Annotated in this window: 51 protein-coding genes and 1 pseudogene (2 of these 52 cut by a window edge); 39 read left to right on the top strand and 13 right to left on the bottom strand. The window is 71.2% G+C overall.

Annotation, left to right across the window (positions count from 1 at the left end; genetic code table 11):
- The 3 genes from purN to ACH35V_RS20175 all read left to right on the top strand — a co-directional run.
- Nucleotides 1-226: the 3' portion of a phosphoribosylglycinamide formyltransferase gene (gene purN / locus ACH35V_RS20185; RefSeq protein WP_395974310.1), read on the top strand. Its footprint begins 461 nt before the window's first position; the window shows 226 of its 687 coding nt (coding positions 462-687); its start codon lies off the left edge, out of view; it ends in the stop codon at nt 224-226.
- Nucleotides 207-1,772 carry a bifunctional phosphoribosylaminoimidazolecarboxamide formyltransferase/IMP cyclohydrolase gene (gene purH, locus ACH35V_RS20180; protein WP_395974309.1) on the top strand — a complete coding sequence of 522 codons (1,566 nt, stop codon included), beginning with the start codon at nt 207-209 and terminating at the stop codon, nt 1,770-1,772. Before purN ends, purH begins: the two co-directional genes overlap by 20 nt.
- A 192-nt stretch (nt 1,773-1,964) precedes the next feature.
- A complete protein-coding gene (locus ACH35V_RS20175; protein WP_395974307.1) occupies nt 1,965-2,141 on the top strand; it encodes a hypothetical protein in 177 nt (58 codons plus the stop codon).
- A 40-nt stretch (nt 2,142-2,181) separates the two neighbouring features.
- Here the strand turns inward: ACH35V_RS20175 and ACH35V_RS20170 are convergent, their stop codons facing one another.
- Complete coding sequence (locus ACH35V_RS20170) at nt 2,182-2,775, bottom strand: GNAT family N-acetyltransferase (protein ID WP_395974305.1); 594 nt, start codon at nt 2,773-2,775, stop codon at nt 2,182-2,184.
- A gap of 229 nt (nt 2,776-3,004) precedes the next feature.
- Between ACH35V_RS20170 and ACH35V_RS20165 the strand changes: the two genes are divergently transcribed.
- A complete protein-coding gene (locus ACH35V_RS20165) occupies nt 3,005-3,856 on the top strand; it encodes a bifunctional methylenetetrahydrofolate dehydrogenase/methenyltetrahydrofolate cyclohydrolase (protein ID WP_395974303.1) in 852 nt (283 codons plus the stop codon).
- Nucleotides 3,857-4,050: 194 nt separating this feature from the next.
- Here ACH35V_RS20165 and ACH35V_RS20160 read toward each other — a convergent pair whose 3' ends face one another.
- Nucleotides 4,051-4,761: an FHA domain-containing protein gene (locus tag ACH35V_RS20160; RefSeq protein ID WP_395974301.1), complete on the bottom strand. Its 711-nt coding sequence runs from the start codon at nt 4,759-4,761 to the stop codon at nt 4,051-4,053.
- 310 nt (nt 4,762-5,071) lie between these two features.
- Here ACH35V_RS20160 and ACH35V_RS20155 point away from each other — a divergent pair, with 310 nt between their 5' ends.
- From ACH35V_RS20155 to ACH35V_RS20125, 7 genes are all read left to right on the top strand, one after another.
- Nucleotides 5,072-5,641, top strand: coding sequence for a DUF3017 domain-containing protein (locus ACH35V_RS20155; RefSeq protein WP_395974300.1), 570 nt, complete (start codon nt 5,072-5,074; stop codon nt 5,639-5,641).
- A 93-nt stretch (nt 5,642-5,734) separates the two neighbouring features.
- Nucleotides 5,735-6,952, top strand: a complete 1,218-nt coding sequence (locus tag ACH35V_RS20150) for an NADP-dependent isocitrate dehydrogenase (RefSeq protein WP_395974298.1) — start codon at nt 5,735-5,737, stop codon at nt 6,950-6,952.
- A gap of 302 nt (nt 6,953-7,254) precedes the next feature.
- A complete protein-coding gene (locus tag ACH35V_RS20145) occupies nt 7,255-8,244 on the top strand; it encodes a malate dehydrogenase (protein WP_395974296.1) in 990 nt (329 codons plus the stop codon).
- A gap of 225 nt (nt 8,245-8,469) precedes the next feature.
- Complete coding sequence (locus ACH35V_RS20140) at nt 8,470-8,772, top strand: trypco2 family protein (protein ID WP_395974294.1); 303 nt, start codon at nt 8,470-8,472, stop codon at nt 8,770-8,772.
- Complete coding sequence (locus ACH35V_RS20135; protein ID WP_395974292.1) at nt 8,750-11,425, top strand: tetratricopeptide repeat protein; 2,676 nt, start codon at nt 8,750-8,752, stop codon at nt 11,423-11,425. Before ACH35V_RS20140 ends, ACH35V_RS20135 begins: the two co-directional genes overlap by 23 nt.
- Before the next feature lie 118 nt (nt 11,426-11,543).
- Nucleotides 11,544-13,337: an HSP90 family protein gene (locus ACH35V_RS20130; RefSeq protein WP_395974290.1), complete on the top strand. Its 1,794-nt coding sequence runs from the start codon at nt 11,544-11,546 to the stop codon at nt 13,335-13,337.
- Nucleotides 13,324-16,008, top strand: a complete 2,685-nt coding sequence (locus ACH35V_RS20125) for a hypothetical protein (RefSeq protein WP_395974288.1) — start codon at nt 13,324-13,326, stop codon at nt 16,006-16,008. Before ACH35V_RS20130 ends, ACH35V_RS20125 begins: the two co-directional genes overlap by 14 nt.
- On the opposite strand, the gene galK is transcribed toward ACH35V_RS20125, so the two are convergent.
- Together galK and galE are read right to left on the bottom strand one after the other, a co-directional pair.
- A complete protein-coding gene (galK, locus tag ACH35V_RS20120) occupies nt 15,995-17,149 on the bottom strand; it encodes a galactokinase (RefSeq protein ID WP_395974741.1) in 1,155 nt (384 codons plus the stop codon). The two genes, ACH35V_RS20125 and galK, sit on opposite strands and share 14 nt — an antisense overlap.
- Nucleotides 17,146-18,099 carry a UDP-glucose 4-epimerase GalE gene (gene galE, locus ACH35V_RS20115; RefSeq protein WP_395974286.1) on the bottom strand — a complete coding sequence of 318 codons (954 nt, stop codon included), beginning with the start codon at nt 18,097-18,099 and terminating at the stop codon, nt 17,146-17,148. Before galE ends, galK begins: the two co-directional genes overlap by 4 nt.
- Before the next feature lie 82 nt (nt 18,100-18,181).
- Between galE and ACH35V_RS20110 the strand changes: the two genes are divergently transcribed.
- Genes ACH35V_RS20110 through ACH35V_RS20095 form a run of 4 tightly spaced genes read left to right on the top strand, consistent with a single transcriptional unit; the run spans nt 18,182 to nt 22,020 of the window.
- Nucleotides 18,182-19,186, top strand: coding sequence for a hemolysin family protein (locus ACH35V_RS20110; protein WP_395974284.1), 1,005 nt, complete (start codon nt 18,182-18,184; stop codon nt 19,184-19,186).
- Between the two features lie 18 nt (nt 19,187-19,204).
- Nucleotides 19,205-20,338, top strand: a complete 1,134-nt coding sequence (trpS, locus tag ACH35V_RS20105; RefSeq protein ID WP_395974740.1) for a tryptophan--tRNA ligase — start codon at nt 19,205-19,207, stop codon at nt 20,336-20,338.
- A complete protein-coding gene (locus ACH35V_RS20100) occupies nt 20,328-20,927 on the top strand; it encodes a 2'-5' RNA ligase family protein (RefSeq protein WP_395974282.1) in 600 nt (199 codons plus the stop codon). Before trpS ends, ACH35V_RS20100 begins: the two co-directional genes overlap by 11 nt.
- A gap of 46 nt (nt 20,928-20,973) precedes the next feature.
- A complete protein-coding gene (locus tag ACH35V_RS20095; RefSeq protein WP_395974280.1) occupies nt 20,974-22,020 on the top strand; it encodes a YhjD/YihY/BrkB family envelope integrity protein in 1,047 nt (348 codons plus the stop codon).
- On the opposite strand, the gene ACH35V_RS20090 is transcribed toward ACH35V_RS20095, so the two are convergent.
- On the bottom strand, nt 21,990-22,442 hold the full coding sequence (locus tag ACH35V_RS20090; protein WP_395974278.1) for a nuclear transport factor 2 family protein: 453 nt from the start codon (nt 22,440-22,442) through the stop codon (nt 21,990-21,992). The genes ACH35V_RS20095 and ACH35V_RS20090 overlap by 31 nt on opposite strands.
- Here ACH35V_RS20090 and ACH35V_RS20085 point away from each other — a divergent pair.
- Nucleotides 22,432-22,560 carry a hypothetical protein gene (locus ACH35V_RS20085; RefSeq protein ID WP_395974276.1) on the top strand — a complete coding sequence of 43 codons (129 nt, stop codon included), beginning with the start codon at nt 22,432-22,434 and terminating at the stop codon, nt 22,558-22,560. The genes ACH35V_RS20090 and ACH35V_RS20085 overlap by 11 nt on opposite strands.
- Nucleotides 22,561-22,628: 68 nt before the next feature.
- Here ACH35V_RS20085 and ACH35V_RS20080 read toward each other — a convergent pair whose 3' ends face one another.
- The gene (locus tag ACH35V_RS20080) at nt 22,629-23,867 is read right to left on the bottom strand and encodes a D-alanyl-D-alanine carboxypeptidase family protein (RefSeq protein WP_395974274.1); all 1,239 of its coding nucleotides are present in this window, start codon (nt 23,865-23,867) and stop codon (nt 22,629-22,631) included.
- A 512-nt stretch (nt 23,868-24,379) separates the two neighbouring features.
- Between ACH35V_RS20080 and ACH35V_RS20075 the strand changes: the two genes are divergently transcribed.
- From ACH35V_RS20075 to ACH35V_RS20040, 8 genes are all read left to right on the top strand, one after another.
- Nucleotides 24,380-25,546, top strand: a complete 1,167-nt coding sequence (locus ACH35V_RS20075) for a glutamate--cysteine ligase (protein ID WP_395974272.1) — start codon at nt 24,380-24,382, stop codon at nt 25,544-25,546.
- A gap of 505 nt (nt 25,547-26,051) precedes the next feature.
- Nucleotides 26,052-27,344 (top strand): M20 family metallopeptidase, encoded by a 1,293-nt coding sequence (locus tag ACH35V_RS20070; protein ID WP_395974739.1) that lies wholly within the window; start codon nt 26,052-26,054, stop codon nt 27,342-27,344.
- 198 nt (nt 27,345-27,542) lie between these two features.
- Nucleotides 27,543-28,601 (top strand): BMP family protein, encoded by a 1,059-nt coding sequence (locus tag ACH35V_RS20065; protein WP_395974270.1) that lies wholly within the window; start codon nt 27,543-27,545, stop codon nt 28,599-28,601.
- Nucleotides 28,602-28,743: 142 nt separating this feature from the next.
- On the top strand, nt 28,744-30,273 hold the full coding sequence (locus tag ACH35V_RS20060) for an ABC transporter ATP-binding protein (protein WP_395974268.1): 1,530 nt from the start codon (nt 28,744-28,746) through the stop codon (nt 30,271-30,273).
- A gap of 20 nt (nt 30,274-30,293) precedes the next feature.
- Entirely contained in the window at nt 30,294-31,529 is a 1,236-nt protein-coding gene (locus ACH35V_RS20055; RefSeq protein WP_395974266.1) for an ABC transporter permease, read from the top strand.
- Nucleotides 31,526-32,881, top strand: a complete 1,356-nt coding sequence (locus ACH35V_RS20050; protein ID WP_395974264.1) for an ABC transporter permease — start codon at nt 31,526-31,528, stop codon at nt 32,879-32,881. The genes ACH35V_RS20055 and ACH35V_RS20050 overlap by 4 nt, the downstream gene beginning before the upstream one ends.
- Before the next feature lie 4 nt (nt 32,882-32,885).
- The gene (locus ACH35V_RS20045; RefSeq protein WP_395974262.1) at nt 32,886-33,290 is read left to right on the top strand and encodes a cytidine deaminase; all 405 of its coding nucleotides are present in this window, start codon (nt 32,886-32,888) and stop codon (nt 33,288-33,290) included.
- 4 nt (nt 33,291-33,294) lie between these two features.
- A complete protein-coding gene (locus tag ACH35V_RS20040) occupies nt 33,295-34,563 on the top strand; it encodes a thymidine phosphorylase (protein ID WP_395974260.1) in 1,269 nt (422 codons plus the stop codon).
- 4 nt (nt 34,564-34,567) lie between these two features.
- On the opposite strand, the gene ACH35V_RS20035 is transcribed toward ACH35V_RS20040, so the two are convergent.
- Nucleotides 34,568-35,311, bottom strand: coding sequence for a siderophore-interacting protein (locus tag ACH35V_RS20035; RefSeq protein ID WP_395974258.1), 744 nt, complete (start codon nt 35,309-35,311; stop codon nt 34,568-34,570).
- A gap of 94 nt (nt 35,312-35,405) precedes the next feature.
- On the opposite strand from ACH35V_RS20035, the gene ACH35V_RS20030 reads away from it, so the two are divergent.
- Nucleotides 35,406-36,122, top strand: coding sequence for a TetR/AcrR family transcriptional regulator (locus ACH35V_RS20030; RefSeq protein WP_395974256.1), 717 nt, complete (start codon nt 35,406-35,408; stop codon nt 36,120-36,122).
- 90 nt (nt 36,123-36,212) lie between these two features.
- Nucleotides 36,213-38,069, top strand: a complete 1,857-nt coding sequence (locus ACH35V_RS20025) for a Xaa-Pro dipeptidyl-peptidase (protein WP_395974254.1) — start codon at nt 36,213-36,215, stop codon at nt 38,067-38,069.
- Here ACH35V_RS20025 and ACH35V_RS20020 read toward each other — a convergent pair.
- The gene (locus ACH35V_RS20020) at nt 38,047-38,400 is read right to left on the bottom strand and encodes a hypothetical protein (protein WP_395974252.1); all 354 of its coding nucleotides are present in this window, start codon (nt 38,398-38,400) and stop codon (nt 38,047-38,049) included. The two genes, ACH35V_RS20025 and ACH35V_RS20020, sit on opposite strands and share 23 nt — an antisense overlap.
- A gap of 606 nt (nt 38,401-39,006) precedes the next feature.
- Between ACH35V_RS20020 and ACH35V_RS20015 the strand changes: the two genes are divergently transcribed.
- The 12 genes and pseudogenes from ACH35V_RS20015 (at nt 39,007) to ACH35V_RS19960 (ending at nt 50,063) form a co-directional block, all read left to right on the top strand.
- Nucleotides 39,007-39,786 carry a FadR/GntR family transcriptional regulator gene (locus ACH35V_RS20015; protein ID WP_395974250.1) on the top strand — a complete coding sequence of 260 codons (780 nt, stop codon included), beginning with the start codon at nt 39,007-39,009 and terminating at the stop codon, nt 39,784-39,786.
- A complete protein-coding gene (locus ACH35V_RS20010; protein WP_395974248.1) occupies nt 39,783-41,207 on the top strand; it encodes an acyclic terpene utilization AtuA family protein in 1,425 nt (474 codons plus the stop codon). The genes ACH35V_RS20015 and ACH35V_RS20010 overlap by 4 nt, the downstream gene beginning before the upstream one ends.
- Nucleotides 41,204-41,521: a hypothetical protein gene (locus ACH35V_RS20005; protein ID WP_395974246.1), complete on the top strand. Its 318-nt coding sequence runs from the start codon at nt 41,204-41,206 to the stop codon at nt 41,519-41,521. The genes ACH35V_RS20010 and ACH35V_RS20005 overlap by 4 nt, the downstream gene beginning before the upstream one ends.
- A gap of 1 nt (nt 41,522) precedes the next feature.
- Nucleotides 41,523-41,981 (top strand): MaoC/PaaZ C-terminal domain-containing protein, encoded by a 459-nt coding sequence (locus ACH35V_RS20000; RefSeq protein WP_395974244.1) that lies wholly within the window; start codon nt 41,523-41,525, stop codon nt 41,979-41,981.
- Nucleotides 41,974-43,119 (top strand): acyl-CoA dehydrogenase family protein, encoded by a 1,146-nt coding sequence (locus ACH35V_RS19995; protein WP_395974242.1) that lies wholly within the window; start codon nt 41,974-41,976, stop codon nt 43,117-43,119. The genes ACH35V_RS20000 and ACH35V_RS19995 overlap by 8 nt, the downstream gene beginning before the upstream one ends.
- 15 nt (nt 43,120-43,134) lie before the next feature.
- A complete protein-coding gene (locus tag ACH35V_RS19990; RefSeq protein ID WP_395974240.1) occupies nt 43,135-44,148 on the top strand; it encodes an LLM class flavin-dependent oxidoreductase in 1,014 nt (337 codons plus the stop codon).
- A gap of 39 nt (nt 44,149-44,187) precedes the next feature.
- The gene (locus tag ACH35V_RS19985; protein ID WP_395974238.1) at nt 44,188-45,324 is read left to right on the top strand and encodes an ABC transporter substrate-binding protein; all 1,137 of its coding nucleotides are present in this window, start codon (nt 44,188-44,190) and stop codon (nt 45,322-45,324) included.
- A 64-nt stretch (nt 45,325-45,388) separates the two neighbouring features.
- A complete protein-coding gene (locus ACH35V_RS19980) occupies nt 45,389-46,279 on the top strand; it encodes a branched-chain amino acid ABC transporter permease (protein ID WP_395974236.1) in 891 nt (296 codons plus the stop codon).
- A gap of 50 nt (nt 46,280-46,329) precedes the next feature.
- The gene (locus ACH35V_RS19975) at nt 46,330-47,349 is read left to right on the top strand and encodes a branched-chain amino acid ABC transporter permease (RefSeq protein WP_395974234.1); all 1,020 of its coding nucleotides are present in this window, start codon (nt 46,330-46,332) and stop codon (nt 47,347-47,349) included.
- Complete coding sequence (locus tag ACH35V_RS19970) at nt 47,346-48,137, top strand: ABC transporter ATP-binding protein (RefSeq protein ID WP_395974232.1); 792 nt, start codon at nt 47,346-47,348, stop codon at nt 48,135-48,137. Before ACH35V_RS19975 ends, ACH35V_RS19970 begins: the two co-directional genes overlap by 4 nt.
- The gene (locus ACH35V_RS19965) at nt 48,124-48,819 is read left to right on the top strand and encodes an ABC transporter ATP-binding protein (protein ID WP_395974230.1); all 696 of its coding nucleotides are present in this window, start codon (nt 48,124-48,126) and stop codon (nt 48,817-48,819) included. Before ACH35V_RS19970 ends, ACH35V_RS19965 begins: the two co-directional genes overlap by 14 nt.
- 14 nt (nt 48,820-48,833) lie before the next feature.
- Nucleotides 48,834-50,063 (top strand): annotated as a pseudogene (locus ACH35V_RS19960) (CaiB/BaiF CoA transferase family protein).
- 441 nt (nt 50,064-50,504) lie between these two features.
- On the opposite strand, the gene ACH35V_RS19955 reads toward ACH35V_RS19960, so the two are convergent.
- The 5 genes from ACH35V_RS19955 to ACH35V_RS19935 all read right to left on the bottom strand — a co-directional run bounded on the left by ACH35V_RS19955 (nt 50,505) and on the right by ACH35V_RS19935 (nt 56,758).
- On the bottom strand, nt 50,505-51,734 hold the full coding sequence (locus tag ACH35V_RS19955) for an FAD-dependent oxidoreductase (RefSeq protein ID WP_395974228.1): 1,230 nt from the start codon (nt 51,732-51,734) through the stop codon (nt 50,505-50,507).
- 83 nt (nt 51,735-51,817) lie between these two features.
- Entirely contained in the window at nt 51,818-52,540 is a 723-nt protein-coding gene (gene uppS, locus ACH35V_RS19950; protein ID WP_395974226.1) for a polyprenyl diphosphate synthase, read from the bottom strand.
- Nucleotides 52,537-53,469: a hypothetical protein gene (locus ACH35V_RS19945; RefSeq protein ID WP_395974224.1), complete on the bottom strand. Its 933-nt coding sequence runs from the start codon at nt 53,467-53,469 to the stop codon at nt 52,537-52,539. The genes uppS and ACH35V_RS19945 overlap by 4 nt, the downstream gene beginning before the upstream one ends.
- Nucleotides 53,470-53,607: 138 nt before the next feature.
- Nucleotides 53,608-54,147: an EF-hand domain-containing protein gene (locus ACH35V_RS19940; protein WP_395974222.1), complete on the bottom strand. Its 540-nt coding sequence runs from the start codon at nt 54,145-54,147 to the stop codon at nt 53,608-53,610.
- A gap of 340 nt (nt 54,148-54,487) precedes the next feature.
- On the bottom strand, nt 54,488-56,758 hold the full coding sequence (locus ACH35V_RS19935) for a germacradienol/geosmin synthase (protein ID WP_395974220.1): 2,271 nt from the start codon (nt 56,756-56,758) through the stop codon (nt 54,488-54,490).
- Nucleotides 56,759-57,020: 262 nt separating this feature from the next.
- Between ACH35V_RS19935 and ACH35V_RS19930 the strand changes: the two genes are divergently transcribed.
- On the top strand, nt 57,021-57,671 hold the beginning of the coding sequence (locus ACH35V_RS19930) for a cytochrome P450 (protein ID WP_395974218.1). Its footprint extends 708 nt past the window's final position; the window shows 651 of its 1,359 coding nt (coding positions 1-651); it begins with the start codon at nt 57,021-57,023; its stop codon lies beyond the right edge, outside the window.

Below are 57,671 nucleotides of genomic sequence, written 5' to 3'. Positions count from 1 at the left end.
GGACACCGTCCCCGTGCGCTGGCACGACGACGAGGACTCCCTGCACGAGCGGATCAAGCAGGTGGAGCGCGGGCTCCTGGTCGACGTCGTCGGACGGCTCGCCCGCGACGGCTGGACGGCGCACGGCAGACGCGTCTCATTGAAGTGCAGGACCTGCGGCGAGTCAGGCGACAGCGGTTCGTCCGATCAAGAGGGGAGCTCGGCCGGTGAGTCGGGTGGCGATTAAGCGCGCGCTGATCAGCGTGTACGACAAGTCCGGGCTGGAGGAACTGGCCCGGGGCCTGCACGAGGCGGGCGTGGAGATCGTCTCGACCGGGTCCACGGCGGGACGGATCGCGTCCGCGGGCGTCCCGGTGATGAAGGTCGAGAAGCTCACCGGGTTCCCCGAGTGCCTGGACGGACGGGTCAAGACCCTGCACCCGACGGTGCACGCGGGCCTGCTCGCCGACCGGCGCAAGCCCGACCACCTGCAGCAATTGGAGGACCTGGCCGTCGAGCCGTTCGACCTGCTCGTGGCGAACCTGTACCCGTTCGCCGAGACGGTCGCGTCGGGCGCCTCGCCGGACGAGTGCGTCGAGCAGATCGACATCGGGGGCCCGACGATGGTGCGCGCCGCCGCGAAGAACCACGCGAGCGTCTCCGTCGTCGTCGACCCGTCCGCGTACGGGATCGTCCTGGAGGCCGTCCGGGCGGGCGGGTTCACGATCGAGGAGCGGCGCCGTCTCGCCGCGCAGGCGTTCGCGCACACGGCGTCCTACGACGTGGCCGTCGCCTCATGGTTCGCGAGCGCCTACGCGCCCGACGAGACCGCCGCCGAGACGCAGTGGCCCGACTTCCTCGGCGCCACCTGGGAGCGGTCGAACACGCTCCGGTACGGCGAGAACCCGCATCAGCGAGCCGCGCTGTACCGCACGCCTGGCGAGTCGGGGCTGGCCGGGGCCGAGCAGCTCTACGGCAAAGAGATGTCCTACAACAACTACGTGGACACCGACGCCGCCCGCCGCGCCGCCCACGACTTCACCGACCCCTGCGTGGCGATCATCAAGCACGCCAACCCGTGCGGCATCGCGGTCGGCGCCGACATCGCGGAGGCGCACCGCAAGGCGCACGCCTGCGACCCCGTCTCGGCGTACGGCGGCGTGATCGCGGCGAACCGCCCGGTCACCGCCGACATGGCGCGGCAGGTCACCGAGAGCTTCGCCGAGGTGCTGGTCGCGCCCGCGTTCGAGGACGAGGCCGTCGCGGTCCTCACCGGCCGGTTCAAGAACATCCGGCTGCTGGTGTGCCCGGACGCCCCGTCCGGCGGCACCGAGTACCGGCGCATCGACGGCGGCGTCCTCCTCCAGGGCGTCGACCAGGTGGACGCGCCGGGCGACGACCCGTCCTCCTGGGAGCTCAAGACCGGCCCGGCCGTGGACGACGCCACGCTCCGCGACCTGGCGTTCGCGTGGCGGGCGATCCGGTCGGTGAAGTCCAACGCGATCCTGCTCGCCGCGGACGGCGCCACCGTCGGCGTCGGCATGGGCCAGGTCAACCGGGTCGACTCCGCCAAGCTCGCCGTCGCGCGGGCCGGGACCGAGCGGGCCTCGACCGCGGTCGGCGCGTCCGACGCGTTCTTCCCGTTCCCGGACGGCCTCGAAGTGCTGACCGCCGCGGGCGTCCGCGCGATCGTCGAGCCGGGCGGTTCCGTCAAGGACGACCTGGTCATCGCCGCCGCCGAGAAGGCCGGCATCAGCCTCTACTTCACGGGCGTCCGGCACTTCTTCCACTGAGGCCCGGCGAACCCGGTGTGGCCGACGCGAACCCGGTGTGGCCGACGCGAACCCGGTGTGGCCGACGACACCGCCACACCGGGTTCACCTCGGGATTCTTTACTTTTCACGGCGGGTAGCCTCGGCGTGGCCGCGCCCCATGACCTTCCCCCGACCCACCCCCCGGCGCGGGCGAATCCGTGTGGAGGCGCGATGGATCTGCTGATGTCCCTCATGCTGGTCGTGGTGTACCGGGCGGACATGCTGCTGATGGAGTCGCGGCAGGTGATCGGCCTGCTCGCGGCCGTCCTCGCCGCGATGCTCGCCGCCCAGCTCGGCTGGCACGGGACGGACCGCATCCTCGCCTGGCGCGAGCGCTCCGAAGACTGAGACCGCGCCCGGCTCGGCGCACTCGGCGCACTCGGCGCACTCAGCGGAGTCTGGAGCGGAGCGCCTCCGCCGCCGCGGGCCAGTCGTCGTCCGTCATCGCGTAGGTGGCGGAGTCGCGAATCGACCCGTCCGCCCGGATCCGGTGCTTGCGGTGGACGCCCTCGAACGACGCGCCGAGCCGCTCGATCGCCGCCCGCGACCGCTCGTTCCGGACGTGGGTGTGCCAGCCGACCCGGATCGCCCCGAGGTCGTCGAACGCGCGTCCCATCAGCAGCAGCTTCGCCTCGGTGTTGAGGCCCGACCGCTGCCACCGCGACCCGAGCCACGTGTATCCGATGCACAGCCCGCGGTGGGACGGAGCGATCTCGTAGTACGACGTCGTCCCGGCGACCTCCCCGGTCGCGGCGTCGATCTGCGCCCACGGCAGCCGCAGTCCCCGCTCGTGCTGCGCGAGCGCGTTGTCGACCAACGTCCGCATTTCTTCGAGGGTCGCGGGCTGCCGCTCGCTCATCCACGTCCATACCCCCGGGTCCTTGGACGCGGCGAACAGGCCCTCGGCGTGCTCAGCTGTCAGGGGCTCCAGCCGCACGTATCGCCCGGTCAGGACGGGCCGCTCGAACCATGCGTCGCTCATGCGGATCACGCTAGGAGCAGGCCGGCGGTGTCCGGCAGGGCCACTTTCCGCCGTTTTCCGCGAACCACTCCGACGCCGTCCCATGACCATTTCTCCGCGCGCACGCCGGATAGCATGGGCTTTCACGCGACTGGCGCGGTCAAGGTGGATCACCACCGGGGAGCGAACGACAGTCCGGACACCGCGCGCCTGGGTGGACGGGACCATCCCATTCCCCGCGGAGGAACGCATGACGGCACAGATTCTGGACGGCAAGGCCACGGCCGCCGAGATCCGCTCGAACCTCAAGGTCCGCGTCGAGGCGCTCCGCGACCGCGGCGTGACCGTCGGCCTCGGCACCGTCCTCGTCGGCGACGACCCCGGCAGCCATTCCTACGTCAACATGAAGCACCGCGACTGCGCCGAGGTCGGCATCGAGAGCATCCGCCGCGACCTGCCCGCCACCGCCACGCAGGACGACGTCGAGCGCGCCGTCGCCGAGCTGAACGCCGACCCTGCCTGCACCGGCTACATCGTCCAGCTCCCGCTCCCGAAGGGCCTGGACGAGCAGCGCGTGCTGGAGCGCATCGACCCGTCCAAGGACGCCGACGGCCTGCACCCCACGAACCTCGGACGGCTCGTCCTCATGCAGCCGGGCCCCCTCCCGTGCACGCCGAAGGGCGTCATCGAGCTGCTCCGCCGCTTCGACGTCCCGATCAAGGGCGCCGACGTCACCGTGGTCGGCCGCGGCATCACGGTCGGACGCTCGCTCGGCCTCCTCCTCACCCGCCGCACGGAGAACGCGACCGTCACCCTCTGCCACACCGCGACCCGCGACCTGGCGGCGCACACCCGCCGCGCCGACATCGTCGTGGCCGCCGCGGGCGTCCCCGGGCTCATCACCGCCGGCATGGTCAAGCCGGGCGCGGCCGTCCTGGACGTCGGCGTCTCCCGGGTAGACGGCAAGCTCGCGGGGGACGTCGCCGACGACGTCCGCGAGGTCGCCGGCTGGGTCGCCCCGAACCCGGGCGGCGTCGGCCCGATGACCCGAGCGATGCTCCTGGCCAACGTCGTGGAAGCCGCCGAACACCAGCCCGCCTGACACGCAACCCACCCCACCCGACACGCAGGCCCGCCTAACACGTGTGAGAGGGCCGCCATCAGCACCCTAATGGCGGCCCTCGTCCAACGCTCCCGCCGGACGGGGCCGCGCCGTCACTTGCGCGGCCCCGCACCGGCCGGTTTCAGCGATCGCCCTCGAAGTTCGCGCTGCCGGAGGGCGATCGCGCCTTCAGTTCAGCTGGCCCTCCGTCCCGCCGCGCTGGGTGCGCGGCCCGGCCCGGTGACGTGCGCGTGGGCCGCGCCCGCCCGCCGGGTCTCGGCCGTGCCCCGGACCCCGGGGACCCGCCCGTCCATCGGGGGGCGGCCCTGCGGGACGTGCACCGGCGGCAGCGGCCGGACGAGGCCCATCGCGATGACCTCGTTGGCGAGCCGCGTGCGCCGGTTGGCGCCCTCGGGGATGCGGAACTTCTGGTAGAGGCGCAGCAGATGCTGCTTGACGGCCGCCTCCGTCACCACGAGCTCTCCGGCGATGTCGCGGGCCGTGGCGGGGGCCACGAACGCCTCGTCGGACAGGGCGGGACGGCAGAGCGAGGTCAGCACGTCGACCTCGCGGCGGGTGAGCTCGGGTGCGACGGCCCGGCGCAGCTCGACGTCCGGGTCGACCTCCTCACGGGGGATGCCCCCCATCCGGCAGCGCGCCGTGCCGAAGCTCACGACGTCGCCGTCCTCCAGGACACGGCGGGCGATCGGCCGGCCGTTGACGCGGGTCCCGTTGCGGGACAGGCCCATGTCCACCACGTAGACGTACGGACCGCGTCGGACGATCTCTGCGTGCAAACGGGACACACTCGGGTCGTCGAGGCGGATGTCGACTCCTCTCCCTCTCCCGACCGTCGTAACGTCGGGGCGCAGCGGCACCACCAGCCCGCTGTCCTCGATCCGCATGAACGGCCCCTCCACGGCAGTCCTCCCAGCTAGTTAGCGACCCCTGTCTGCCGGGTTACCCGGGCGCGTTGCCGTCACACCCTCCTACTGGCGAGTAGGACCGATGGCGCAGGGGATTCGGGCCTCTCCGGCATCACCCGCGTCCCACTCGTCCCAGCCCCGGCCGCCGGACCGCACCGCACCGGACCTGCGGGTGCGCGGGATGGGACCTGCGGGTGGGCGGGCGATCGGGGAGCGGAGCGGGCGCCGGCGATCGCGTGCGCGGACGACGATGTCGTGCCGCGATCCGATTCCCTATACCGTGAAGCCCATGAGCACCGAGGTGCGTAGGCGCAGGCGCAGGGCGCCGAGCCGCCGCGGGGCCGCGCCGCACTGGCTCGCGCAGCTCCCGTACCTGATCGTGCTCAGCGGCGTCGGCGCCGGGCTCACGCTCTGCGCCTTCAACTACTTCCGCAAAGGCTCCGGGCTGATGGCGGCCGCGCTGCTGCTCGGGGCGCTGGCGCGGCTCCTGCTGCCGGAGTCCCAGCTCGGGCCGCTCGCCGTCCGCAGCAGGTCCATCGACTGCTGGACGCTCGTGATCCTCGGCGAGATGGTCGCGTTCGTCTCGCTGAGCGTCCCGCCGATGAACAAGCCTGGCCTCGCCCTCGCGGGCGCGTTCGGCGTGCTGATCCTGCTCGCGATGGTGGCGCGCGGCGTGCGGCTCCTCATCGCGGGCCGCCGGGACGGCCCGCCGCCCTCGCCCGGCGCCCCGGGACCGCCCGGCGCGTCCGCTCCGCCCGGCCCGCCCGCTCCGCCTGGCCCGCCTGGCCCGTCCGGCCCGTCCGGACCTGCGGGACCGCCCGGCGCGCGGCCGGGACCGCCCGGCCCAGGCCAGGTCTAGACCTCAAGACCGCCTCGGCTAGCCTTGCCAGTTGAGCCTTACAAGGTCTGAGTCTTTAGAGCTGGCCAGGTGTAGGAAAGGGACAGCAACAGCATGCCCAAGATCAAAGTAGCGGGCCCGGTCGTCGAACTCGACGGCGACGAAATGACGCGGATCATCTGGAAATTCATCAAGGACCAGCTGATCCTGCCCTACCTCGACGTCGACCTGAAGTACTACGACCTGGGGATCGAGCACCGTGACGCCACGGACGACCAGGTCACCGTCGACGCCGCCAACGCCATCCGGGAACACGGCGTCGGCGTGAAGTGCGCGACCATCACCCCCGACGAGGCCCGCGTCGAGGAGTTCGGCCTGAAGAGGATGTGGCGCTCCCCGAACGGGACGATCCGCAACATTCTTGGCGGCGTGGTGTTCCGTGAGCCGATCATCTGCTCCAACATCCCCCGCCTCGTCCCCGGCTGGACGAAGCCCATCATCATCGGCCGCCACGCCCACGGCGACCAGTACCGCGCCACCGACTTCGTCGTCCCCGGCCCCGGCAAGGTGACCATCACCTACACGCCGCAGGACGGCAGCGCGCCGATGGAGTTCGAGGTCGCGGAATTCCCCGGCGGCGGCATCGCCATGGGCATGTACAACTTCGACGACTCGATCCGCGACTTCGCGCGGGCGACGATGCGGTACGCGCTGGAGCGCGAGATGCCGCTGTACATGTCCACGAAGAACACGATCCTGAAGGCCTACGACGGCCGGTTCAAGGACATCTTCCAGGAGATCTACGAGTCGGAGTTCAAGTCCGGTTTCGAGTCCAAGGGCCTCACCTACGAGCACCGGCTCATCGACGACATGGTCGCGGCGGCGCTGAAGTGGGAGGGCGGGTTCGTCTGGGCCGCCAAGAACTACGACGGCGACGTCCAGTCCGACACCCTCGCGCAGGGGTTCGGCTCCCTCGGGCTGATGACGTCCGTCCTGATGACCCCGGACGGCAAGACCGTCGAGGCGGAGGCCGCGCACGGCACGGTGACCCGGCACTTCCGCCAGCACCAGCAGGGCAAGCCGACGTCGACCAACCCGATCGCGTCGATCTTCGCCTGGACCCGCGGCCTCGAACACCGCGGCAAGCTCGACTCCCAGCCCGAGGTCATCGACTTCGCCCAGAAACTGGAGCGGGTCTGTGTCGAAACCGTCGAGGCGGGCCAGATGACCAAGGATTTGGCGCTCCTCGTCGGCGACTCGACACCTTTCTTGACGACGCAGGGTTTCCTGGAGGCCCTGGACACCAACCTCCAGAAGAAGATCAACGGCTGATTCGTAGCTGTTAGCATTCGAGCACGTACTCCCTGTGCATGTAGGGATGATCCCTCCTGTGTGGTCAGGAATGGGGTTTCGTTTCTGTGCTCCCCGCGCACGCGGGGTTGGAGGCCGTCCCGGGAGTCCCCGGGGCGGCCTTCGGTGTGTTTGGGGGGACGGGGGCATGCCGGGTGGTGCACCTGGCGGGTGGCGGGTAGGGGGTGCGCGATAGCCTGAGCCCCGGAATATCTCGATAGCGAGAGAACCCGCGCGGCGGCGGGCCGGCGGCTCAGAATCCAGCAGGAGAGAAGAAGAAGGCAATGACGCGCACCCCAGTCACCGTTACCGTCACCGGCGCCGCGGGCCAGATCGGCTACGCGCTGCTGTTCCGCATCGCGTCCGGGCAGCTCCTCGGCGCGGACGTACCCGTACGCCTGCGGCTGCTGGAGATTCCGCAGGCCGTGAAGGCCGCCGAGGGCACCGCGATGGAGCTGGACGACTGCGCGTTCCCGCTGCTGTCCGGCACCGACATCTTCGACGACCCGACCAAGGCGTTCGCGGGCGCGAACGTCGCGCTGCTCGTCGGCGCCCGGCCCCGGACGAAGGGCATGGAGCGCGGCGATCTGCTGGAGGCCAACGGCGGCATCTTCAAGCCGCAGGGCGAGGCGATCAACGCGGGCGCGGCGGACGACGTCAAGGTCCTGGTGGTCGGGAACCCGGCCAACACCAACGCCCTCATCGCGCAGCAGCACGCGCCGGACGTCCCGGCCGAGCGGTTCACCGCGATGACGCGCCTCGACCACAACCGCGCCCTCGCGCAGCTCTCGAAGAAGACGGGTGTGTCGGTCGGCGACATCCGCCGGATGACGATCTGGGGCAACCACTCGGCGACGCAGTACCCGGACATCTTCCACGCGGAGATCGCCGGGAAGAACGCGGCCGAGACGGTCAACGACCAGGGCTGGCTGGAGAACGACTTCATCCCGACCGTCGCCAAGCGCGGCGCGGCGATCATCGAGGCGCGGGGCGCGTCCTCGGCCGCGTCGGCCGCGTCCGCGGCGATCGACCACGTGCACACCTGGGTGAACGGCACCGCCGACGGCGACTGGACGTCGATGGCGGTCGTGTCGGACGGCTCCTACGGCGTGCCCGAGGGCCTGATCTCGTCCTTCCCGGTCACCACGAAGGACGGGAAGTGGGAGATCGTCCAGGGCCTGGAGATCGACGGCTTCTCGCGCGGCCGGATCGACGCGTCCGTCGCGGAGCTGTCGGAGGAGCGCGAGGCCGTCCGCAAGCTCGGCCTCATCTGACCCCCATAGCTTGAGCGACTGACCCCATAGCCTGAGCGACGAGCCTCGGACCCTGCCGGTCCGGGGCTCGTTCGCGTCCGCCGTGCCGCCGTGAATTGGCCTTCTCTGGCCGTATGTCTCCGAGCCGTTCCTCTGGGTGACGGAGGTCGTGGAGGATCGCAACGCGGGCGTCCGGTCGCCGGAACGCTGCGCGCCCTCAGCGAATTGCGGATACAGGGGGAATTCATGGGTGAACTCGGACTTGCCGAAAGCATCGCCGCGCTGCGGGCCGAGTTAATGGAGGCTTTGGAGGCCGGGAAGGACGCGGAGTTCGGTTTCGAGGTCGGCCAGATACAGCTCGAATTCCATGTCGGAGTCACGCGGCAGGCCGGGGGATCGGGCAAGGCGAAGTTCTGGGTCCTTGAGCTGGGCGGCGACGGTTCTTACCGGCGGGAGGAGATCCACCGCGTCACGGTGACGCTGGAACCGCCGCGCGACGATGACGGCCGTCCGGTCAAGGTGACCCGTGGTCTCCCGAACAAGCCCTGACGGGTCCGGGCTCACGCACCGCGCCGTCGAGGTGCTGCGCCTCAGCCACGGCGGCGGGTGGAACGTGGGCTCCGGCTTCCTGGTCGGACGGCAGTGGGTGCTCTCGGCGGCGCACAACGTCCTGGACGCCGCGGTCCTGCTCGTCCGCCGGGTGGACGAGTCGGAGCATCCGGCCGAGATGGTCATGGTGGACGAAATCGGAGACGTCGCCCTGCTGGCCGTGCCCGGGGACGCCTCGCTGGCCGACCTGCCTCCGGTCCGTTTCGCCCGTGTCGACCGGTCCCGGGTGGCCGTGATCGACGAGTGCTGGACGGTCGGCTTCCCCAGGTGGAAGGAGCGCAAGGGGCAGCCGGGGTCGGCCCCGCAGCGGGAGAGCGCCCAGGTGGACGGTGAGATCCCGACGGGTTCCAACCTGCGCACGAGCCTGCTGGAGTTGCGCGGCCGGTCGATGCCCCGCTCGTCCGGCGGCCGAGGTTCGAGTGAATGGCAGGGGATGTCCGGGGCCGTCGTGTTCGCCAGAGGTCCAGCGGGCAGGGCGTACGCGGTCGGCCTGGTGACGGAGCACCACGCTCCGCAGGGCAGCTCGGTGCTCACCGTCGCCCCGCTGGACCGCTGGGCGGACGCCACGCAGCGCACCCCCTGGGGACGCGAACTCGGCCTCGGCGCCCTGATCGATCTTCCGCGCCCGGACGACGCCGCCGCGTTCCCGTCCGGCCATATGAACCTGCGCAGGTCGCTGCCGGACTTCACCGACCGGGACGAGACGATCGAGGAGGCGAAGGCGCTGCTCACCGACCGGCTGACCGAGACCTGCCCGCTCGTCGTCCTGCACGGCATGGCCGGGGTCGGGAAGACCGAGCTGGCCAACGAGATCGGGCACCGGCTCGCCGCCACGTTCACGCATGCCAGGATCCGGGTGGACGTCGCCGCGGCCGCCACCGCGGACGCGGCCATGGTCGAGGTGCTGGCCGAGTTCGGGCTGTCCGGCGACGAGTTGCCGCGCGACCCCGCGAAGCGCCGCCGCGAGTACCAGTCGCGGTTGCGGCAGGGCCCCAGCCTGCTGCTGCTCGACAACGTGTCCGAGGCGCGGCAGGCCGGCCCGCTCCTGCCCGAGTCGCCCGGCACGGCCGTGATCGTGACCAGCCGGACGACGCTGGCCTCGGTGGACGGCGCCGACCGGCTCCGCCTCGACCCGCTCCCGGACCCCGACGGGCTCCGCCTGTTCGAGCGGATCGTCGGCGCGGGGGCGGTGGACGCCGACCGGCCGTCCGCGAACAAGATCGTCCAGCTGCTGGCCGGGCTTCCGCTGGCGATACGGATCGCCGCGGCCCAGCTCGTGATGAGACGCGGATCGCTGGCACGCTACCTGTCGGACCTCATGGACGAGACCCGGCGGATATCTCGCCTCGAAGGTGAGGACAGGGGAGTGCGCAGCAGCTTCGAACTCAGCTACCGGTCCCTGCGGCCCGACACGGCGCGGCTGTTCCGCCGGCTGGGCGTCCTGCCGGGCCGGGACTTCACCGCCGGGGTGGTCGCGCGCACCGGCGACGTCGGCGACGAGGACGCCGAGCGCATGCTCGGGGAGCTGATGGACCGGCATCTGATCGAGGTCGCGGGCGAGGACCGCTACCGCCTCCACGACCTCCTCCGGCTGTACGCGAAGGAGCGGATGGCGGACGAGGAGTCGCCGTCCGACCGGCGCGACGCGTTCCGGCGCTCGCTGAGCTGGTACGGCGACCTCCTGCACGAATGGATGTCGCGGCCCGGTGCGCACGAGCAGCCTCCGGCCGAGGCGATCGCGTGGTTCGCGCACGAGTCCCTCAACGTGCAGGCGGGCCTCCGGGCGGCAGCGGACGCCGAGGAGCACGAACTCGTCGTCAGGATCGCGGAATCGCTCTACGGCCTGCTCTTCTACCGCGCCCATTGGGAGGAGATGGAGGCGGTCAAGGACCTCGCCGTCCGGGCGGCGCGGCACGTCGGGGACGCCCCGGCCGAGCTCGGATCGCTGGTCCACCTCGCCGAGGCGCGCCGGATCCTCGGGCGGCCGACCGAGGCGGTGCCGCTCTACGAGCGTGCGCTGGACGTGGTCCGCTCCATGGACGATCCGGGTAAGGAGGCGTGGGTGCTGACCCATTTCGGCGACTTCCAGTGCGATCTCGACCGTCCTGAGCAGGCCCTGGAGCGCTATGCCGAGGCGCAGGCCATCTTCCAGGCCCGCGACGACGCAGGAGGCGAGACGTGGCTGGCCGCGCACATCGCCGACGCGCACCGCCAGCTCGGGCAGCACGCGGACGCGGCCCGCGTCCTGGAGCAAACGATGGCGACGGCCGAGCGGCGCGGCGACCGCGAGGGGGTCGTCTGGTGCGCATGGCACCTGGCGCTGGCCTACGACGGCCTCGGCCGTTTCGCCGACGCCGAGGAAGTGCTCGGACCGGCCATCGACTTCCATCGCGAGATGCGGAACAAGGCCGGGCTGGCGACGATGCTGTGCATTCTGGGCGACGTCCACCGCCATGCCGGACGTCTTTCCGACGCTCGCCCGGCCTACTCCGAAGCACTGGATCTGCTCATCGAGATCGACGCTCCCAGCAGGGTCCGCGAAGTGCGGGAACTCCTCGCGAGCCTTCCCCGGGACGGCGGACACCGGCCGTAGCAGGACCACCTGCTTCTCTCCGCGGCGCCCGCCCGTCCAAGCGCGCAAATGATCTGTGGACGGCGGTATCGGTCGCTAGGGTGTGATCGCTCGTAAAGGTGATCGGGGAGGCGTCTCGGTGGCAGAACAGGCATTTCAGGTCGACCTGCGCGGCGTGGTGGATCTGCTGAGCCGCCATCTCTACGCCAGCCCGCGGGTCTACCTGCGCGAGCTGCTGCAGAACGCGGTCGACGCGATCACCGCGCGGGGTGCGATCACGGCGAACGGTGAAGGCGGCCGGGTCGAGATCGAGACCGGTGGCGGGACGCTGCGCGTCCACGACGACGGGATCGGGCTCACCGCCGACGAGGTCCACACGCTGCTCGCCACGATCGGCAGGTCGTCCAAGCGGGACGAGCTGGGCTTCGCGCGGCACGACTTCCTCGGCCAGTTCGGGATCGGGCTGCTGTCGGCGTTCCTCGTCGCGGACGAGATCGAGGTCGTGACCCGCTCCGCGAAGGGCGGCGACGCAATCCGCTGGACAGGGCTGTCCGGTGGCAGTTACCGGGTCGAGCCCGCCGAGCGCGATCAGCCCGGGACGACGGTCTCGCTGCGGCCGCGTCCGGGGTCGGCGGAGCTGCTCAGCCCGCCGGTCGTCGCCGACCTCGCCCGCACGTACGGGTCGCTGCTCCCGGTCGACCTGACCGTGGACGGCGTGCCGATCACCGCCGGCGGCCCGCCCTGGCAGGTCGCCCACCCCGACCCGGCGTCCCGGCGGCGGGCCCTTGAGCAGTACTGCGAGGACCTCTACGGCTTCACGCCGTTCGACGTCGTCGACCTGGACGTGCCGGAGGCCGGGCTGACGGGCGTCGCGTTCGTCCTGCCGCAGCCGGTGTCCCCGGCCGCGCGCGCCGCGCACCGCGTCTACCTGAAGCGGATGCTGCTCGCCGAGAACGTCGAGAAGCTCCTCCCCGAGTGGGCGTTCTTCGCCCGCTGCGTCGTGGACGCGGGGGAGCTGCGCCCGACCGCGAGCCGCGAGGCGCTCTACGAGGACGAGCTGCTCGACTCGGCCCGCCAGGGTCTCGGCGACGTCCTGCGGCAGTGGCTGGTCCGGCTCTCGGAGACTGACCCGGGACGGCTCCGCGCGTTCCTGCGGCTGCACCAGCTCGGCGTGAAGGCGATGGCCCTGCACGACGACGAGATGCTGCGGATCGTGGACCAGTGGCTGGAGTACGAGACGTCCGCCGGGCCGATGACGCTGCACGAGTTCCGCCGCCGCCACCCGGACGGCCGGTTCACCCCGAGCGTGGACGAGTTCCGGCGGCTGTCGTCGGTGGCGGGCGCGCAGGGCGTCGGCCTCGTCAACGGCGGCTACGTGCACGACTCCGAGATCATCGAGCGGCTGCCCGCGCTCGACCCCGACATCCGCCTGACCAGGCTGGACGCGGCGGAGCTGACGACCACGTTCGGCGTCCTCGACCCGGCCGCGGAGCTGCGGCTGCGCCAGTTCCTCGCGGCGGCGCAGCGGGCGGTGGAGCGGCTCGGCTGCGAGGTCGTGGTCCGCGAGTTCGATCCGGCGTCGCTGCCCGCGCTGTATCTGACCAGCCGCGACGCGCAGTTCCGGGAGGAGCTGGCGCGGGCGCGGGAGGAGGCGGACGAGCTGTGGGCCGACGTCCTCGGCGCGGTCAACGCCACGACGGGCGTCGACCGTCCGCAACTGGTGCTCAACCACCGCAACCCGCTGGCCCGGCGCGTCACCTCGCTGACCGACGACGGCCTGGTGGAGCTGGCCGTCCAGGCGCTGTACGGGCAGGCGCTGCTGCTCGGCCACCATCCGCTGCGGCCCGCCGACACGGCGGTGCTGAACCGTTCGTTCATCGGCCTGCTGGAATGGGCCGTCCACTCCCCGGAGGCCCCCAGTGAGCACGGATGACGTCTATGCGCTGATGGCGCGGTCGCAGGAGCTGCCGTACGGCGAGGCCAAGACGGTCCTGGTCGAGGACGCGCTGCGCCGCGCGGAGGCGACGGGCGACGAGGTGCTGGCGTTCCACGTCCGGGTCCGGCTGACGGACGCGTACCGGTACGGCGGCGAGCCCGTGAAGGCGTTCGCGACGTTCAGCCGGACGCTCGCCGAACACGACCGCGACCCCGGCCGCTACGACGAGACGCACGGCCTGCTGTGGCAGATGAAGGCGATCGTCAGCTCGCTCACGCTGTTCCCGGAGATCCCCCTCGACCGGACCTACACGGTGCTGGACGACATGGAGCGGCGCTACAAGGCGGGCGGCCACAGCCTCCAGGCGGTGTACCACTACCGCAACGTCGTGGCGCGGCACGTCGGCGACGGCTCGGCGGACGAGTGGTACGCGAAGTGGCGCGCGGCCGAACGGGACGCGCTGTCCGACTGCGAGGGCTGCGACCCGACGGGCATGGCCCGCCATCTCGTGGAGGCCGGACGGCACGAGGAGGCGTTCGAGATCGCCGCGCCGGTGCTGAACGCGACCCTGACCTGCAACGAGCAGCCGCAGTCGATCCAGACCGCGATGCTGCCGGTGTACCTGCGGACGGGCCGCGCCGAGCAGGCCGCGGACGCGCACCGCCGCGCCTACCGGGTGCACCGGGCCCGCCTCGCCGACCTGAGCGACGTCGCCGAGCACCTGGAGTTCTGCGCGATCACGGGGAACGAGGCGCGCGGGCTGGAGATCGTCCAGCGGCATCTGGGATGGCTGGACCGGGCGCCGAGCGTCCACGCGGAGATGGAGTTCTGCGCGGCGGCGGCGCTCGTCCTGGGACGGGTCGCGGCGGCGGGGCACGGGGACGCGACCGTCCGGCGTCCCGCGGCGGACGGCCGCCCGGCGGCGGACGTGCCGCTGCCCGGCCTGCGCACCGAGCTGGCCGAGCGCGCGACGGAGCTGGCGGGCCGGTTCGACGCCCGCAACGAGACGTCCCACCAGGGCGACAGGGTGCGCGCCGTCCTGGCGGCGGAGCCGGTCGCCGAGTTCGTGCCGCTGGCCGCGCACCACCGCCGTCCGGCCCTGGCGCAGGCCCCGGCCGCGCCGCCGCGGCCCGTCGCGGACGCGGACGGCGACCTGGCCGCCGAGAACGACCTCGACACGCTCCTCGACATCGCCGACCGGCGCCGCACCCGCCGCGACATGCCCCGCACGCTGGCCGCGTGGCGGCGGTTCGACGTCCTCGCGGAGACGACGGAGCCGACGCCGCTGCAGAAGGCCCGCCGCCTGGACGGCAAGGGCGTCGAGCACGCCGTCGCGGACGAGCGCGAGGCCGCCGCCGAGTGCTGGGAGGAGACGTACCGGCTGTTCGGCGAGCTGGGCGACGAGACGCGCCGGCACCGGGCGCTCGGCCGCCTCGGCGCGATGCACGCCCGCCTGGACGACCCGCGCGGCCTGGACGAGATGATCACCGCCGCCGGGTACTTCACGAGCAACCCGACCGGCGAGGGCGACGCCACCGGTTCGCTGCTGCGCCTCGCCACGGCGTACGTGGAGCTCGACCGTCCCGCCGACGCGCTGGCGACCCTCGACCGGGTGGACCCGGACGACGATCCCGACAGCGCCGGCGAGCTGTGGTTCCTGCGCGGGCAGGCGCTGCTGATGTCCGCCGACGCGGACGGGGCGTGCGCGGCGCTGCGCCGATCCGTCGACGCCGCGCGCGCGTCCGACGACCCGGAGCAGGTCGCCCCGCCCGCCCTCCTCCTCGCGCGGACGCTGGCGAGGATGGAGAGCGGCCCGGACGACGAGGTCATCGCCCTGATCGACGAGGGGCTCGCCGCGCTGTCCGGCCCGTCGCCGATGCGGGCCGCGGCGCATTCCGAACGGGGGCTCGCGCTCCTCGCGCTGGACCGTCCGGCCGACGCCGCCGCCGACCTCGCCGAGGCCATCGCGGGCTGGACGGCCGAGGGCCTGCACGAGCAGGCGATCCACCTACGCATCGACCTCGCCGCCGCGTACCTGTCGACGGGCCGCCACCTGGAGGCCGCCGAGACCGCCGAGGAGGCGCTTCCCGCGCTCACGGCGCCCGGCGACGCCGAGGCGGAGCGGCGCTGCCGGCTGATCCTCGCGCACGCGCAGAAGGAGCTGGGCGAGGAGGACGCCGCCGCGTCGTTCACGTCCCTCGCCCAGGACGCCGCGGGCGAAGGGCGCCACGACGCCGTCGCGCACTTCCTCAACGAGGCCGCCGACGTCCTGACGAACCTCGACCTGGACGGCCAGGCCGCCGAACGGTACGCGGAGGCCGCCGAGGCGTACGAGAAGGCGGGCGACCCGTACGGCGTCGTCCGCACCCGCCGCCGCCGCGCGATGTCCCTGCTGTGGACGGGCGACGCCGACGCGGCGGTGACCGTCGCGGACGCGGCCCGCGCCGCGCTCGCGGGCCTGCCGCCGGACAACGAGCCGGCCCGCGTCTGGGAGACCGCGCTCGTCTCCTACGACCAGGCCCGCATCCTCGCCCAGGTGGGCCGCCTGCCGGAGGCGGCGTCGGCCGCGTCCGCCGCCGTGGACGGCTTCACGGCCCTGGACCAGACCGACCCCGCCGAGGAGGCCGCCAGGCTCCGCGACGACATCACCGCGGCTATGGAGCGGTGACCCGCGCCGCCCCACCGGACGGGACGGCGTTGAGGAACTCCGGCGCCGTCCAGCCGCGCTTGGCGTAGGCGGCGACGATCGCGTCCCGGACCCGGTCGACTCGTTCGGCAGGCGCCAGGACGATCACGGAGCCGCCGAAGCCGCCGCCGATCATCCGCCCGCCCCGCGCGCCCGCCCGCAGCGCCGCGTCGACGGCGGCGTCGGCCTCGGGCCAGGAGACCTCGAACTGGTCGCGCAGGGACAGGTGCGACGCGTTCAGCATCGCGCCCAGCTCCGCGACGGCCCCGGCGCGCAGCAGCCCGACCGTGGCCTCGACCCGGTGGTTCTCCGTCACGACGTGCTGGACGCGGCGCCGCAGCACGGGATCGCGGAGCGTCCCGAGCGCGCCCGCGAGGTCTTTCACGTCGCGGAGCGCGGCCATGCCGAGCAGCGCCGCGGCCTCCTCGCACTCGGCGCGCCGCCTGCCGTACTCGCCGCCGGTCAGGGCGTGCGAGGCCCGCGTGTCGGCCACCAGCAGCGCCAGCCCGGACGCCGCCGGGTCGAACGGGACCCGCGCCGACAGGCCGCTGCGGCAGTCGAGCATCAGCGCGTGCCCGGCCTCGCACAGCAGGGACGCCGACTGGTCCATCGGCCCGCACGGCATGCCGACCTGCTCGTTCTCGGCGCGCTGCGCCAGCCGGGCCAGCGCCGGACGGTCGATCTCCACGCCGTGCAGGTCGCAGAGCGCCAGCGCCGTCGCGCACTCCAGCGCGGCCGACGACGACAGCCCCGCCCCCTGCGGCAGATCGGAGTCGATCAGCAGCGACGCGCCGCCCGCGCCGCGCTCCCGCAGCACCCGCGCTACGCCGACCGGATACGCCGCCCACGCCCGCCCGGACGGCCACCCCTCGGACACGACCGTCCCGCCGTCGACGGGCGCGGTCACGACCCCCTCAGCCTGGTGCGAGCGGACCTCGATCACGCCGTCGTCCCGCCGGGCCGCGGCCACCGAGACGCCGAGCGGCAGCGCGAACGGCAGCACGAGCCCGTCGTTGTAGTCGGTGTGCTCGCCGATCAGGTTGACCCGTCCGGGGGCGTGCCAGACGCCCTCAGGCTCCCGCCCATAGGCCGCCGCGAAGCCGGCCCTGAGCCGGTCGCTCATCGCGACCGCAGGAAGGTCCACGCGTCGTCGACCATGGTGCGCAGGTCGCGCTCCGGCTTCCAGCCCAGCTCCGCCTGGATCTTGTCGGACGAGGCGACCAGCACGGCCGGGTCCCCGGCGCGGCGCGGCGCGGTCTCCGCCGGGATCTCGCGCCCGGTGACCTCGCGGCACACGTCCACGACCTCCTTGACGGAGTTGCCCGTGCCGCTGCCCAGGTTGAAGATCTGGTGCGTGCCGGGCGCGCAGGCGTCCAGCGCGAGCAGATGGGCCCGCCCGAGGTCGGTCACGTGGATGTAGTCGCGGACGCAGGTGCCGTCCGGCGTCGGGTAGTCGTCGCCGAACATCTTCACCGCCTCGCCGTCCCCCTGCGCGATCTTCAGCACGTTCGGGATCAGGTGCGTCTCCACGGTGTGCCGCTCGCCGAGCCGCCCGTACGCGCCCGCCACGTTGAAGTACCGCAGCGACACCCCGCCGATGCCGTGCAGCCGCGCGTACTCGGCCAGCGCCGTGTCGATCGCCAGCTTGGACGCCCCGTACGGGTTCGTCGGACGGGTCGGGTCGGTCTCCAGGATCGGCGTCGACTCCGGCTCGCCGTAGACCGCGGCCGTCGAGGAGAACACGATCCGCGGGACGCCCGCCAGCCGCATCGCCTCCAGCAGCGCCAGCGACTCGCCGAGGTTCTTGTCCCAGTACAGGCCCGGCTTCTCCACCGACTCGCCCACCAGGGACTTCGCGGCGAAATGCAGGACGGCGTCGAACCCGGCCCCGGCCAGCACGTCCGCGGCCGTGTCCCGCAGCGTCCCGCGCACGAGCCGGGCGCCCTCCGGCACCGCGTCCTCGTGCCCGGTGGACACGTCGTCCAGCACGACGACCTCGTGCCCCGCCTCCAGGAGCAGGGCGGAGACGACACTGCCGACGTAGCCTGCGCCTCCGGTGACGAGCAGCTTCACGAACGGACCTCCAAAAGGGCGACACTGTGACGGCGGGGTCAGACCAGGCTATCCGGAACGTCGAACGGGGAAGGGGGAACCCATGGACCGGACGCCGTCCCGGCCGCCGTGGGGGCTCGCGCGCCCGCTGGTGTGGCTGCTGTCGAGCTCTACCAACCTTGTCGTGCGGCTGTCCGGCGGCGACCCCGGCGCGCTGCGCGAGGAGCTGACTGCGGAGCGTATGCGGGCCCTTGTGGCCGAGAACACGCAGCTCACCGCGGACGAGCGGAAGCTGATCGGAGAGGTGTTCGCGGCGGGGGAGCGGCCGCTGCGGGAGGTCCTCGTCCCGCGCACCGAGGTGGTGTTCCTGGACGCGGCGCTCCCGCTCACCGCCGCCGCCCGCCTGGCCGCGGGCAGCCCGCACTCCCGGTTCCCCGTCTGCCGCGAGTCCCACGACGAGGTGATCGGCTTCGTCCACATCCGCGACCTGCTGGCCCCCGACCCGCCCGAGAAGGACGGGCCGGTGGGCGATCTGGTACGCCCGGTGAAGTTCCTGCCGTCCTCGAAGCGGGTGCTGCCGGCGCTGTCGGAGATGCGCCGCGAGGGCTGCCACCTGGCGATCATCATGGACGAGTACGGCGGCGTCGCCGGGATCGTCACGATGGAGGACCTGCTGGAGGAGCTGATCGGGGACATCCGCGACGAATATGATGTCCAGGACGCGCAGGCACGGCGCCTGCACGGCGGCGTGGTCGAGGTCGACGGCCTGCTCAACCTGGACGACTTCGCCGCCGAGACCGGCATCCGGCTCCCCGCCGGGCCCTACGAGACGGTCGCCGGGCACATCATGGCGGCGCTGCGCCGCGTGCCCGCCGAGGGCGACTCGGTGGAGGCCGGCGGCCACCGCCTCGCGGTGGCCCGGATGGACGGGCGGCGGGTGGCCCGCGTGCGCGTCACCCCGCGGGCGACGCCGCAGGCCGTCGCGGCGATGCCCGCCACCCCGTCCGCGACCCCGCGGGCGGGCACCGGCGACATCGCCGCCGCCGGGAGCGCCGCCGAGGCGGCCGCCGGCGGCGCCACCCGCGGTGGAGCCCCAGGCGACACCTGAGAGAATCGGTCCGTGCACATGCCCGAAGCGTCCAGCCCAGCAGCAGCGTCTAGCCGGTCTCAGCAGACGGGCGGGGTCGTCAGGCCCCGCGTGCTGTCCGGCATCCAGCCCACCGCCGACTCGTTCCACCTCGGCAATTACCTGGGCGCATTGCGGCAGTGGGTCGCCATGCAGGACACGCATGACGCCTTCTACTGCGTGGTCGACCTGCACGCGATCACCGTCGAGCACGACCCCGCGGTGCTGCGCCGCCGGACGAAGGCCGCCGTCGCGCAGCTCCTCGCGATGGGCCTGGACCCCGAGCGCGCCACCGTCTTCGTGCAGAGCCACGTCCCCGAGCACGCCGAGCTGGCGTGGGTGCTCGGCTGTATCACCGGGTTCGGCGAGGCCGGGCGGATGACCCAGTTCAAGGACAAGTCGTCCAAGCAGGGGACGGGCGGCACCACCGTCGGGCTGTTCACCTACCCGATCCTTCAGGCCGCCGACATCCTCCTCTACACGCCCGAGCCGGGTGAGGGGGCACAGGCCGTTCCGGGGGGTGTGGGGGGTCGCCCCCCCACAGGAGAACGCGCGCTGCGCGTGCCCGTCGGCGAGGACCAGCGGCAGCATCTGGAGCTGACCCGCGTCCTCGCGCAGCGGTTCAACCACCGGTTCGGCGAGACGTTCGTCCCGCCCGAGGCGCACATCCCGCAGGGCGCCGCGAAGATCACCGACCTGCAGGAGCCCGACGCGAAGATGAGCAAGTCGGCGTCCTCCCCGCAGGGGATCATCGACGTGCTGGAGGAGCCGGGCCCGATGCGCAAGAAGATCATGCGCGCGGTCACCGACACCGGCTCCGACGTCGTCTACGACGAGGAGAAGAAGGCCGGGATCACCAACCTGCTGCGGATCTACGCGGCGCTGGACGGCGCGTCCGTCCAGGAGCTGGAGCAGCGCTACGCGGGCTCCGGCTACGGGCAGTTCAAGAAGGACCTCGCGCAGCTCGTCGTCGACACGTTCACGCCGATCAGGGAACGCACGCTGAAGCTGCTGGACGACGAGCGGCAGCTCGACCGAGTCCTCGCGCTGGGCGCCGAACGCGCGTCCGGGGTCGCCGCGCGGACGATGGAGACCGTCCGCGACCGGGTGGGATTCGTGGGACGTGGTCGCTGACCGCCCACCCCACGACGCCGCCGCGGAGGGCCCCGGGGAGGCGCCCTCCGCGCGCGCGGACCGGCCGGCGCCCGGGGTCCGCGCGATCGGCGTCGCCATCCCGATCCCCGACCCGCACGGCGCGCTGCTGCAGGCCAAGCGCGCCTCGTTCGGCGACCCGCTCGCCACCGCGATCCCGACGCACATCACGCTGCTCCCGCCGACCGAGGTGCACGAGTCCTCGCTGGACGTCATCGAGGACCATCTGCGGGAGATCGCCCGAACCGAGGAGCCGTTCCAGATCAAACTCCGCGGAAGCGGAACGTTCCGACCGGTGTCCCCGGTCGTGTTCGTCGCGCTCGCCGAAGGAATCGGCGGCTGTGAACGCGTCCAGGCGAGGGTTCTGTCGGGGCCGCTCGCCCGGCCGCTGCCGTTCCCGTACCACCCGCACGTCACCATCGCCCACCACCTGCCCGACGACGTGATGGACAAGGCGTTCAAGGAGCTCGCGGGCTACAGCGCCGACTTCGACGCGTGGGGTTTCTCGCTCTACGAGCACGGCCTGGACGGCGTGTGGCGTCCCCAGCGCGACTTCGTCTTTACCGGCTGATTACCGTCCGCCGCATCGACTGACCGTGAGTGGGTACGCACCGTACATGCGGCAGGTGATCAACAGGGTCCGGCGGGGGAGCGAGGCCCTGTTCGGCCGCGGCGAGGGCCTCCTCCGGGACGCGCGCGGACGCTGGGCCTGGCTCGACCACCACGCGCGGGCGTTCAGCCGGTACCGGGAGCGCCGCGGCGACCGGCTCGCCGCCGCCCTGACCTGCTACGGCTTCCTGTCGTTCTTCCCGCTGCTGGCGCTGGCGTACTCGCTGCTCGGCTACGTCGTCGGCGTCAGCGCGGAGGCGCGCGACTACTTCGTCCGGGCGGTGAACTCGCTGCTGCCCGGCCTGTCGGACCAGCTCCGGGTCGAGGAGATCGCGCAGTCCAAGACGACCGTCGGGGTCATCGGACTGGTCGCGCTGCTGGTCACAGGGCAGGGGTGGGTGCAGGTCCTGCGCGAGGCGCTCCGCGACATGTGGGGCAACGAGCCCGGCGGCGGCGGGAACTACGCCGTGAAGCGGCTGTGGGACGCCGCCGTCCTGGCGTTCCTCGGCGCGGTGCTGATCTGCGGGATGGCGGTCTCGACGGTCACGACGTCCGCCACGCACAACGTCCTCGGCTGGTTCGGGCTGCAGGACGTCACCGGCGCGGGAACCGGGCTGCGGCTGCTGTCCCTCGGCTGCGCGACCGCGTTCAACACCGTGGTGTTCCTGGTGCTGTTCACGCGGCTGTCGGGCACCCGGGCGCCGTGGCGGCGGATCTTCCGCGGCGCGCTGTTCGGGGCCGTGGGCTTCGAACTGCTCAAGCTGATCGCGACGCTGCTCATCGCGCGGACGACGGCGAACCCGGTCTACGGCGCGTTCGCCGTCCTGGTGGGGCTGATGGTGTGGATCAACATCGTGTCCCGGTTCACGCTGTTCGTCGCCGCGTGGACGGCCACCCGCCGCGTCGTCCTCACCGCCGACGCCGACAACCCGGAGAAGGCCCCGCCGCCCGACGCCGACGAGCCCGCTCAGCCTGCCGAGCCCGCTCAGCCCGACGAGCCCGCCAAGCCCGCGCGGCCGCCGGTTCAGGACCAGAAGGCGTCGTCGGCGTACTGATCCTCCGCCAGCGTGCGGATCTCGGTGATCTTCCCGTCCTCGATGCGGAACAGGTCCACCGCGCGCCCGTCCAGGACGCGTCCCGGATGACCCGGACGTTCGGCGTACGTCTGGACGAGCGCCGCGCCGTACTCGTCGTTCGCCATCACCGCGTACGGCTCGGCGCGGAACGTCCCGCCCGACAGCTCGAACAGCCGGACGTAGAAGCCGAGGACCTCCTCCGCCGTCCGGTACTCGCCGCACAGCGGCCCGCGCCCCGGGACGCGGTGCACGACGTTCTCGGCGAGCAGCCCCCGGATGAAGGCCGTGTCGCCCTTCGCGAAGGCCGTGTAGCCGTCCTTCAGCAGGGTCACGTTCGGATGTTCACTTGTGCGGTCGCCGAACACGGACGCACCGGCCATGGAGACCTGCATGTCGGACATGGCGCGCTTCCTCCTGCGGCACCGGTCCGCCGTCTCCTGCGGCAGCGGCGAGGCCACCGGCGCCACCGCGAGCGTAAGCCCGCTCGCGCCGCCAGACCAGCGTCCCGGAACGCCCTGAGCGAACCTTTACCACCGGCCCGGGCCACCCGCCCGGGCCACCGCTCCGGACACCTGCTCCGGCATGCTTCAGCGGGACTCCAGGCGGCGCCGCCGCCGCAGGACGACGAAGAGAACGGCGATGGCCAGCAGCGCGCCCACCGTCCCGCCGCCGACGAGCAGCCACATGCGGGACGTGTCGTCCGACGCCAGCGGAGCGTCCGGCAGCACGCCGTCGGCGGCGGCGTCCTTCTCGCCCGACCTGGGGTTGCCGGGGGCGACGAGCGCGCCCACCGGCTCGACCTTGCCGCGGGCGGCGAAGCCCCAGTTCAGCAGCTCCGTCGCGTACTCCGACGGCGGCTGGTCGGCCTTCATCAGCGAGATCACGATCGTGTGCCCGCCGCGCTGCGCCTGCGCGACGAAGGTCTGGCGGGCCGCGATCGTGTAGCCGTTCTTGCCGCCGAGCATGCCCGTGTAGGAGTGCCGCTCGCCCGGCAGCATGCGGTTGTGGGTGTGGATCGGGTACCCGCCGACCTTCTTGCCCTTCTTGCGCTCCTGCTTCGTCGGCGGCGCGGGGAACTTGTGGTCGATCGCCTGCATGTACCGGCGGTAGGCGGGGTTCTTCATCCCCTCGCGCAGGATCAGCGCCAGGTCGTACGCGGACGTGTGCTGGGTGCGGACGCTCAGCCCGAGGTCCTTGTCCAGCCCGTTCGGCGACCCGGCGACGGTGTCGCGGGCGTTGATCCGCTTGGCCTCGGCGTTCATGTCGGCGAGCGTTTTGCGCATGCCGCCGTGCGCCTCCGCGAGCGTCACCGACGCGTCGTTGGCCGACATCATCAGCATCGCGTGGAACAGGTCGGAGACCTTGTAGCGCATCTTCGGCGTGAGCCCCACCTTGGTGCCCTCGACGTTGCAGGCCGTCTGCGACGGCCGGACGAGCGCGTTCGGGTCCAGCTTGGGGATGAGGGTCAGCGCGGTCAGCGTCTTGATCGTGCTCGCCGGCAGGTACTGGCCGTGCGGGTCCTTGGCGGCGAGGACGTCGCCGGTGTCGGCGTCCGCGACGAGGTACGAGCCGGCCTTGATCTTCGGCAGCGCGGGGACGCCTGGCGCCTTGTTGAGGACGATCCCGCGCCCGGCCAGCTGCGGCCCGCCGACCGTTTCCTCCGGCGACGCCCCGGACGGCCCGGCCAGCCCTGTCGGCGGGGGCGCGGCTGTCGCCGGGGCGGCGATGAAGGCGGGTCCCGCGGCGAACGACGCCGTGGTCAGCGGTACTGTGATCATCGTCAGGGCGCGGCGGACGCCGGTCCGCTCTCGCCACTCTGCTCGCAAGCTTCCGACGCTCCTCGATCCCGCGGAAGCCCGATCGCTCCCGACGCGCGTACGCGTGACGCCCATGACTCCCCCGAAGACTAGGCGACGTATCCGGCGAAGGGGTACCCAGACGCGAACACGGCAAGCACGGTACGTACGCGACGCAGGGCGCACGCGGGAGCACCCGGGAGCACGGGGGACGCCACGGTATGTAAGGGACGACCGCTATCGGTTACAGGCTGTCATCGACGGTATTTTGGGACGGACTGACTAGTTCGATCGGATGGTGCCGCAGACAAGATCAATGACCGAAAGGTAGGGGCTCCGCGTGCTCGGCGACCGTCCGCATGAGTCAATTGACCCGCAAAGGGCATGGACAGCGGGCAGCGCGGGAACCGCGGACGCCATCATGGAGCGAACACGTGAACACGTGACCTGGACCGGCGTTTGTCCAGGCTTAGGGACCCGCTGGCTTGAATTGCGCCACGTGCCACGCAACGACCTGCAAGGATTGTGGACGGAGGTTGGCCGTGGCCATTGACTTCAACGCATCGGACGGGGCGACGCTCGGCGTCGAGTGGGAGATCCAGCTCGTCGATGCGGAGACGAGGCACCTGCGGCAGGACGCACGCGAGGTGCTCGCCGCCCTGCCGTCGCTCAGCCTGGACGGGGAGAACCCGCCGGTCCGCCACGAGCTGATGGAGTCGACGGTCGAGGTCGTGACCGGCATCTGCCACACGGTCGGCGAGGCCAAGGCCGACCTGACCGGGACGCTCGCCGCGCTCCGCACCGCCGCCGCCGACCGCGGCCTCGCGATCGCCTGCACCGGCACCCATCCGATCAGCGACTGGCGGGACGCGGTCATGGCGCCGATGCGGCGCTACGCCGAGCTCATCGAGGAGATGCAGTGGCTTGCGCGGCGCATCCAGACGTTCGGCGTTCACGTCCACGTCGGGGTCTCCGACGGTGACAGGGCGATCCCGATCGTCAACGCGCTGTCCTCCTACCTTCCGCATTTCCTGGCGCTCACCGCGTCCAGCCCGTTCTGGAGCGGCAGCGACACCGGGCTGGCGTCGTGCAGGGCGGTCGTCTTCGGCCAGCTGCCGACGGCCGGTCCTCCCCACTTGCTGGACGACTGGGCGGCGTTCGAGGATTACATGGACACGCTCTTGCGTTCTGGGACTATCCGGAGCATCAAGGAAGTCTGGTGGGACATCCGTCCGCATCCCGACTTCGGCACCGTGGAGATCAGGATGTTCGACGGCATCCCGACCCTGCGCGAGGTCGGCATGGCCGCGGCCCTCTGCCAGAGCCTGGTGACGCTGTTCGAGCAGCAGCTCGACCGCGGCTACACGCTGCCCCGCCCGGCCGCCTGGGTGGTGCGCGACAACAAGTGGCGCGCGACCCGGTACGGGCTCGACGCCATCGTCATCACCGACGACAGCGGGCACACCGCGCCGCTCCGCGACGACCTGTACGAGCTGATCAGGGAGCTGGAGCCGGTCGCCGACCGGCTCGGCTGCGCCGAGGAGCTCAAGGTGGCCGGCGAGGTCCTGGAGCACGGGGCCCCGTACGAGCGCCAGCGCGCCATCCGCGCCGACGGCGGGACGCTGGAGAACATCGTCGACGCGGCGATCGTCGAGCTCGCGGAGGACAGGTTCGTCACACTGGGGGAGGTCGCACATGCCGGCGCCTGAGGAACCGGCCGTCCCGGGGAACCAGCCCGGCGCCGCCGTCCCCGCCCGCGAGGCGGCTCCGGCCCACGAGGCGCCTCCCGCGGCGCCTCCCGCCCGCGAGCCCGTTACCGGACGCGAGGTTGAACACGTTTCCGAGCGCGTTTCCGGACGCGAGGTCGAACGCAAGGCCGAACGCAAGGCCGACTCGAACCAAGACAACACGGTGACAACAGGGCGGAGGCCCTCCGGCTCCGCCGTCGCACAGGGGGCGCACATGACACATCCGAGGCCCGGGGTGATGCCCGGCCTTGAACCACCCACCGCCTCGGGGCCCGCGGGCTCCGGGGGCCGCGACGAGGCGGTTCCGCCGTCGGGGATGGTGGCGCGTGACACGGTGTCGGCGGCGGGGAGCCCGCCCGGCGGCAAGGACGTCCCAGAGGACATCCCAGGGAACATTCCAGGCGAAACCGTCCAGGAGGGAACGGTCCCGGACGAAACTCTTGCGCAGGAGTCCGTGACGGGCGAGATGGTCCCCGGTGCCCCGGCGCCGGGCGCGGCGTCCGCGGGCTCGGCGGTGCTCGGCGGCGCGGTGCTGCAGCCGCAGCTCGACGCCTTCCTCGCCGCGCACGAGGACGAGCTGATCGCGTTCCGCCGCGACCTGCACATGCACCCCGAGCTGGGGTACTCCGAGCACCGCACGACCAAGAGGCTCGCCGAGCGGCTGCGCGCGGCGGGCCTGAAGCCGGTGATCCTCCCCAAGGGCACCGGCCTGTTCTGCGACGTCGGCCCCACGGACGGCAGCACGGTCGCGCTGCGCGCCGACATCGACGCGCTCCCCCTCCAGGACGAGAAGTCCGACGTCCCGTACCGGTCGACGGTCCCGGGCGTCGCGCACGCGTGCGGCCACGACGTCCACACCGCGATGGTGCTGGGCGCGGGCCTGTTCCTCGCGCAGCAGGCGGAGGCGGGGCTGCTGCCCGGCCGGGTCCGGCTGCTGTTCCAGCCCGCCGAGGAGACCCCGGGCGGCGCGCTGGACGTGATGGCCGCCGGCGGCATCGTGGGCGTCGACCGGGCGTTCGCGCTGCACTGCGACCCCCGCATCGAGGTCGGCCAGCTCGGGCTGCGCACCGGCCCGATCACCGCGGCCTGCGACAAGGTGTACGTGAAGGTCACCGGGCCCGGCGGGCACACTGCCCGGCCGCACCTGACCGCCGACCTCGTCTACGCCCTCGCCAAGATCGTCACCGAGCTGCCATCCGCGCTGTCCCGCCGCGTCGACCCGCGCTCCAGCCTGTCGCTGGTGTGGGGACGGGTGTCGGCCGGGTCCGTCGCCAACGCCATCCCCGACGACGGGATCGCGGAGGGGACCGTCCGCTGCCTGGACGACGACGCCTGGCACCGCGCCCCCGAGATGATGAAGGCGCTGCTCCAGTCGGTCGCCGCCGCCTACGACGTGGAGGCTTCGCTGGAGTACGTCCGGGGCGTCCCGCCGACCGTGAACGAGGCGGCGAGCGTGCAGATGTTCCGGGACGCCGCCGCGCAGGTCATGAGCGAGGAGGGCGTCGTGCCCACCCCGCAGAGCCTCGGCGGCGAGGACTTCGGCTGGTACCTGGAGTCGATCCCCGGCGCGCTGGCCAGGCTCGGCGTCCGCACCCCCGGCTCGCCCGGCGAGTACGACCTGCACCGCGGCGATTTCGACGTCGACGAGCGGTGCCTCGCCGTGGGCGTCCGGGTGCTGAGCGCGACGGCGCTGACCGCGCTGTGGGAGGGCGGGCGTCCCGGCGACGCCGAACCGATCGAGGGTGCGGCGCTGGCCTGATCCTCCCCCCGCTGACCTGCGGCGCTGACCGGCCGCGCGGACCCGAGGCGAGATGCCTACGCCTTGGTAACGGACGGATTGCGAATCAGTGCAAGCGGGAAGTTTGCACTGATTCGCGAGGTACCGTCCGATCGATTTCGGTGGCCGGTCGACCGGAGCGGCCACCGTCCCGTGGGTGGGGAACGGAAGGAGCGCACCTTGCGCCGTGGACTGAGAATTTCGCTCGTCACCGTGACGGGTGCTGCGCTGCTGATCAGCGCTTCCGCCTGCGGTGGCAAGAAGGCCGAGACCGGCGGCGGGGGCGAGGACGGCAAGAAGACCCTGAAGATCGGTCTGGCCTTCGACATCGGCGGGCGCGGCGACCAGTCGTTCAACGACTCGGCCGCCGCGGGGCTCGACCGGGCCAAGAAGGACCTGAACCTCCAGACCGAGGAGATCTCCGCCAAGCCGGACGAACCGGACGCCGACAAGGAGTCGCGCCTGCGGCTGATGGCGAACAAGGGATACAACCCGGTCATCGGGGTCGGCTTCGCCTACACCACCTCGATCGTCAAGGTCGCCAAGGACTACCCGAACACCAAGTTCCTCGTCGTGGACGCCGACCAGTGCAAGGTCGAGGGCGCGAACGTCCTCGGCGCGTGCTTCTCCGAGGAGCAGGGGTCCTACCTGGTCGGCGCCGCCGCGGCGCTGAAGTCCAAGACCGGGACGATCGGGTTCATCGGCGGCGTCAACGTGCCGCTGATCCAGAAGTTCTTCGCCGGTTACCAGGCCGGGGCGAAGAAGGCCAAGCCGGACATCAAGATCCTGCCGCCGAAGTACCTGACGCAGCCGCCGAACTTCAACGGGTTCAAGGACACCGGCCTCGGCAACGAGGCCGCCAAGGGCCAGCTCGACCAGAAGGCGGACGTGATCTACCACGCGGCGGGCGGCGCCGGCATCGGCGTCATCAAGACCGTCGGCGCGGCCGGCAAGTGGGCCATCGGCGTCGACTCCGACCAGTACAACCAGCCCGCCGTCGCCGGCGTGAAGGAGCAGATCCTCACGTCGATGATCAAGCACGTGGACCTGGCCGTGTACGAGTTCGTGGAGAGCGTCTCGAAGAACACGTTCCAGGCGGGCACCAAGCAGTACGACCTGAAGAACGACGGCGTCGGCTACTCGCCGTCCGGCGGCCACGTCGACGACGTCAAGGCCAAGCTGGACGAGCTGAAGGCCGGCATCGTCAACGGCACGATCAAGGTCCCGACCAAGGCGTGACGCGTGCCGGGCGCGGGCCGCGTCCGGGTGCCCCCGCAAGGGGCCGCGACCGGGCCCGTTCCGCACGGCCGTAATCGTGCACCGGGCGTCACCGATCGGGTGACGCCCGGTGCGGTCCCGGGTCAAGAGGAGGGGGCGACTCGTGCCCGACCAGGTGCCGGCCGTGCGGCTGACATCCATCACCAAGCGGTTCCCCGGCGTGGTGGCCAACCACGACGTCGACCTCACGATCGAGCGCGGCGAGGTGCACGCGCTGTGCGGTGAGAACGGCGCCGGCAAGTCCACGCTGATGAAGATCCTCTACGGGATGCAGCGGCCGGACGAGGGCACGATCGAGGTCGAGGGGCGGCAGGTCTCGTTCCGGACCCCGGCCGACGCGATCGCCCGCGGCATCGGCATGGTCCACCAGCACTTCAAGCTGGCGGACAACCTGACCGTCCTGGAGAACGTGATCCTCGGCGCCGAGCCCCGCACCTGGTACGGGGGCATCGACTTCGCCGCCGCCCGCGCCAGGATCGAGGAGATGTCGCGGGCGTACGGGCTGCAGGTCGCCCCGGACGTGCTGGTCGAGACGCTCGGCGTCGGTCAGCGGCAGCGCGTGGAGATCCTCAAGGTGCTGTACCGGGGCGCCCGCGTGCTGATCCTGGACGAGCCGACCGCCGTCCTGGTCCCGCAGGAGGTCGACGAGCTGTTCGGCAACCTGCGGGAGCTGCGCGCCGAGGGCCTGACCGTGCTGTTCATCTCGCACAAGCTGGACGAGGTGCTCGCCGTCGCCGACACGATCTCGGTGATCCGCCGCGGCACGACCGTCGCGACCAGGCTCGTCCCGCGCGAGGTCACGTCGCGGCGGCTGGCGGAGCTGATGGTCGGGTCGGAGCTGCCGACGCCGGAGCTGCGCGAGTCCACGGTCACCGAGGACGTCCAGCTCGACGTCTCCGGGCTGAAGGTGCTCACGCCGGAGGGCCGTCCCGTCGTGGACGGCGCGTCGCTGCGCATCCGGCGCGGCGAGATCGTCGGGCTGGCGGGAGTCGAGGGCAACGGGCAGACCGAGCTCATCGAGGCGATCATGGGCATCCGGCACTCGGACGCCGGGACGATCCGCTACGGCGGCGACGACATCACCCACTGGGCGACCCGGCGGCGCCGCGAGGCGGGGATCGCCTACATCCCGGAGGACCGGCACCGGCACGGGCTCGTCCTGGAGGGGACGCTCTGGGAGAACCGCATGCTGGGCCACCAGACGCAGCCGCCGAACGTCCGGGGCCCGTGGATCGACCGGCGCGGCGCCCGCCGCGACACGACCCGGATCGTCCAGGCGTACGACGTCCGGACGCCGGGGATCGACGTGCCCGCGGCCGCGCTGTCCGGCGGCAACCAGCAGAAGCTGATCGTCGGGCGGGAGATGTCCGGCGAGCCGCACCTGCTGATCGCCGCGCATCCGACGCGCGGGATCGACGTCGGCGCCCAGGCCGCCATCTGGGACCACCTGCGGCAGGCCCGCGCGGACGGGCTGGCCGTGCTGCTGATCAGCGCCGATCTTGAGGAACTCATCGGTATGTCCGACACCCTGCACGTGATCTACCGGGGACGGCTGGTCGCGGAGGTCGATCCGCAGACCGTCACCCCGGAGGAACTGGGCTCCGCGATGACCGGCGCCGGGGCCGGTTCATGAGCGACCCGAAGGACCCGGGCATGAGCGACCCGGAGGAACCGGTGGACCTGTCCAAGGAGGAGCAGCCGCCGGGGGTTCCGGAGCCGGTGCCGGCGTGGAAGGCGATCATGCAGGGGCTGGGCCCGGCCGGGCTGGCGCTGCGGATCGGCTCGCCGCTGCTGGCGCTGCTGATCTCCCTGGTCATCACGATGATCCTGCTGCGGATCACGGGCGCCGACCCGTTCAGCTCCGTGCAGAGCATGATCGACTACGGCACCAGCGAGAACTCGATCGTCGACATCGTCAACCGGGCGACCCGCTACTACCTGTCGGCGGTCGCGGTGGCGATCGGGTTCCGGATGGCGCTGCTGAACATCGGCGTGGACGGCCAGTACCGGCTCGCCGCGTTCCTCGCCGCCGTGCTCGGCGGCGCGCTCACCCTCCCGGCGCCGTTCGGGCAGCTGCTGGTGATCGTCGCGGCGATGGTGGTCGGCGGGCTGTGGGCGGCGATCGCGGGCGTGCTGAAGGTGACCCGCGGGGTCAGCGAGGTGCTGTCCACGATCATGCTGAACGCGATCGCGACCGGCGTGATCGCCTACCTGCTGAACGACCAGCGACTCGCCGAGCTCCGGCCGGGCAGCAACAACGTCGCGACGCCGAAGATCCCGGAGGACGGCCGCGTCGGCTCGCTCAACGGCTTCCTGTCGGCCGTCGGGATCGACCTGCCCGGCGAGGTGTACGGGCTGCTGCCGCTCGCGATCGTCGTCGGCGTCGTGTTCTGGGTCGTGATCAACCACACCAGGTTCGGGTTCGACCTGAGGGTGTCGGGGCTGTCCACGTCCGCGGCGCAGGCCAGCGGCGTCAACGCCCGCCGCATGATCGTCTACACGATGGTCGCGTCCGGGGCGCTGGCCGGGCTGATCGGGATGCCGGAGCTGCTCGGCGCGTCCCACGAGTACTCGCTGAACTTCCCGCCGGGCCTCGGCTTCACCGGCATCACGATCGCGCTGCTCGGCCGCAACCATCCGGCCGGGATCGCGCTCGCCGCGCTGCTGTTCGCGTTCCTCGACCAGACCTCCGACATCCTCCAGGAGGTGGACGTGCCGAAGGAGATCGTCGGGGTGATGCAGGGCGTGGTCGTGCTGACCGTCGTCATCGTGTACGAGCTCGTCCGGCGCTGGGAGATCCGGCTGCAGCAGCGCACCGTCGCGGTGGAGCTGGCCACCGGCCACGACCTGGCCGGCGAGGCCACGGGGACCACGGGGAGCGCCTCATGAGCATCGCGACCGGGACGGCGGCCCTCAAGAAGGCCGCGAACGGCAAGCGCAAGCTGCGCTGGCCGCACTACCTGCTGATCGCCTCGGGGCTGCTCGTCCTGCTCTCGCTCGTCCGCGTGATCGACGACGCGACCCCGGTGACGTCCAGCGGGACGGTCAGCGCCTCCCTCCGCCTCGCCGTGCCGATCTTCCTGGCGGGGCTCGGCGGGCTCTGGTCGGAGCGCGCCGGAGTGATCAACATCGGGCTCGAGGGCATGATGATCCTCGGCACCTGGACGGGCGCCTGGGCCGGCTACCAGTGGGGCCCGTGGATCGGCGTCCTCGCGGGGATCATCGGCGGCGCGCTCGGCGGGCTGCTGCACGCGATCGCGACCGTGTCGTTCGGCGTCGACCACATCGTGTCCGGTGTCGCGATCATCATCCTCGGGGTCGGGCTGACGCAGTTCCTCGCCGGGCTGGTCTTCGACAAGGGCGAGGCGAAGGCGCTCGGCGGCGGGCCCCGGCAGTCCCCGCCCGTCGACTCGATAGACACGCTCACCCTGCCGGTGCTGTCCGGCGGGAAGATCGGCGGCTGGCAGAGCCCCGACTGGCTCGGCTCGCTGGAGGACCGGCACTGGTTCCTGCTGTCGGACCTGGCGGGCATCCTGCGCGGGCTGACCAGCGAGATGTCGCTGCTGACGTTCGTGGCGCTGCTGCTGGTGCCGCTCAGCTTCCTGATCCTGTGGCGGACGTCGTTCGGCCTGCGGATCCGCTCCTGCGGCGAGGACCCCTACGCCGCCGAGTCGCTCGGCGTGCGGGTCTACCGGATGAAGTACGCGGCCGTGATCATCTCCGGCGGGTTCTCCGGGCTGGCGGGCGCTTTCCTCGTCACGGTCGCGGGCAACCTCTTCCAGGACGGCCAGACCAACGGCCGCGGCTTCATCGGCCTGTCCGCGATGATCTTCGGCAACTGGCGTCCCGGGGGCCTGATGGCGGGGTCGCTGCTGTTCGGCTACACCGACGCGATGAACGTCCGGGGCGGCGGCGAGTCCGTCCACGCGCTGCTGCTGTTCGTGACGATCCTGCTGGTCGGCGTGGCGGTGTGGCAGGCGGTGCGCGGGACGCGGCTGCGGCCGGAGGCGGTGACCGATCTCGGCCACCGCGAGGTCCGCAACGCCTACCTCAGCTCCGTGGTGGCCCTGGTCGCGGCGGCCGGGCTGCTCACCTGGTTCCTGATGAGCGAGCTCGTCCCCGGCGAGCTGGTCTCGTTCACGCCGCACCTGGTGACGCTGCTCGTCCTGGCACTGGCGAGCCAGCGCCTCCGCATGCCCGCCGCGAACGGGCTCCGCTACCGGCGCGGTGAGGCACGATAAGGCAATGGAGATCGACTGGCCTGCCCTGCGCGACGCCGCGCGGGAGGCGATGAAGCGCGCCTACTGCCCGTACTCCGGTTTCCCGGTCGGCGCCGCCGCGCTGGTGGACGACGGCCGGATCATCAGCGGCTGCAACGTCGAGAACGCCGCGTACGGGGTCGCCCTGTGCGCGGAGTGCGGCGTCGTGTCGGCGCTGCACGGCCCCGGCAAGTCGGAGGACCCGCGCCTGGTCGCGGTGGTGGTCGTCGACCGGCACGGCAACACGCTGATGCCGTGCGGCCGCTGCCGCCAGCTCCTCTGGGAGTTCGGCGGCGCGTCGATGCAGATCGAGACGACGAAGGGCATCCTGCCCATGTCGGACGTCCTGCCGGACGCGTTCGGCCCCGACGACCTGATCAAGAGGGTGTGATCGATTGGACGCCATCGACGTCATCCGCGCCAAGCGGGACGGCGCGACCCTGACCCTCGGCCAGATCGACTGGGCCGTCGACGCCTACACGCGCGGCGCGATCGCCGAGGAGCAGATGGCGGCGCTGGCGATGGCGATCCTGCTCAACGGCATGGACCGGGCCGAGGTCGCCCGCTGGACGGACGCGATGATCCGCTCCGGCGAGCGGATGGACTGGTCGGCGCTGGACCGTCCGACCACCGACAAGCACTCCACCGGCGGCGTCGGCGACAAGATCACCCTGCCGCTGGCGCCCGTGGTCGCGGCGTGCGGGGCGGCCGTCCCGCAGCTGTCAGGACGCGGCCTCGGCCACACCGGCGGGACGCTCGACAAGCTGGAGTCGATCCCCGGCTGGCGGGCGTCGCTGTCGAACGCGGAGATGCTGGACGTGCTGCGCGCGGCCGGCGCCGTGGTCTGCGCGGCGGGCGGCGGCCTGGCCCCCGCCGACCGGAAGCTGTACGCGCTCCGCGACGTGACCGGCACCGTGGAGTCGATCCCGCTGATCGCGTCCTCGATCATGTCGAAGAAGATCGCAGAGGGGACGGGCGCGCTCGTCCTGGACGTCAAGGTCGGCTCCGGCGCGTTCATGAAGACGGTAGAGGACGCCCGCGAGCTGGCCGAGACCATGGTCGCGATCGGCACGGACAACGGCCTGCGCACGACCGCCCTCCTCACCGCGATGGACCGTCCGCTGGGCAACGCGGTCGGGAACGCCGTCGAGGTCGCGGAGTCGGTTGAGGTGCTCGCCGGGGGAGGCCCGCCGGACGTGGTCGAGCTGACCCTGACCCTCGCCCGCGAGATGCTCGCCGCCGCCGGGCTCACCGCGAAGGACCCGGCCGACGCGCTCAAGGACGGCTCCGCCATGGACGTCTGGCGCCGCATGATCACCGCTCAGGGCGGCGATCCCGACGCGCCGCTCCCGTCCGCCCGCGAGACCCACACGGTCACAGCGCCGTCCTCCGGCGTCCTGACCAGCCTGGACGCCTACGGCGTAGGCGTGGCCGCCTGGCGGCTGGGCGCGGGCCGGGCCCGCAAGGAGGACCCGGTCTCGTTCGCCGCGGGCATCACCTGCCACGCCAAGCCAGGCGACACGGTCAGCGAAGGACAACCCCTCCTCACCCTCCACACCGACGACGAGACCCGCCTGCCCCGCGCCCTCGAATCCCTGGACGGCGCGTACGAGATCGACGGCACGGAAACCCTGCACCCCTTGGTCATCGACCGGATCTCCTAGCCGGTCAGTGCAGGCCGCGCTTGCCGGGCGTCCAGAACGGCTTGACCTTGACGGACGTGCGCGGCCACCCTCGGTCGCGCACCAGGTGGTCGCGGACCATCTGGCACGTCCGAGCCTCCCCGGCCACGTAGGCGGCGCCCGGCCGCTCGGGAAGATCGAGCTGTGCCACGGCGTCGAGCATGACCTTTGACGACGCCGCGGGCGCGCCTTCCCGATGCACGCGGTGCAGCCGGTGCGGGCCGGGGAGCGGCGGGTCGAGTTCGGGCGTCTCGCTCTCCAGCACCCCGTGGACCTGCGCGGACGCGTCCAGCTCTCGCAGCATCGGGCCGAACGCGACCGACGCCGTCTCCTCCCCGACGAACACGTGGTAGTCCGCGTCCCGGACGGCGAAGTCCCCCTGCGGCCACCAGAACGTCACTGTGTCGCCGGGCTTCACGTCCAGCGCCCACCTGAGCCCGATGCCGTCGCCGTCGTAGAGGTGCGCGCGGAGTTCCAACTCCCGCGCGTCCCGGTCGAACTCCCAGATGGTGTAGCTGCGGAGGGTCTCCACGGGACGCAGCAGCCCCTGCAGCGAGAGCGGGTCGTTGATCTGGATCCGGACGTGCTGGCCGGGCGAGTAGCGGAACTCGATCGGCGCCTCGGCCACCAGCCGGATGCTCTTCATCGTCGGCGTGACGTCCCCGACGCCGACGACCGCCGCGTCCATCGCGTACTTGCCGACCAGCCGGTTCAGCGGGTTACGGGCCATGACTCCTTACCTCCTCTAGAATGATTTAGAGGTATTAAGGAAACATAGAAGCCCTAGACTGTCAACGCCCATCGACGACACCGGGAGGACGCCCATGAGCCCCAGCCGCCGCGACCGGCTCCGGCGGGAGACCCTGGCGGAGATCCGCGAGGCGGCGCGCACGCTGCTGACCACGCGAGGCTCCGCCGCGGTGACGATCAACGCCGTCGCGCGGGAGGTCGGGATGAGCGGCCCGGCGCTCTACCACTACTTCTCCGGACACGACGAGCTCGTCCAGGCCGTCACCGCCGACTTCTTCGCGGAACTGGGCGCGGAGATGCGGGCCGCCCGCGACGCCCAGCGCTCCGGCGGCGGCACCATCTCCGCCCGCCTGCTGGCGACCTGCCGCGCCATGCGGGGCTGGGCGATCGCGCACCCCGCCGAGTTCGGCTGGATCTTCACCAGCCCCGTCCCGGCCGCGGTCACCCGCAGCCCCGACTCCGCCCGCAACCTGGCCGGACGCGACTTCGAGCGGGTCTTCCAGGAGGAGATCGCGACGCTGTGGGAGACGAGCCCGTTCCCGATCCCGGACGACCTGCCGCCCGCCGTCCGCGCGCAACTGCGCGCCTACATCGACAAATTGGGCGTCAAACTGCCGGTCGAGGCCGTCTACGTGACGACGTCCTGCTGGATCAGGCTCTACGGACTTCTGTGCATGGAAGTCCTGAATCAGCTCGACTACATCTACACCGACGTTGAACCCATTTTCGAGGAATGCCTCAAGGACATGGCCGGGCTGCTCGGACTCGACTACGAGCCGCCACCGGCCTGACCGGCTGCTTTGTGAACAATCACCGTTGACGGACGTTCGCGCCGCTCTGGGAAGCTGATCAGGTTTGTTTCAATGATCAAGGAGCGGATGTTGAGAGCCTCACTTCTGCCCGTCGCGGCGCTCGCGGGCGTGACGACCTTGGCGGCAGGCGCCTTGTCGTTGCCCGCCCACGCCGAGACGGCACGTCCTCACATCGTCGTGAAGGACGGCAAGACGCAGCCCGTCTTCTCCTACAAGGACGCCATTCGCGAGAAACTGTTCGTCGAGACGAAGGTGGACAGCGACGGGGACGGAAAACGCGACCGCGTATCCGTCTACGTCACCCGCCCGAAGGAGACGAACACCGGACTCAAGGTCGCGTCCATCATCGAGGGCAGCCCCTATTACGGCGGCCTGCACGACACCCCGTACCACCCGGCCGACGTCACCGACTACCCGCGCCTGGCACCGTGGACGCCCCCGGCCGGCCCACCCGGCGCGCCGAACTACGCGTTCCCCTATTACGACAACTATTTCGTCTCCCGCGGCTACGCCTTCATCGCCGCCGACACCCTCGGCACGGGCGACTCCGACGGCTGCCCCACCGCCGTCGGCCCGAACGAGGCCCAGGGCATGAAATCCGTCGTCGAATGGCTCACCGGCGACGCCGTCGCATACGACGCGAACGGCGAGAAGGTCGACGCGAACTGGTCGACCGGGAACGCTGCAATGGCGGGCAAGTCCTACGACGGCACCCTCCCTCTCGCCGCCGCCGGCACCCGCGTCCGCGGCCTCAAGACCGTCGTCTCCATTTCCGGCGTCTCCAACTGGTACGACGAATACCGCGCCAACGGCGGCGTGGTCGCCCCCGACGGCTGGGCGGGCGAGGACCTGGACCTGCACGCCAAGGTCGTCCTGTCCCGCAAGAACCCCGCCGTCTGCGCGCCCGCCATGCGCGACATCGAAAAGAAGATGGACCGCGTCACCGGCGACTACAACCGCGCCTGGGACGACCGCAACTTCGCCAAGCAGGCGCCGCATTTCCGCGCCAGCGTCTTCATGACCAGCGGCCTCGCCGACTGGAACGTCAAGCCCCTCCAGATGTCCCTCCTCTGGGACGGTCTGAAGAAGGCCGGCGTCAACCGGAAACTCTGGATTCACCAGGCCGCCCATGACGAGCCCCTCGACGTCCGCCAGAGCGCATGGCTCGACGCCCTGAACCTCTGGTTCGCGCACGAGCTCTATGGCGTCCGCAACGACATCATGCGCCAGCCAAAGGTCGACCTCGAACGCACCCCCGGCAACTGGGAAACGCACCGCGACTGGCCCGCCCCCTCGGCCCGCCCCGTCCGCCTGGGCCTCAACAATGACGGCCTAGGAAAGCCCGGCAACGGCACCCAGCACCTCGTCGACGACCCGTCCCGCAAGGCCGAAGAACTGGCCGCCAAGCCGGACGAGTCCGACCCCAACCGCCTGATGTACCTCACGCCCGAGCTGAAGGAATCGGTCAAGCTCAGCGGCACGGCCCAGGTCAAACTCCGCGCCGCCATCAATGGCAAGTCGCCGTACCTGTCGGCCATTCTGGTCGACTACGGCACCGACGAGCGCGTCTCCGGCTACGTCCGGACGAACGACACCTGGTGCTACGGCGACTCGATCCCCACCGACCAGGGCTGCCGGGCCGTCCGCAAGTACACCACCGAGGTCAGCCCCTTCAAGATCGTGACGCGGGGTTGGATGGACGTCCGCAACCGCCACTCGATCTCGCACAGCATCCCGGTCAAGCCCGGCGAGGAGTACACGTTCTCCTGGCCGATGCAGCCCTACGACTACGTCTTCAAGAAGGGCCACCGCATCGGCCTGATGATCCTCGCCACCGACCACGCCTACACGCTCCGCTACCCCGCAGGCACCAAGGTCGACGTCGACCTGCGAGGAAGCACCCTCACCCTCCCTCTAACCCGCTGACGGCCGGACGGCCCCGCCACCCGGCGGGGCCGTCCCCTTTACACCGCCCCCCGGCCAGCCCCACCACAACACCCTCGACGTTCCACACCGCCGCGACCGGCCGCCCGTCACTCCAGGTGAACCACCACGCCGCCCGGACGTAGTCGCACCCCACCTCCACCAGCCGCCCCGACCCGCCGACCCGGACGACGCTCACCCACGTCACCCCGCGCCGCTCGATCAGCCCACAGGCCAACTCCCGCCGCGCCTCCACCGCGTCCCGCAGCGCGCCCAGATGCACGAGCTGCCCGTTGGGCAGGACGCTGCCCGCCGCACGCTTCCCAACGCTCACACCTCTCACCTCCGTGAAAGCGGCGATGGCGAACCCGCCACCGTCGTGATCACAGACTCCTGACCTGCGCCCACTCCGCCTCCCGGACCAGCGCCTCGGTGTCCGGCTGCCGCTCGGGCGAGCGATATCGCCCGTGCCATCGGCTGTCTGCATTTGCGTCGAGCTGCGGGCGGTTGGAGCCCACCGGGTTCGGTCATGCCCTCCACAGCGGAGTGGTCATGGCAGCTGAGGTGGGAGAACCATCACGATGATTCCTCCTGGCAGGGACGTTTTGATGAGGACGTAGAGCAAGCCGCTGGCCGCGGGCGGGGGAGCGTCTGCCGGTGGCGGTGTGGACGGCGGCGTAGACCGCCGAGGTCCTTGTCACCATCAGTGACCTTCGCCTGTACGCATTGCGCGGGGGAGCGGCGGGCTGTGCTGGTGCGGGAGTCCGGGAACCTGACCCGGGCGTGGTTACTGGGTCTTTGGTGAGATCTGCGCCGGTGGTCCGGCGAGCCGTCGCTGCTCGACACTCGAGATCTGGTTCGTCTGGTGAGGGGCTTGACGGGGGTGGAGGTCAGGATATACCTGTTATCAACAGATCATCTGAGGATAAGAGGTATAGGGATGGCCGATCGGTCCGGGTGGCCTGTGGAGGGGCGGTTTCTCGACAAGGTCGTCGAGACGCCGACGAGCTCGGCCATGCTGCTTGCCGAGCGGGTGCGCAAGGAGATCTACCTGCGCCGTCCCGCTCCGGGGACCCACCTCTTCGGGCTGGCCGAGCTGGGCAAGCGGGCGGGCTGCGGGCCGAGCGTGGTGCGTGAGGCGCTGCAGCACCTGAGTGCGGACGGCCTGGTCGAGATCCGCCGCGGTCCCAAGGGCGGGGTGTACGCGCGGGAGGTCGGCGCGGAGATCGTGGCCAAGTCGCTGGGGACGCTGGTGTCGGTGAACGCGATCCCGCGGCGCACCCTCATCGAGGCCCGGCTGGAGATCGAGGCGCTGTGCGCTCGGCTGGCGGCGTCGCACGCGACCGAGCGGGATCTGAGCAGGCTGCGGTCCTCGGTGGAACGTGCCAAGGAGATCGGCGCCGACTCGGCCCGGTTCGCCGAGGAGAACATCGTCTTTCACACGGCGATCGCCGAGGCGACGCACAACGAGATCATCATCGCGCTCACCCAGTCGGTCCGGGACGTGTTCTTCGAGGAGACCGTCACCTTCGACTACCGCCCGGAGGCCCTGCGGGAGGCCCTGCGCGCGCACGAGCGCCTGGTCGAGCTGATCGCTGCCGGCAAGGAGGAGGAGGCGAACCGGCTGATGAGGGTCCATGTCCACGAGTTCAACGTCTACGTCCTGGACAGCGGTCAGGCGTCGCCCGCGTCCGGCGAGCCCGGGGGTGACCGCCCATGAGCGCCAAGAGCGTACGGATCGGGTCTGGGTCGGCGTACTGGGGGGACGCCGTCGAGCCCGCGGTCGAGCTCGCCGAGCGCGGGGACGTCGAGTACATCGCCTTCGACCTGCTGGCCGAGCTCACGATGAGCATCTTCCAGCGGGCCCGGATGCGCGACCCCGCCAAGGGGTTCATCCGCGACACCGTCCAGATCCTGGAGCGGGTGCTTCCGGCGGCGGCCCGGCGCGGCGTTCGGCTGATCATCAACGGCGGCGCGGCGAACCCGGAGGCCGCCGGACGGGCCGTCCGGGCGCTGGCCGACGACCTCGGGCTGCCGGACCTGAGGATCGCCACCGTCACCGGCGACGACATCCTCGGCCGGCTCGACGAGCTGGCGGACGGCGGGTGGGCGCCGGTCAACCTGGACACCGGTGAGCGCGGGCTGGACGGCATCCGCGACCGGCTCGTCGCCGCGCACGCCTACATCGGGTCGGAGGCGATCGTCGCGGCGCTGGCCGAAGGCGCCGACGTGGTGGTGACCGGACGGGTCGCCGACAGCTCGCTGTACGTCGCGCCGATGATGCACGAGTTCGGGTGGAGCTTCGACGACCCCGACTGGGACCGGCTCGGAGCGGCCGTCACGCTGGCGCACATCGTGGAGTGCTCGGCGTGCTGCACCGGCGGCATGTCCAACCAGTGGGAGTCGGTCCGCGAGCCGTGGCGGATCGGTTTCCCCATCGTCGAGGTCACCGACGGCCCGGACGGCGTCCGCGGGGTGATCGGCAAGGTGCCCGGATCCGGCGGCCTGGTCAACGAGTGGACGATCAAGGAGCATCTGCTCTACGAGGTGCAGGACCCGGCGAACTACCTGATGCCGGACGCGGTCGCCGACTTCACCACGCTGGCTCTGCGCGACCTCGGCGGCGACCGGGTCGAGGTCACCGGGATGTCCGGACGCCCCCGCCCGGGCACGCTGAAGGCGCAGCTGGGCTTCGAGGACGGCTGGCTGGCCGAGGGCCTCGTGGTGCAGACCTGGCCGCGGGCGCTGGACAAGGCCCGGCACGCCGAGCGGTTCCTGCGGCGGCGCTACGAGGACCTGAAGGTCGGCATCGACACCCTGGACGTGTCGTACCTCGGCCTGAACTCCGTCCTGGGCGGCACGGCCCCGGTCCCGGCCGATCTCGATCCGCCGGAGGTCTGCCTGCGGGTGGCGGCGCGCACCCCGACCCGGGCGGACGCCGACGCCGTCCGGCGCGAGATCACCCACCTGTGGACGCTCGGGCCGGTGGGGAGCGCCTTCGGATCTCCGATGCCGCTCAGGCAGGTGGTCGGGCTGTGGCCGACGCTGGTGCCCCGCGCGGCCGTGCGTCCCGTCCACTCTTTCGTGGACGGCGCTCAAACCGGGAGCGCCCGCACGGAGAGTGCGGTGAGCGGGTCATGAGCACCGGACGGCTGGCGGACATCGCCTATGCCCGCTCGGGCGACAAGGGCGACACGTGCAACGTCGGACTGATGGCCAAGAGCCCCGAGCTGTACGCCCGGCTCCTCGCCGAGATCACCGAGGAGCGGGTGCGCGAGCACCTCGGCGACCTGGTCCGCGGCCGCGTCGACGTCCACCGCCTGGACAACCTGCACGCGCTCAACGTCGTGCTGCACCGCGCCCTGGCGGGCGGCGCCACCCGCAGCACCAGGTTCGACCAGACCGGCAAGGCCATGTGCATGGCCCTGCTGCGGCTCCCGCTCAGAGAGGACTGACATGCTGCTCGCACCGGCCGACGAGGTGAGCGTCGGCGACGTCACGCCGGCCCGGGGACGCACCGTCACCGAGACCGACGTGGTGTCGTTCTGCTACCTCACCGGCAACTGGCTGGAGATCCATTCCAACACCGAGCTCGCGTCCAGGACGGAGTACGGGCAGCGGGTGGTGCAGGGAAGCCTGGTGTTCTCCATGGTGCCCGGCCTGGTGTCCTGGGATCCGCGCTACACCCGTGCGTTCTACGGCGTCGATTCGCTGCGGTTCGTCAGGCCGGTGTTCATCGGCGACACCATCACCGCGCGCATCCGCGTGGCGGACAAGGAGGACCGGGACGCCGACAGCGCGGTGGTGACCTTCGCGGTCGAGGTCGTCAACCAGCGCGACGAGGTCGTGCAGGTCTGCCGGATGCGCATCCTCGGACGCCGCCGCGCCCTGGAGGGGGTGGACGCGCGTGGATGACTTCCTGCTGACCCCCGAGCAGATCGCCTGGCGGGACACCGTGCGCGACTTCGTGGACAAGAGCATCACCCGCGAGTACGTCCGCGAATGCGACCAGGAGCGCCGCTACCCCTACGAGGCGTACCGCAAGGTCGCCGATCAGGGCTGGTTCGGGCTGCTGGTCCCCGAGGAGGACGGCGGCACGGGGTTCGACCTGTTCGCGGTCGTGCTGCTGCTGCAGGAACTGGGCCGCTACAGCGTGGACTTCGGCGCCGCGTTCGCGGTGCCCGCGTTCACCGTGGGGAACATCGTCCACCACGGCACCGCGGAGCAGCGGCGGCGCTACCTGCCCGACTTCGTGGCGGGGGACGTCAGGTTCTCGATCTCGATCACCGAGCCGGAGGCCGGGTCGGACGTCGCCGCGGTGAGCACCCGCGCCGTCCGGGACGGCGACGGCTTCCTGATCAACGGCGTGAAGATGTACTCCTCGGCGGCGCACGCCGACAACAACGTCATGTGCGTCCTGGCGAGGACGGATCCGGACGCCGGACGCCGCGACGGGCTGAGCCTGCTGCTGGTGCCCGCCGACACCCCGGGCATCTCGATGACCCGGCTGCCCACCGTCGCGCGCCGCGCCACGGGGACCAACCAGGTCTTCTTCGACGACGTCCGGGTGCCGCACGAGGCGCTGGTCGGCGAGGCGGGCGGCGGCTGGCGGCTGATCACCGAGCATCTGGAGTTCGAGCGGCTGACGATGGCGGCGATCTACGCCGGGAACGCCCAGCAGGCGGTCGCCGACACCGTCGCCTACGCCACCACCCGCGAGCAGTTCGGACGTCCGATCTCGAAGTTCCAGGTCATCAAGCACACGCTCGCGCAGATGCAGACCGACGCCGACATCGCTAGCCAGCTCGTGTACCGGGCGGCCCGCAGCCTGGACCTGGGCCGGACGTCGCTGCGGGAGGTGAGCATGGCCAACCTGATGGCGGCCGAGCTGCTCTACAAGGTGGCCGGCGAAGGCATGCAGATCCTCGGCGGGGCCGCGCAGCTCCCCGAGGCCGATTTGGAACGTTACTGGCGCGAGGGCAAGCAGGCCATGGTCGGCGGCGGGACCTCGCAGATCCAGCGTTCCATCATCGCCCGCACGATGGGCCTGTGAAGGCCGGGAGGTCCCATGCGCACCGGAGTCCTGTTCACCCCGCCAGCGCCGGCGCAGGTCGCCGCGCTGGCCCGAGAGAGCGAGGCCGCCGGGTTCTCGCTGTTCGCCCTCGGCGACTCGCAGTCCCTGTTCCGCGAGGTCCACACCTCGCTGGCCGTCGCCGCCGGAGCCACGTCGCGCATCACGCTCGCGACCGGGGTGTCGAACCTGATCACGCGGCATCTCGCCGTCAGCGCCAGTGCTGCCGCCACGTTGCAGGAGATCTCCGGCGGACGGTTCGTCCTCGGCCTCGGCACCGGCGACAGCGCGGTCTACAACCTCGGGCTCACCGCGATGCGCCGGGACGAGTTCGCGGCGTCCATCGAGTCGCTGCGCGGCCTGCTGCGCGGAGAGGACGTCACCCACCAGGGCATGGACATCCACGTCCGCTGGGCCGACCATCGCGTGCCGATCTACGTCACCGCCGAGGGGCCGAAGATGCTCCGCCTGGCCGGACGGATCGCCGACGGCGTGATCGTCGGCGCCGGGCTCCTCCCGGAGGTGATCGCCGGCTCGCTGGAGCACCTGGCCGCGGGCGCCGCGGAGGCCGGACGGACCCTGGCCGACATCGACGTGTGGTTCTTCGCCAAGGCCAACCTCGCCGGCACCGACGCCACCGCGGTACGCGAGATCGCGATGGCGCTGGCGGCGAGCGCCAACCACTCGTTCCGCTTCCACCGCGAGGGCAAGTGGCTGCCGCCGGAGCTCGTCCCGGCGATCGAGCGGCTCGTCGACCGCTACCAGCCCCGGGAACACGAGCAGCTCGGCGACACCGTCAACGCCCGGCTCACCGACGAGCTGGGCCTCACCGACTACCTGGCCGCGCGGTTCGCCGTCGCGGGGACGCCGGACACGGTCCGCGCCCGCCTCGGCGAGCTGGCCGCGGCCGGGGCGTCCCAGATCCTGCTGGCGGGCATCACGCCCGATCCCCTCGGATTCGTCCGCCGCTGGGCGGACGAGGTCGCCCCGTCCCTGGTCACCGCCCCGTGATACCGGGAAAAGCCTGCTAGCCCGGAAGGACGACGAACGATGCCCCCACCCCGACCCCGCATCGGCCTGATCCTGACGTCCCTGCTCCTGCTCACCACCATCGCTACGGCCTGCGGTGGCGGGTCCGGCTCCGACCGCGCGCTGAAGGTCGGCATCATCGCGCCCCTGTCGGGCGCGCTCGCCGAGGACGGCAGCGCCTACGAGCAGGCGGCGAGGGCCGCCCTGAAGGAAGGCGAGAAGTCCCTCGGCCGTCCCATCGACGTGATGACCTACGACGAGGCGAGCAAGACCCGCGAGGCAATCAACGGGACCCGGCGGCTGATCCAGCGCGACGAGGTGGACGCCCTCCTGTCCGGCAGCACCAGCGGCAACTTCCTGGCGTCCCGGCAGCTCATCGACCGGGCCGAGGTGCCGGTGCTGACCATCGCCACCGCCACGACGGTGGTCGAGGACAACGCCGGCTGGACGTTCCGCGTCTCCCAGCCGCTCTCCGCCCGCAACGCCGACAACGCCCGGTTCGCGGTCGAGCAGGTCAAGGCCAGGAGCGCGGCCTTCCTCCAGACCAACGACGAGTCGCAGCGCGCCTTCGCCGCCTCGGTGCGCGAGAAGCTCCGTTCGGCCGGGGTGGACGTCCTCTCCGAGCAGTACTTCCAGTACGGCGACACCGACTTCTCGCCCTACCTCGTCAAGCTCCGCTCCAGGCAGCCGGACGTGGTCTTCCTCGGCTGCGAGGTGACGCAGTGCGCCACGATCCTCAACCAGGCGCACGCCGCCGGAATCGACGCCGACTTCGTCCTGCCCACCGCGGCGGCGTCGGACGAGTTCCTGCATGACTTCGGAAGGGTGTCCCAGGGCGCGTACGTCCAGACCATCTACGCGCCTGGCGCGGTGCCCACCACGCAGCGGTTCGAGCAGACCGCGGCACGCGGCGGCTTCCCCGCCTCCTACTACTCCATCGTCGGTTACATCGAGGCCGCGGTCCTGGTAGAGGCCGCTAAACAGGCCGGCTCCACGGACCCGGCGAAGATCCGCGACGCGCTCGCGAAAGGCGCCTTCCAGTCCCCGCTGGGCCGGATCAAGTTCCTGCCCAACGGCCAGGCCGCGGTGGGCGGATACGTCGCACAGATCACCGGCCCGCGCTACGTCCACCGATGGACGCCGCACGGCACGACCTGACGGGGGCACGGGGGACGGGGGCACGACTCAGCCAGGGGGCGGCCGCGACGAGGAGGACAGGCCGATGCAGAACTTCGTCAACACACTGATTCTCGGACTGACGCTGGGCGGGATCTACGCGCTGACGGCCGTCGGGTTCACCATGGTCTACGGCGTCGCGAGGATCGTGAACTTCGCGCACGGCAGCCTGTACATGCTGGGCGCCATGCTGACCTGGGCCATGATCTCGGCTGGGCTGCCGTACTTCCCGGCGCTGGCCGCCGCGGCCCTGCTGATCGGGCTGGGCAGCGTCCCGGTCCTGCGGTTCTCGGTCGGACGGGTCCTGCGCTCGGGCGCCGAGGTCGGGCTGCTCGGCACCTTCGGGGTGGCGCTGATCCTCGACCAGACGGCGTTCCTGATCTTCGGCGGCGCGCCCAAGTCGGTGCAGGGCACCTTCGACTTCCTGATCGAGGTGGGCCCGATCCGCACGACCGGGCAGCGGCTGGCGGTGCTGGTGCTCGCGGTCGTGGTGATCACGGCGGTGGCCGTCGCGGTGCACCGCACGAACTGGGGACGGCAGCAGCGGGCGGTGATGCAGGATCCGGACCTCGCCCGCGTCTCCGGCGTCGATCCCCGCTGGGTACGGGCGTCGACGTTCCTGGTCAGCGGCGCCCTGGCGGCGCTGGCGGGCGGCCTGATCGGCCCGCTGTTCGCGATCAGCACCACGATCGCCGTGGCCGCCCTGCTCAAGGCGTTCATCGTCACCGTCATCGCCGGCGTCGGCAACATCAACGGGGCGGTGCTCGCCGCCATGGGGATCGCGCTGGCCGAGGTGTTCGGCAGCGCCTACATCTCCACCGGCTACCGGGACGCCTACGCCTACATCATCGTGCTGGCGGCCCTGGCCGTCCGCGCCCGGCGGCCGCGGGACGGCCGGACGCGCCGCCGGGCCCTGACCCCGGAGGTGGCGAAATGAACCCGACGCGAGCGAACCCGATGCGAGCGATACGGCGACCGTCCCGGACCGTGCGGTCCTGGAACGTGCGGTCCTGGAACGTGCCACGCCCGCTGCTGATCGCCTGCGCCGCCGTGCTCGTCGCCGCGCCGGCGTCCGACGGCAGCGGATTCCTGGTCTCGGTCGCGACGCTGACGGCGATCAACGCCGTGTTCGCGCTGAGCCTGACACTCGTCTACGGCATGGGCGGGATGATCTCCCTGGCCCAGGTGGGTTTCGGCGCGGTCGCCGCCTACCTCGTCGTTCTGGGGACCCAGAAGGAGGGGTATCCCTTCGTCCCGGTCCTGCTGGTCGCGCTCGCCGCGGTCGTGGTGCTGGCGCTGGTGCTCGGCCTGCCGGTGACTCGCCTCTCCGGTATCTACTTCCTGACGGCGACGTTCGCGTTCACCGAGGTGCTCAGGCTCGTCGCGGTGAACTGGACGCCCGTCACCGGCGGGCAGATCGGGACGGTCATCGAGTACGAGGGGCTGACCCGGCTGCCGGGCGCCGCCGCGTTCGGAACGTTCCTGTCGCCCGACCTCGCCGACTACATGGCGGCCCTGGTGCTGCTCGCGCTCACGGTCTGGGTCGTGTGGAGCTACCGGCAGTCCCGGTCCGGGCGCAACCTGATGTCGCTGCGGGACAACGAGCGGCTCGCCACTGCGCTGGGCGTCCGGGCCGTGCCGGAGCGCCTCATGGCGTTCGCGGTGAGCGCCGTCATCGCCGCACTCGGCGGGGTGTTCCTGGCCTACTACAACGGGATCGCCGACTCCACCTCGATGAACGTCACCCAGTCCATCGACCTGCTGATCATCGTGATCGTCGGGGGAGTCCAGTCGATCAGGGGCGCCGTCGTCGGCGCGGTGGTGGTGACGGTCGTCCCCGAACTGCTGCAGCTGTCGGTCGACCTGCGCCCGATCCTCTACGGCCTGCTGCTGATCGCCTTCGCCACCCGGCTGCGCCTGGGCATCGTCGGCGAGCTGCAGCGGCTCTGGCGGGCGCGCTCGTCCGCCGGCCCCCGCACGCCTCTCGCGGAAGGAGCCCCGTCGTGAGCGAACTGCTGAGGGCCGAGGCGCTGAGCCGGTCGTTCGGCGGCCTGCGGGCGGTGCACGAGGTGTCGCTGCACGTCCGGCCGGGCGAGATCGTCGGGCTCATCGGCCCGAACGGCGCCGGCAAGTCCACGATCGTCGACCTGCTCGCGGGCGGGACGGCGCCCGACTCCGGCGCGGTACGGCTGCTCGGCGAGGACGTCACCGGCCTGCCCCCGCACGAGCGCGCCCGCCGCGGGCTGATCCGCACGTTCCAGCAGAGCGGCACCTTCCCGATGCTGGGCGGACGGGACGTGATGATGGCCGGGCTCTCGGCCCGCAGCACCGACTCCTTCGCGTCCTGGCTGCTGACCCCGTGGCGCGCGCGCCGCCGCCGGCAGGAGACCGCCGGCCGGGCCGCCGACCTGCTCCGCGCGGTCGACCTCGAAGGGACGCCGGTCACCACGCCGGTCGGGCTGCTGCCGCCGGGCGTGAACCGCATGCTCGGCTTCAGCGTGGCGATGGCCGGGGACCCGAAGGCCCTGGTGCTGGACGAGCCGTGCGCCGGCCTGGCGCCGTCCGCCCGGTCCGTGCTGTCCGAACGCATCAGGGAGATCGCCGACTCCGGGGTGGGCGTCCTGCTCATCGAGCACGACGTCGCCTTCATCATGCGGACCTGCGCGCGGGTCGTCGCGCTCGACCACGGTGAAGTGATCGCCGAGGGCGGCCCGGACGAGGTCCGCGCCGATCCCGCCGTGCGGCGCGCGTATCTGGGAACCACCGATCTGGGAGCCACCGATGCTGCGTCTTGACCAGGTCACCGCGGGCTACGACGGCGTCCCCGTGGTCGGGCCGATCACGCTGGACGTCACGGCGGGCGGGGTCACCGTCCTGCTCGGCGCCAACGGGGCCGGCAAGACCACCACGCTCGACGCCGCGGCCGGGCTGATCCCGGTGATGTCCGGCTCGATCGAGTTCGACGGCCGTCCGGTGACCCGGCTCTCCGCCCCGCGGCGGGCCCGCGCCGGAATGTGCTACGCGCTGGAGGGGCACCGGATCTTCCCGGAGATGACCGTCCAGGAGAACCTCCGGCTGGCGGCGTCCGGCCAGCGCCGGGCGTCCCGCGCGGTCTGGGACGAGTGCTTCGAGCTGTTCCCCATCCTGGCCGAGCGCGGGGAGCAGCGCGCCGGGCTGCTCAGCGGCGGCGAGCAGCAAATGCTGGCGCTGGGCCGGGCGCTGCTCGGCGACCCCAAGGTGCTGATCCTCGACGAGCCCTCGCTGGGCCTGGCCCCGAAGATCATCGACCAGGTCTACGGCGCCATCCGGCGGCTGACCGGCAGCGGCCGGACGATCCTGCTCAGCGAGCAGAACGTCGGCCACGCATTGGAGATCGCGACCTCGGTCAACATCCTGGAGCGCGGCTCGCTCGCCTTCACCGGCCCACCGGACCGGCTCCGCGACGACGACCGGCTCAAGGCCGCCTACCTCGGCTAGCGAAAGGACACACCATGACGGCCTCCGACGACGCACCCCGCCCGTACGCGGGTCTGCGGGTCGTAGAGATCTCGATCGCCGTCGCGGGCGCCTACGCGGCGATGATGCTCGGCGACCTCGGCGCGGACGTCGTCAAGATCGAACCCCCGGGCGGCGACGAGAGCCGCCGCTGGCAGCCGCCGGTCGCGGACGGCACGGACGGCTGCTACTTCGTCAGCGTCAACCGCAGCAAGCGCAGCCTCCAGGTCGACCTGAAGACCCCGCAGGGCGCCGAACTGCTGGACCGCCTGCTGACGACCGCCGACGTACTGATCGTCAACTTCCGCCCACGAGCCCTGCAACGCCTGGGCCTGGACGTGGCGACCGTCCGCGCCCGCCACCCCCGCCTGATCTACGCGACGCTCACCGGGTTCGGGCTGTCGGGACCCCGCGCGGACCAGCCCGCCATGGACCTGTTCATCCAGGCGCAGTCCGGCCTGATGAGCATCACCGGCACCGAGGACGGAACACCCGTCAAGGTCCCGATCCCGCTGGTCGACCTAGGCGCCGCGCTGTTCGCGCTGACCGGCATCCAGAGCGCGATCCGCGAACGCGACCACACCGGCGAAGGCGCCCACATCGACGTGTGCCTCCAGGACTCGCTGATCGCGTTCATGCTCTACCACATGACCGGCTACCTGGAGACCGGCACGCGCCCGCGTCCCCTGGGCACCGCCCACCCGGGCATCGTCCCCTACCGCGCCTACCCCACCAGGGACGGCCAACTGGTCCTGGCCGTCTTCACCGACCGCCAGTTCGCAGCCGCCGCCAAGGTGATAGGCCGCCCGGACCTGGCCGACGACCCCCGCTACGCCTGAGTAGACAACCGCGTACGCCACCGCGAAGAACTGGACGCCCTCTTCACAACCGCCTTCTCCGAAAAGGACACCGAACACTGGACTTCGGCAATGACCGAGGCCGACGTCCCCTGCACACCCATAAACGACGTGAGCTCGGTAGCCCAGGACCCCGAAGTACTAGCCCGCGGCGCCATAACCTCACTACCACGCCCCGACACCGACCACCCCCTCCAAATGCCGGCCTCCCCCCTGATAATCAACGGCCACCGCGTCCAACCAACCAGAACCCCACCCCTACTAGGCGAAAAGCAAGACGACCTACTAACCGAACTGGGCTACGCCCCCACCTCACCCGCCAAAAACGCCCCCAGCCCAGCCCACCGAACCAACAAACCCAAACCATAAGAGAAACACACACCCAACAAAGGCCACCATGGCCGGCGTCGGTGGTGGGCCGGGCCGATGTCCTGGCCGACGAAGGACGGTATGACAACCGCTCGCCCTCTTGGAGAGGGCGCAGGCTTCTGGCCGCCAGGTTCGGCCAGACGCGCCAGGCCGCAGACCTGGCCCCCCTCACGTCCCTGCACGCCGCTCAAAGCCCCGGCACATACGACGAAGCCACCCTCCAATGCCCAGACGACTAGCCGCCACGAGCTGGGCTGGGACTCTGGGTGGTTCGGTCATGGCAGCGGAGGTCGTCAGCGGGCGCGATCAAGGAGTCCGGCATCGGGCTGACCGACGACCCGGCGTGTTCAAACGGCGCACCGCCGCGCGTGTCGGTGGGCGGTCCGTCGCGGCTCATTGGTCCACCCCGGACGGCCTGCGGCTCGATCGTCCTGGAGCAGTTCAGGCCCAGGGGGCGCCGAGGGTGGTGGCTGCGGTGATGCCTGAGTGGCAGCCTGCTTCGTGGAAGCCGTCGCCGTGGTAGGTGCCCGCGAACGCCAGGACGTTGTCGGAGAGTTCGGGGAGGCGTTCTTGCGCCTGGCAGCTTTCGGGAGTGGCCGAGGGGTGCTGGTAGTGCGTTCGCGCCAGGACGTGTTTCGGGTCGATTGCGGTGACGGGGTTGTAGGTCACGTAGCACGGTGTTTGTGAAGGCTGGTTCCGGAGTTTGTTCAGGGCGGCGTGGAAGCTGACGGCGGAGCGCCTGGGTTTGGCGCATGACACCTGCATGAAGATCGCGCTGTCGCCGTCGTGGTGAGGGAGCGCGGATCCGTCGGTGTGCAGGACGGTCTGCAGCGTTTCGTACTTGAAGGCTCCCAGGATGGCCCTGTCTGCCGCGGTGGGGTTGGCCAGCATGGCCAGTGCCTCTGGGGCGTGCACGGCGATGACGGCCTTGTCGAAACGGTGGTGGTTGCCTGCCGTGTCGTGCAGGTCTATGCCTTCTCCGCTGCGTGCGACGGTTCGGATGGGGGTGGCGAGGTTGATCGAGGTGAGTGTGCCGGCGATTCGTTCGATGTAGGTCCGGGCTCCTTCGGGGATTACGTGCCATGAGGCGAACGCGTCCGGTCCGCCGGTGAACCCGTAGCGTGCCAGGGTATTGACCAGGAATTGGATGGGCATGTTCTCGACATCCGCCAGCAGCCATCCGGTCAGCCGCGCAAAGACGTAATGCAGGGTGAAGTAGTCCGAGTAATCGTTGTCCCGGAAGAACTCGCCGAGCGTCTTTTCGGGGGATTGCTCCAGGGCTTGGAGGAGTTGCGGGACGAACCGTGCGTGGTCGTCGTTGAACCGCGCCCAGGTATGGGGATCCACGGATTCCGGGTGTGGTGGGGGGTTTTGGGAACCCAGGGGGTCGTCGTGCAGGTGCCTGAAGCCGCACGAGGTGCAGACGACGTCGGTGGACAGGTCGGCCGGGTGGGTCTGGACGTCCAGTTCGCCGAGGAGCCGGGTCAGGGTCGGGTAGTACGTCCTGCTGAACACCATGAACGCTTGGTCGACCGGCCGGCCGGTGGCGGAGGGGCGGGTGTCGACGTGTCCGCCGAGCCGGTCGCCCGCCTCGAACACGGTCACGTCGTACTTCTTTTGCAGGAGATAGGCTGCGCTCATTCCTGACACGCCTGAGCCGATGACCGCCACTTTCATCCTTGACATCTGTCTGCCTCTTCTCGGGGTCTCGGGGTCTCGGGGTCTCGGGGTCTCGGGGTCTCGGGTATCGCTGGTCATTTTCCGTAGCGGCGCTCGCGGGTGTGGTAGCTGCGCACCGCGTCCTGAAAGTCTTCTTTGGTGAAGTCGGGCCAGTGGCTGTCGCAGAAGTACAGTTCGGTGTGCGCCGACTGCCAGGTCATGAATCCGGAGAGGCGCTGTTCTCCCGAGGTGCGCAGGATGAGGTCCGGGTCCGGCAGGCCCGCGGTGAGTAGGTGGCTTTGGAGGATTTCCTCATCGACCTGCGGGCACGGATCCGCTGCGGTCGCCAGGGACCGGATCGCATGGACGATTTCCTGTCGCCCGTCGTAGGCGAGGGCGATGTTGGCCTGCGAGCCGGGACGGCCCCGGGTCTGCGCTTCCAGTTCGGTGTAGGCGTCGGCCAGGTGGGCCGGCAGCAAGTCCAGGAACCCGATGACGCGCACCGGCCAGCGGCTCGCCGACAGGTGCGCGGCCAGCTCTTCATAAACCCGGAAGAGGCCGGCTATCTCTTCGTGGCCGCGTTCGGTGAGGTTTCTGATCGACAGGATCCAGAACGTGGCCATGGGGATGGCCAGTTCGTCGCACCAGCCGAGGACTGCGGGTATCTTCAGGATTCCTTGGCGGTGCCCCTCGTCGATGCCGACTCCATGGTGTCTGGCCCACCGCCGGTTCCCGTCGACGATGAACGCGATATGGCGCAGCGTGGTTCCGTTGCGCGAGTGTGACGGAGCGGCCGCCGTCGTCCGTTCCTCTGTCATGGCGCGTATCGGACGGCTTGGCGGTGCCAGTCGTAGACGGCTCTGGTCCAGGTCAGCATCCGTGCCAGCGCGTCGCGGCAGCTGTCGCGATCTGCCGCGGAACCCTCGTGGGAGTCGATCCAGTCCGCGATACGGTTCTGGTATCGGGTGAATTGGCTCATCCGCGCGTCCGCCATCGCGATGGCGGCGGTGAGAGCCTCCTCGATCGGGCAGCGCCTTTCCCGTTGCAGGCAGAAGATGATGCTCCGTCCGGCGGAGGACCGCGTCTCCCGGTGGAGGGAGAAGATGTCGTTCTGCAACAGCAGATGCTCGGTGAGCAACTGCCGGGAATGCAGCATCGGCGCGCTGAAGAGCAGCGGGGAGGGTGGCGTGGGCGATTGCGCCAGGTCCAGGGTCATCTGCAGGCCGATGGATTGGCGGCGGCGCTGGAGATAGGCGTCGACCGTGGTGGCCTGGGCGCGGGCGTCCTGGGCGCGAGAGGTGAGGTAGACCAGCATGAAATGGCGGAAGCTGTCGCACCATTGGCTGGTCTGGCGTCGGCTCGCCCGCTGGACGATGTCCATCGCACCGGCCGTGATGGGGTGTGGCCCCGGTGGGTTGGAGCCGTCCCGCAGAGCGCTCGCGAGTTCGTCGGCCAGGCGTTCAATTCCGGCGGCGTCCTGGACGCCCTGCTCGATATGCAGGTCTACCACGAAGGTCCACCAGCACAGGTCCAGGGCGACTTGGAGCAGGTCCTCGTCGGCGTCGGGAAACCCGGCCCGGCAGGCGGTGTCCATTCTCCATGAGTCGAACTCGGCGATCTGAGCGTCATTCAGCAGGCCGAGGCGCCGAACCCACTCGCGCGTCCGCCGGCGGGCCGCCGCCGCATGGGGATTTGCACGCAGTGCCTCACCGGGAAAGGACAATTCCACCTCGCGCAGATCAATCATGCGAGCACCTGCCTGCTTGCAGGTCACGTCCCAGGTGCCCGGCGGCAGGCGGGCATGTGCCCCGCACCGGCCGGTGCGAGCCCTGGTGAGCCGGCCGCCGTCCGGCGCACGGAGGAGCCGGGTGCGCGGCCTGGTCGGTCAACGTCGTCCGAAGGTGGCGGTGCCGGGGGCGTCGGGGTCGTTGCTGCCGTACGCGTCGCGGGCGGCCGTGACGAAGGTGTCGAGGTCGATGGTGCTGGCGCCGTAGGCGGCGAAGGCCGCTTCAGCCGCGTCGGCGGGGATTCCGACGGTGCCGAATATCCGCACGAACTGCCCCTGGCCGATGGCGCCGGTGCCGGCGTCGTCGGCGGCCTCGAAGAGCGCCCGCGCGAACCCGCCGATCGTGGTGTCGAAATAGTCCGGGTCGCTCAGCATCCCGTTGATGACGGAGGTGACGAACTCCTCCCGGGTGACGCGGCCGTCCTCATTGACGTCGGCGGCCGCCCGGATCCGCTCCCACCAGGCGGTGTAGGCGACCTGGAGATTGCGGTGCTTGGGCGAGCCCGCGACGAGCGCGAACTCCTTGCGTGCCTTTTCGGCCTTGAGGTCGAAGTCCTGCCGTTCGAGGACGCCGTTGCCGTCGGTGTCGAGCAGGTCGAACGCCGCCTTGATGTTCTCTTCCTGGAGCGAGGACGCCATTGCCGTCGTCTCCTTTCCGGTAATTGGTTTGTGCTCCCGGCCAGGGCCGATGTGGCCGAAAAGCGCGGGAATGCGGGCCGACTCCGCGGCCCCGGGTGTGATCGCGGGCACCGTCACTGATCCGCACCTGATCGACGCTCGGTGGCCGGAGTATGAGGGGCTGTACGAACGATCACATACGTGATGTAGCCTTCTGATCACATATTGTGACATAAGGGTGGTGGTGGCCCGACTTACCGGCGAGCCACAGGGCGTAGGACTGAGAGGCAGTGCGCACTCGCCGGTCTCCCGGTTCCACCCCGTGTTGGCACGGCAGGTCAGTGAGCCGTAGGCGGGGCGGTTAGAGTGCCGGGTCCGGCGGGCCGGTCGGGGGTTGGCGGACGGGGGCGTCGGTGCGGTGCGGGGTGTGGTGTGAGGCGGGGATGGCGATGAGGGCCGAGCCGGTGTCGATGGTGTAGCGGCCGGTCGGCGGGTAGTGGGGCGGGTCGCCGAGGTACCAGGCGAGCCGACCCGTGAGCCACTGCCGCAGGCGGGTGGTGTAGTCGCGGAGCTGGTCTTGTGCGGCTTCGTCGGGGAGCTCTTCGATGAGTGCCGGGATCTCCCGGTCGATGATCTGCTGGAACTGGCGGGTCCGGACGTTGGCCAGCTCGCCGAGGACGTCGACCGCGGTCTGCACGTCGCAGTCCAGGAAGTCCATGACGGTGGAGACGCCGTTGCTGAACGACAGTTCCACCTCGACTTCTTTGGGATAGGAGTAAATGTCGTTGAGCAGCCCGTACTGGTCGGTGAAGGCTTCGATCAGCCGGACCATGACCGGGTGGCGGTGCAGCGCCCGCGGGAGGTCACGGCCGGTGGTGACCAATAGCAGGATGGCGCTGAGGTCGCCTGCCGCGGTTTCGCGTCTCATCTCGATGTAGTCGACGGGGTCGGGAACGTGCTGGTGGAGGACGTTGTCGGCCTCCCACTGGTGCCGCTCGACGAACGCGGCGCACAGGTCATGCAACCGGCGCTGGAACTGCGGGGGCAGGGCGGGCGCGGTGCGGGCCCACAGGTCGGCCAGCGCCCGTTCCACCCCGGTGGCGGGTCCCCTGGGCGGCACGGTGGACGGGACGTCGCCGGTGCGGGGGTCGTCCACGGGCATGAAGCCCCTTAACCGCTGCGCGTAGGCCCTCAGGCCCGCCTGGTCGCCGGATTTGACGTAGGCGTGGGCGATGTGGTCGTCGACGGCGAACACCCAGGTGTCCCAGTCGGCGGCGCGGTTGAGCTCGTCCAGGGTGAGGTCGGGGTTGGTGAGGGCGGTGAGCAGGCCCAGGTCGCAGGACTCGGCGTACTCCTCGCTCCAGACTCCGCCCGGTCCGGTGATCCCGACCTTCGGCCGCCAGGCCCTCAGGTGCTCGCGGGCCTGCCGCAGGTGCGGGTTCGGCCGCACCGCGTCCGGCCAGACGAAGGCGGGGATGTCGAAGGGCGGTGTGCGTCGGCCGATCGTCGCCGCGGTCTTGGCCCGCCGCGTGATCTCGCGGGCGGCTTTCCCGAGGGACGACGCGGGTACGCGGGCGGCCACCCCGGCAGGGCCGTCCGGCAGGGTCGGGCGGCCGCCGGCGGGGGCTTGGTTTCCGTAGCGGCTGGAGCGCAGGTGCCATTCGTGGCCTCCGGCCTGCCAGTCCTGCAGCCCCTGGACGTAGGCGACCACGGCGGCGCGCTCCGCCGCGTTCAGGGTCTGCTCTTCGAGAAGCAGGGGAAGTTCGGCGAGGGCGGTGTGCTCGAATTGGTGCAGGCGTGAGGTGATCAGGTCGTTGACCCGGTCGGCGGCCTCCTGGAGGCCGCAGCCCAGAAATCGGTGGAACACCAGCACGGCGTTGTTGATCTCGCCCTCGTCCTCGGATTCGCGCCGGTAGGAGAAGACGTCGTTGCGCAGGTGGACGGCGTCGCAGAAGGCGTCCTTGAGAACTCGCAGCGGCCGGGTCCCCGCCACCCGCCCGGGGACCGGAGCGCCCAAGGCATGCTCGACCAGGCCCGCCGACCAGGGCGCGCCGCCGACCTTGCGCCGAGTCTGGATGTACTCGATCGGATTGGGGACCCGGCCGGTGTCGATGTTGGCCAGTTCCCACAGCGACTCGTCCAGCAGGTCCAGGGTGCTGGCGATGAACCGTTCGCGCCAGTCGGCGGGCGTGCCCGGCGCGGTGCGCGCCCACAGATCGGCCAGTCCCCGCTCGACCGGGTTGATCGGCTCGGGGGACGTTCCGGCGGGGTATGACGGCATGAACGCCGGCAACCGGGCCAGATGACGCCGCGCACCGTCGATGTCGCGGGGGCGTTTGAAGACCTCCAGGAAGTGGTCGTCGAAGTAGAACACCCATGCGTACCAGTCGGTCACCAGGTCGAGCTCGGGCCCGGGCGCGTCGGGGTGGGTGAAGGCGCACAGCAGCCCGTAGTCCATCGCGTCGAACGCCGCCTCGCTCCACACCTCGGGCACGCCCTCGTCCCTGGGCGCGCCGATGATCCCGATCTCGCGGGCCCACTGCCCGGTGTGCGCCCGAGCGGCCTCCAGACCGGGGTTCAACCGAGCCGGGCGGGGGGTGTAGAAGGTCGGCAGGGAGAACGGCTGCGGCACCTCGGAACTCCTTCTCTCGTTCCGGGGAGGACCACGCATCTCCGACTGCGCTCATGATCGGCGAAGCGGGCACCAACGAGATATGTCAAACCGTCTAATTTCCCTATGAAGTCACCCCAACACGGTCAGTAACGAACCTGTGACTTCCGGACGGGTTCGTTCACGCTCTCTCGGACGTGCGCGTGCGGGCTTGCTTACCGGGATGGGCGGTTCGGCTAACCGGGCGTTCCGCGGGTGCGGGCGGGCTGCTAGCTCTGGATCCATGACATCGCGGGCAGGGAAGCTGCCGGAACGTGTCGGCATGCCGCCCGTGGCGCCGGGCGCCCAGCCGTTGCTCGGCCACCTCAAGCCCCTGCTCACCGACCCGCTGGGCCTGCTGGCGTCACTGCCGCACCTCGGCGAGGTGGTGGAGGTGCGATTCGGCCGGACGCCGACCTACATCGTGTGCTCGCCGGAAGCGGCTCAGCAGGTGCTCCGCAACTCCGACCGTGCCTTCGACAAAGGGGGCACGTTCTACGAGAACATGCGGTCCATCGTCGGCGACGGCATGGCCACCTGCCCCTTGGCTCAGCACAAACGGCTCCGCCGCCTCGGCCAGCCGGCCTTCCGGCCCGACCGGATGACCGGCTATGCCCGCACCATCCAGGACCAGCTTCACGCATGCACCTCGACCTGGCGCGATGGACAGGTCCTGGATGTGCTGCCGGAAATGCGCTCGCTGGCCACCCGCTCCAACTTGGCGACCATGTTCTGCCGCCGCGATCTCGGTCCACAGGTCGACGGCTTGCGGCAGGCCGTCACCGACTTCGTGAACCACCAGACCATCCTGCGGATGATCGCCCCCGGCCTCAACAGCCTGCCCACCGGCCGCAACCGCCGCTACCGCAAGAGCGAAGCCAGGCTGCTGCGCTTC

It is taken from the genome of Actinomadura sp. 1N219 (assembly GCF_044326405.1).
GTDB lineage: Bacteria > Actinomycetota > Actinomycetes > Streptosporangiales > Streptosporangiaceae > Spirillospora.
Note: the sequence above shows the minus strand (reverse complement) of the source record. Positions and strands in the feature narration are given on the sequence as shown.

Bases quoted from the DNA above. Each gene is read 5' to 3' on its own strand.
- ACH35V_RS20030 (WP_395974256.1), top strand. From the start codon at position 35,406: ATGAGCCCCAGCCGCCGCGACCGGCTCCGGCGGGAGACCCTGGCGGAG.
- ACH35V_RS20055 (WP_395974266.1), top strand. From the start codon at position 30,294: ATGAGCGACCCGGAGGAACCGGTGGACCTGTCCAAGGAGGAGCAGCCG.
- ACH35V_RS20170 (WP_395974305.1), bottom strand. From the start codon at position 2,775: ATGAGCGACGCATGGTTCGAGCGGCCCGTCCTGACCGGGCGATACGTG.
- ACH35V_RS20070 (WP_395974739.1), top strand. From the start codon at position 26,052: ATGGTCCCCGGTGCCCCGGCGCCGGGCGCGGCGTCCGCGGGCTCGGCG.
- ACH35V_RS20155 (WP_395974300.1), top strand. From the start codon at position 5,072: ATGAGCACCGAGGTGCGTAGGCGCAGGCGCAGGGCGCCGAGCCGCCGC.
- ACH35V_RS20150 (WP_395974298.1), top strand. From the start codon at position 5,735: ATGCCCAAGATCAAAGTAGCGGGCCCGGTCGTCGAACTCGACGGCGAC.
- ACH35V_RS20145 (WP_395974296.1), top strand. From the start codon at position 7,255: ATGACGCGCACCCCAGTCACCGTTACCGTCACCGGCGCCGCGGGCCAG.
- ACH35V_RS20095 (WP_395974280.1), top strand. From the start codon at position 20,974: ATGCGGCAGGTGATCAACAGGGTCCGGCGGGGGAGCGAGGCCCTGTTC.
- uppS (WP_395974226.1), bottom strand. From the start codon at position 52,540: ATGACAGAGGAACGGACGACGGCGGCCGCTCCGTCACACTCGCGCAAC.
- galK (WP_395974741.1), bottom strand. From the start codon at position 17,149: ATGAGCGACCGGCTCAGGGCCGGCTTCGCGGCGGCCTATGGGCGGGAG.
- trpS (WP_395974740.1), top strand. From the start codon at position 19,205: ATGCCCGAAGCGTCCAGCCCAGCAGCAGCGTCTAGCCGGTCTCAGCAG.
- ACH35V_RS20175 (WP_395974307.1), top strand. From the start codon at position 1,965: ATGGATCTGCTGATGTCCCTCATGCTGGTCGTGGTGTACCGGGCGGAC.
- ACH35V_RS19980 (WP_395974236.1), top strand. From the start codon at position 45,389: ATGCAGAACTTCGTCAACACACTGATTCTCGGACTGACGCTGGGCGGG.
- ACH35V_RS19945 (WP_395974224.1), bottom strand. From the start codon at position 53,469: ATGATTGATCTGCGCGAGGTGGAATTGTCCTTTCCCGGTGAGGCACTG.
- ACH35V_RS20160 (WP_395974301.1), bottom strand. From the start codon at position 4,761: ATGCGGATCGAGGACAGCGGGCTGGTGGTGCCGCTGCGCCCCGACGTT.
- ACH35V_RS19940 (WP_395974222.1), bottom strand. From the start codon at position 54,147: ATGGCGTCCTCGCTCCAGGAAGAGAACATCAAGGCGGCGTTCGACCTG.
- ACH35V_RS20090 (WP_395974278.1), bottom strand. From the start codon at position 22,442: ATGTCCGACATGCAGGTCTCCATGGCCGGTGCGTCCGTGTTCGGCGAC.
- ACH35V_RS19965 (WP_395974230.1), top strand. From the start codon at position 48,124: ATGCTGCGTCTTGACCAGGTCACCGCGGGCTACGACGGCGTCCCCGTG.
- ACH35V_RS20140 (WP_395974294.1), top strand. From the start codon at position 8,470: ATGGGTGAACTCGGACTTGCCGAAAGCATCGCCGCGCTGCGGGCCGAG.
- ACH35V_RS20110 (WP_395974284.1), top strand. From the start codon at position 18,182: ATGGACCGGACGCCGTCCCGGCCGCCGTGGGGGCTCGCGCGCCCGCTG.
- ACH35V_RS20165 (WP_395974303.1), top strand. From the start codon at position 3,005: ATGACGGCACAGATTCTGGACGGCAAGGCCACGGCCGCCGAGATCCGC.
- ACH35V_RS20050 (WP_395974264.1), top strand. From the start codon at position 31,526: ATGAGCATCGCGACCGGGACGGCGGCCCTCAAGAAGGCCGCGAACGGC.
- ACH35V_RS20015 (WP_395974250.1), top strand. From the start codon at position 39,007: ATGGCCGATCGGTCCGGGTGGCCTGTGGAGGGGCGGTTTCTCGACAAG.
- ACH35V_RS19985 (WP_395974238.1), top strand. From the start codon at position 44,188: ATGCCCCCACCCCGACCCCGCATCGGCCTGATCCTGACGTCCCTGCTC.
- ACH35V_RS20005 (WP_395974246.1), top strand. From the start codon at position 41,204: ATGAGCACCGGACGGCTGGCGGACATCGCCTATGCCCGCTCGGGCGAC.
- ACH35V_RS20000 (WP_395974244.1), top strand. From the start codon at position 41,523: ATGCTGCTCGCACCGGCCGACGAGGTGAGCGTCGGCGACGTCACGCCG.
- ACH35V_RS20035 (WP_395974258.1), bottom strand. From the start codon at position 35,311: ATGGCCCGTAACCCGCTGAACCGGCTGGTCGGCAAGTACGCGATGGAC.
- ACH35V_RS20010 (WP_395974248.1), top strand. From the start codon at position 39,783: ATGAGCGCCAAGAGCGTACGGATCGGGTCTGGGTCGGCGTACTGGGGG.
- ACH35V_RS20045 (WP_395974262.1), top strand. From the start codon at position 32,886: ATGGAGATCGACTGGCCTGCCCTGCGCGACGCCGCGCGGGAGGCGATG.
- ACH35V_RS20085 (WP_395974276.1), top strand. From the start codon at position 22,432: ATGTCGGACATGGCGCGCTTCCTCCTGCGGCACCGGTCCGCCGTCTCC.
- ACH35V_RS19990 (WP_395974240.1), top strand. From the start codon at position 43,135: ATGCGCACCGGAGTCCTGTTCACCCCGCCAGCGCCGGCGCAGGTCGCC.